General features: G+C 72.1%; 59 protein-coding genes and 2 tRNA genes (1 of these 61 running past the window's edge). 33 read left to right on the forward strand and 28 right to left on the reverse strand.

The window, feature by feature from the left end:
* Positions 1 to 191 precede the first annotated feature (191 nt).
* Complete coding sequence (locus AB0I67_RS09240) at positions 192 to 644, reverse strand: DUF6228 family protein (protein ID WP_357920102.1); 453 nt, start codon at positions 642 to 644, stop codon at positions 192 to 194.
* A 542-nt stretch (positions 645 to 1186) separates the two neighbouring features.
* A complete protein-coding gene (locus tag AB0I67_RS09245; RefSeq protein WP_357920105.1) occupies positions 1187 to 1651 on the reverse strand; it encodes a nuclear transport factor 2 family protein in 465 nt (154 codons plus the stop codon).
* 24 nt (positions 1652 to 1675) lie between these two features.
* Here AB0I67_RS09245 and AB0I67_RS09250 point away from each other — a divergent pair, with 24 nt between their 5' ends.
* A complete protein-coding gene (locus AB0I67_RS09250; RefSeq protein WP_357920108.1) occupies positions 1676 to 2308 on the forward strand; it encodes a GNAT family N-acetyltransferase in 633 nt (210 codons plus the stop codon).
* Between the two features lie 17 nt (positions 2309 to 2325).
* Here the strand turns inward: AB0I67_RS09250 and AB0I67_RS09255 are convergent, their stop codons facing one another.
* The 4 genes from AB0I67_RS09255 to AB0I67_RS09270 are packed head-to-tail and all read right to left on the reverse strand — an operon-like array spanning position 2326 to position 4733.
* Entirely contained in the window at positions 2326 to 2661 is a 336-nt protein-coding gene (locus tag AB0I67_RS09255) for a pyrophosphatase (protein WP_357920111.1), read from the reverse strand.
* Positions 2658 to 3038, reverse strand: a complete 381-nt coding sequence (locus tag AB0I67_RS09260; RefSeq protein ID WP_357920114.1) for a hypothetical protein — start codon at positions 3036 to 3038, stop codon at positions 2658 to 2660. Before AB0I67_RS09260 ends, AB0I67_RS09255 begins: the two co-directional genes overlap by 4 nt.
* A gap of 14 nt (positions 3039 to 3052) precedes the next feature.
* Entirely contained in the window at positions 3053 to 3793 is a 741-nt protein-coding gene (locus AB0I67_RS09265; RefSeq protein WP_357920117.1) for an ABC transporter permease, read from the reverse strand.
* Positions 3780 to 4733 (reverse strand): ATP-binding cassette domain-containing protein, encoded by a 954-nt coding sequence (locus AB0I67_RS09270; RefSeq protein ID WP_357920120.1) that lies wholly within the window; start codon positions 4731 to 4733, stop codon positions 3780 to 3782. The genes AB0I67_RS09265 and AB0I67_RS09270 overlap by 14 nt, the downstream gene beginning before the upstream one ends.
* Before the next feature lie 241 nt (positions 4734 to 4974).
* Between AB0I67_RS09270 and AB0I67_RS09275 the strand changes: the two genes are divergently transcribed.
* Together AB0I67_RS09275 and AB0I67_RS09280 are read left to right on the forward strand one after the other, a co-directional pair.
* Entirely contained in the window at positions 4975 to 5979 is a 1005-nt protein-coding gene (locus tag AB0I67_RS09275; protein WP_357920123.1) for a GH25 family lysozyme, read from the forward strand.
* Between the two features lie 69 nt (positions 5980 to 6048).
* Positions 6049 to 9258: a BTAD domain-containing putative transcriptional regulator gene (locus AB0I67_RS09280; RefSeq protein ID WP_357920126.1), complete on the forward strand. Its 3210-nt coding sequence runs from the start codon at positions 6049 to 6051 to the stop codon at positions 9256 to 9258.
* Here AB0I67_RS09280 and AB0I67_RS09285 read toward each other — a convergent pair.
* Entirely contained in the window at positions 9231 to 9869 is a 639-nt protein-coding gene (locus AB0I67_RS09285; RefSeq protein WP_357920129.1) for a hemerythrin domain-containing protein, read from the reverse strand. The genes AB0I67_RS09280 and AB0I67_RS09285 overlap by 28 nt on opposite strands.
* A gap of 111 nt (positions 9870 to 9980) precedes the next feature.
* Between AB0I67_RS09285 and AB0I67_RS09290 the strand changes: the two genes are divergently transcribed.
* From AB0I67_RS09290 to AB0I67_RS09350, 13 genes are all read left to right on the forward strand, one after another.
* Positions 9981 to 10184, forward strand: coding sequence for a transposase (locus AB0I67_RS09290; protein WP_357920132.1), 204 nt, complete (start codon positions 9981 to 9983; stop codon positions 10182 to 10184).
* Positions 10185 to 10218: 34 nt separating this feature from the next.
* Positions 10219 to 10623: a hypothetical protein gene (locus AB0I67_RS09295; RefSeq protein ID WP_357920135.1), complete on the forward strand. Its 405-nt coding sequence runs from the start codon at positions 10219 to 10221 to the stop codon at positions 10621 to 10623.
* Positions 10620 to 11282 carry a two-component system response regulator CseB gene (cseB, locus tag AB0I67_RS09300; protein WP_357920137.1) on the forward strand — a complete coding sequence of 221 codons (663 nt, stop codon included), beginning with the start codon at positions 10620 to 10622 and terminating at the stop codon, positions 11280 to 11282. The genes AB0I67_RS09295 and cseB overlap by 4 nt, the downstream gene beginning before the upstream one ends.
* Positions 11282 to 12820, forward strand: a complete 1539-nt coding sequence (locus tag AB0I67_RS09305; protein WP_357920140.1) for a HAMP domain-containing sensor histidine kinase — start codon at positions 11282 to 11284, stop codon at positions 12818 to 12820. Before cseB ends, AB0I67_RS09305 begins: the two co-directional genes overlap by 1 nt.
* Before the next feature lie 50 nt (positions 12821 to 12870).
* Positions 12871 to 12946 (forward strand) — tRNA-Thr (locus AB0I67_RS09310).
* A 373-nt stretch (positions 12947 to 13319) separates the two neighbouring features.
* Positions 13320 to 13393: transfer RNA gene (locus AB0I67_RS09315), tRNA-Met, on the forward strand.
* A 71-nt stretch (positions 13394 to 13464) separates the two neighbouring features.
* Positions 13465 to 13629 (forward strand): 50S ribosomal protein L33, encoded by a 165-nt coding sequence (gene rpmG / locus AB0I67_RS09320; RefSeq protein WP_101786011.1) that lies wholly within the window; start codon positions 13465 to 13467, stop codon positions 13627 to 13629.
* Positions 13630 to 13894: 265 nt separating this feature from the next.
* The gene (locus AB0I67_RS09325) at positions 13895 to 14107 is read left to right on the forward strand and encodes a CsbD family protein (RefSeq protein ID WP_357920143.1); all 213 of its coding nucleotides are present in this window, start codon (positions 13895 to 13897) and stop codon (positions 14105 to 14107) included.
* Positions 14108 to 14377: 270 nt separating this feature from the next.
* Positions 14378 to 14827 carry a MaoC family dehydratase N-terminal domain-containing protein gene (locus AB0I67_RS09330; RefSeq protein WP_357920145.1) on the forward strand — a complete coding sequence of 150 codons (450 nt, stop codon included), beginning with the start codon at positions 14378 to 14380 and terminating at the stop codon, positions 14825 to 14827.
* Positions 14827 to 15255 carry a MaoC family dehydratase gene (locus AB0I67_RS09335; protein WP_357920147.1) on the forward strand — a complete coding sequence of 143 codons (429 nt, stop codon included), beginning with the start codon at positions 14827 to 14829 and terminating at the stop codon, positions 15253 to 15255. The genes AB0I67_RS09330 and AB0I67_RS09335 overlap by 1 nt, the downstream gene beginning before the upstream one ends.
* A gap of 131 nt (positions 15256 to 15386) precedes the next feature.
* Positions 15387 to 16637, forward strand: coding sequence for a hypothetical protein (locus AB0I67_RS09340; protein WP_357920150.1), 1251 nt, complete (start codon positions 15387 to 15389; stop codon positions 16635 to 16637).
* 45 nt (positions 16638 to 16682) lie between these two features.
* Complete coding sequence (locus tag AB0I67_RS09345) at positions 16683 to 17699, forward strand: UDP-N-acetylmuramate dehydrogenase (protein WP_357920154.1); 1017 nt, start codon at positions 16683 to 16685, stop codon at positions 17697 to 17699.
* Between the two features lie 198 nt (positions 17700 to 17897).
* Entirely contained in the window at positions 17898 to 18464 is a 567-nt protein-coding gene (locus AB0I67_RS09350) for a TMEM165/GDT1 family protein (RefSeq protein WP_357920157.1), read from the forward strand.
* A 5-nt stretch (positions 18465 to 18469) separates the two neighbouring features.
* Here the strand turns inward: AB0I67_RS09350 and AB0I67_RS09355 are convergent, their stop codons facing one another.
* A complete protein-coding gene (locus AB0I67_RS09355) occupies positions 18470 to 19720 on the reverse strand; it encodes a hypothetical protein (protein ID WP_357920160.1) in 1251 nt (416 codons plus the stop codon).
* A gap of 162 nt (positions 19721 to 19882) precedes the next feature.
* On the opposite strand from AB0I67_RS09355, the gene AB0I67_RS09360 reads away from it, so the two are divergent.
* The 3 genes from AB0I67_RS09360 (at position 19883) to AB0I67_RS09370 (ending at position 23007) form a co-directional block, all read left to right on the forward strand.
* Positions 19883 to 21310 carry an alpha/beta fold hydrolase gene (locus AB0I67_RS09360; RefSeq protein ID WP_357920163.1) on the forward strand — a complete coding sequence of 476 codons (1428 nt, stop codon included), beginning with the start codon at positions 19883 to 19885 and terminating at the stop codon, positions 21308 to 21310.
* Between the two features lie 61 nt (positions 21311 to 21371).
* Positions 21372 to 21887, forward strand: a complete 516-nt coding sequence (locus tag AB0I67_RS09365; RefSeq protein ID WP_357920166.1) for a SigE family RNA polymerase sigma factor — start codon at positions 21372 to 21374, stop codon at positions 21885 to 21887.
* Positions 21888 to 21891: 4 nt separating this feature from the next.
* Entirely contained in the window at positions 21892 to 23007 is a 1116-nt protein-coding gene (locus tag AB0I67_RS09370) for a hypothetical protein (protein ID WP_357920169.1), read from the forward strand.
* Between the two features lie 19 nt (positions 23008 to 23026).
* Here AB0I67_RS09370 and AB0I67_RS09375 read toward each other — a convergent pair whose 3' ends face one another.
* The 4 genes from AB0I67_RS09375 to AB0I67_RS09390 all read right to left on the reverse strand — a co-directional run bounded on the left by AB0I67_RS09375 (position 23027) and on the right by AB0I67_RS09390 (position 27532).
* Positions 23027 to 23806, reverse strand: a complete 780-nt coding sequence (locus tag AB0I67_RS09375) for a hypothetical protein (RefSeq protein ID WP_357920172.1) — start codon at positions 23804 to 23806, stop codon at positions 23027 to 23029.
* Entirely contained in the window at positions 23803 to 24303 is a 501-nt protein-coding gene (locus AB0I67_RS09380; protein WP_357920175.1) for a SigE family RNA polymerase sigma factor, read from the reverse strand. Before AB0I67_RS09380 ends, AB0I67_RS09375 begins: the two co-directional genes overlap by 4 nt.
* 113 nt (positions 24304 to 24416) lie before the next feature.
* Positions 24417 to 27266: an AAA family ATPase gene (locus AB0I67_RS09385; protein WP_357920178.1), complete on the reverse strand. Its 2850-nt coding sequence runs from the start codon at positions 27264 to 27266 to the stop codon at positions 24417 to 24419.
* A 113-nt stretch (positions 27267 to 27379) separates the two neighbouring features.
* Positions 27380 to 27532, reverse strand: a complete 153-nt coding sequence (locus AB0I67_RS09390; protein ID WP_357920181.1) for a hypothetical protein — start codon at positions 27530 to 27532, stop codon at positions 27380 to 27382.
* Positions 27533 to 27733: 201 nt separating this feature from the next.
* On the opposite strand from AB0I67_RS09390, the gene AB0I67_RS09395 reads away from it, so the two are divergent.
* The 5 genes from AB0I67_RS09395 to AB0I67_RS09415 are packed head-to-tail and all read left to right on the forward strand — an operon-like array spanning position 27734 to position 32066.
* A complete protein-coding gene (locus AB0I67_RS09395) occupies positions 27734 to 28657 on the forward strand; it encodes a hypothetical protein (RefSeq protein ID WP_357920184.1) in 924 nt (307 codons plus the stop codon).
* Between the two features lie 47 nt (positions 28658 to 28704).
* Entirely contained in the window at positions 28705 to 29634 is a 930-nt protein-coding gene (deoC, locus tag AB0I67_RS09400) for a deoxyribose-phosphate aldolase (RefSeq protein ID WP_357920187.1), read from the forward strand.
* The gene (locus tag AB0I67_RS09405) at positions 29634 to 31061 is read left to right on the forward strand and encodes an aldehyde dehydrogenase family protein (protein ID WP_357920190.1); all 1428 of its coding nucleotides are present in this window, start codon (positions 29634 to 29636) and stop codon (positions 31059 to 31061) included. The genes deoC and AB0I67_RS09405 overlap by 1 nt, the downstream gene beginning before the upstream one ends.
* A complete protein-coding gene (locus AB0I67_RS09410) occupies positions 31051 to 31221 on the forward strand; it encodes a hypothetical protein (protein WP_357920193.1) in 171 nt (56 codons plus the stop codon). Before AB0I67_RS09405 ends, AB0I67_RS09410 begins: the two co-directional genes overlap by 11 nt.
* Positions 31218 to 32066: an aldehyde dehydrogenase family protein gene (locus tag AB0I67_RS09415; protein WP_357920196.1), complete on the forward strand. Its 849-nt coding sequence runs from the start codon at positions 31218 to 31220 to the stop codon at positions 32064 to 32066. Before AB0I67_RS09410 ends, AB0I67_RS09415 begins: the two co-directional genes overlap by 4 nt.
* 54 nt (positions 32067 to 32120) lie before the next feature.
* Here the strand turns inward: AB0I67_RS09415 and AB0I67_RS09420 are convergent, their stop codons facing one another.
* A complete protein-coding gene (locus AB0I67_RS09420) occupies positions 32121 to 32384 on the reverse strand; it encodes a zinc-binding dehydrogenase (RefSeq protein ID WP_357920199.1) in 264 nt (87 codons plus the stop codon).
* 170 nt (positions 32385 to 32554) lie between these two features.
* Positions 32555 to 34012 (reverse strand): amidase family protein, encoded by a 1458-nt coding sequence (locus tag AB0I67_RS09425; RefSeq protein WP_357920202.1) that lies wholly within the window; start codon positions 34010 to 34012, stop codon positions 32555 to 32557.
* Positions 34013 to 34060: 48 nt separating this feature from the next.
* On the opposite strand from AB0I67_RS09425, the gene AB0I67_RS09430 reads away from it, so the two are divergent.
* Complete coding sequence (locus AB0I67_RS09430; RefSeq protein ID WP_357920204.1) at positions 34061 to 35242, forward strand: pyridoxal-phosphate dependent enzyme; 1182 nt, start codon at positions 34061 to 34063, stop codon at positions 35240 to 35242.
* Here the strand turns inward: AB0I67_RS09430 and AB0I67_RS09435 are convergent.
* From AB0I67_RS09435 to AB0I67_RS09445, 3 genes are read right to left on the reverse strand one after another with little or no spacing between them, the layout of a single operon-like run.
* A complete protein-coding gene (locus AB0I67_RS09435) occupies positions 35235 to 35921 on the reverse strand; it encodes a hypothetical protein (RefSeq protein ID WP_357920207.1) in 687 nt (228 codons plus the stop codon). The two genes, AB0I67_RS09430 and AB0I67_RS09435, sit on opposite strands and share 8 nt — an antisense overlap.
* Positions 35918 to 38233 carry an ATP-dependent helicase HrpB gene (hrpB, locus tag AB0I67_RS09440; protein WP_357920210.1) on the reverse strand — a complete coding sequence of 772 codons (2316 nt, stop codon included), beginning with the start codon at positions 38231 to 38233 and terminating at the stop codon, positions 35918 to 35920. Before hrpB ends, AB0I67_RS09435 begins: the two co-directional genes overlap by 4 nt.
* Complete coding sequence (locus AB0I67_RS09445) at positions 38230 to 38550, reverse strand: metalloregulator ArsR/SmtB family transcription factor (protein WP_357920213.1); 321 nt, start codon at positions 38548 to 38550, stop codon at positions 38230 to 38232. Before AB0I67_RS09445 ends, hrpB begins: the two co-directional genes overlap by 4 nt.
* Positions 38551 to 38614: 64 nt before the next feature.
* Between AB0I67_RS09445 and AB0I67_RS09450 the strand changes: the two genes are divergently transcribed.
* Entirely contained in the window at positions 38615 to 39745 is a 1131-nt protein-coding gene (locus tag AB0I67_RS09450) for an MFS transporter (RefSeq protein ID WP_357920215.1), read from the forward strand.
* Here AB0I67_RS09450 and AB0I67_RS09455 read toward each other — a convergent pair.
* A complete protein-coding gene (locus AB0I67_RS09455; protein WP_357920218.1) occupies positions 39712 to 40299 on the reverse strand; it encodes a TetR family transcriptional regulator in 588 nt (195 codons plus the stop codon). The genes AB0I67_RS09450 and AB0I67_RS09455 overlap by 34 nt on opposite strands.
* A 74-nt stretch (positions 40300 to 40373) precedes the next feature.
* Between AB0I67_RS09455 and AB0I67_RS09460 the strand changes: the two genes are divergently transcribed.
* Positions 40374 to 41360: a hypothetical protein gene (locus AB0I67_RS09460; RefSeq protein WP_357920221.1), complete on the forward strand. Its 987-nt coding sequence runs from the start codon at positions 40374 to 40376 to the stop codon at positions 41358 to 41360.
* Here the strand turns inward: AB0I67_RS09460 and AB0I67_RS09465 are convergent.
* Positions 41312 to 42145, reverse strand: a complete 834-nt coding sequence (locus AB0I67_RS09465) for an undecaprenyl-diphosphate phosphatase (RefSeq protein WP_357920224.1) — start codon at positions 42143 to 42145, stop codon at positions 41312 to 41314. The two genes, AB0I67_RS09460 and AB0I67_RS09465, sit on opposite strands and share 49 nt — an antisense overlap.
* Before the next feature lie 114 nt (positions 42146 to 42259).
* On the opposite strand from AB0I67_RS09465, the gene AB0I67_RS09470 reads away from it, so the two are divergent.
* The 3 genes from AB0I67_RS09470 (at position 42260) to lipB (ending at position 43648) form a co-directional block, all read left to right on the forward strand.
* A complete protein-coding gene (locus AB0I67_RS09470; RefSeq protein WP_357920227.1) occupies positions 42260 to 42769 on the forward strand; it encodes an HAD domain-containing protein in 510 nt (169 codons plus the stop codon).
* 63 nt (positions 42770 to 42832) lie between these two features.
* A complete protein-coding gene (locus AB0I67_RS09475; protein ID WP_357920231.1) occupies positions 42833 to 43003 on the forward strand; it encodes a PspC domain-containing protein in 171 nt (56 codons plus the stop codon).
* A gap of 9 nt (positions 43004 to 43012) precedes the next feature.
* Positions 43013 to 43648, forward strand: a complete 636-nt coding sequence (gene lipB / locus AB0I67_RS09480; protein ID WP_357920234.1) for a lipoyl(octanoyl) transferase LipB — start codon at positions 43013 to 43015, stop codon at positions 43646 to 43648.
* Here the strand turns inward: lipB and AB0I67_RS09485 are convergent.
* The 4 genes from AB0I67_RS09485 to AB0I67_RS09500 form a co-directional block, all read right to left on the reverse strand.
* Complete coding sequence (locus AB0I67_RS09485) at positions 43645 to 45168, reverse strand: amino acid permease (RefSeq protein WP_357920237.1); 1524 nt, start codon at positions 45166 to 45168, stop codon at positions 43645 to 43647. The two genes, lipB and AB0I67_RS09485, sit on opposite strands and share 4 nt — an antisense overlap.
* Positions 45165 to 46043, reverse strand: coding sequence for a phosphotransferase (locus AB0I67_RS09490; RefSeq protein ID WP_357920240.1), 879 nt, complete (start codon positions 46041 to 46043; stop codon positions 45165 to 45167). Before AB0I67_RS09490 ends, AB0I67_RS09485 begins: the two co-directional genes overlap by 4 nt.
* 877 nt (positions 46044 to 46920) lie before the next feature.
* A complete protein-coding gene (locus AB0I67_RS09495; RefSeq protein WP_357920243.1) occupies positions 46921 to 47397 on the reverse strand; it encodes a Clp protease N-terminal domain-containing protein in 477 nt (158 codons plus the stop codon).
* A gap of 9 nt (positions 47398 to 47406) precedes the next feature.
* Complete coding sequence (locus AB0I67_RS09500; RefSeq protein WP_357920246.1) at positions 47407 to 47610, reverse strand: helix-turn-helix domain-containing protein; 204 nt, start codon at positions 47608 to 47610, stop codon at positions 47407 to 47409.
* Between the two features lie 50 nt (positions 47611 to 47660).
* Between AB0I67_RS09500 and AB0I67_RS09505 the strand changes: the two genes are divergently transcribed.
* Complete coding sequence (locus AB0I67_RS09505) at positions 47661 to 49124, forward strand: FAD-dependent monooxygenase (RefSeq protein WP_357920249.1); 1464 nt, start codon at positions 47661 to 47663, stop codon at positions 49122 to 49124.
* On the opposite strand, the gene AB0I67_RS09510 is transcribed toward AB0I67_RS09505, so the two are convergent.
* The 3 genes from AB0I67_RS09510 to AB0I67_RS09520 form a co-directional block, all read right to left on the reverse strand.
* Entirely contained in the window at positions 49121 to 49597 is a 477-nt protein-coding gene (locus AB0I67_RS09510; protein ID WP_357920252.1) for a TIGR03618 family F420-dependent PPOX class oxidoreductase, read from the reverse strand. The genes AB0I67_RS09505 and AB0I67_RS09510 overlap by 4 nt on opposite strands.
* A 36-nt stretch (positions 49598 to 49633) precedes the next feature.
* Positions 49634 to 51064, reverse strand: coding sequence for an MFS transporter (locus tag AB0I67_RS09515; RefSeq protein ID WP_357920255.1), 1431 nt, complete (start codon positions 51062 to 51064; stop codon positions 49634 to 49636).
* An 81-nt stretch (positions 51065 to 51145) separates the two neighbouring features.
* On the reverse strand, positions 51146 to 51631 hold the full coding sequence (locus tag AB0I67_RS09520; RefSeq protein ID WP_357920258.1) for a MarR family winged helix-turn-helix transcriptional regulator: 486 nt from the start codon (positions 51629 to 51631) through the stop codon (positions 51146 to 51148).
* Positions 51632 to 51821: 190 nt separating this feature from the next.
* On the opposite strand from AB0I67_RS09520, the gene AB0I67_RS09525 reads away from it, so the two are divergent.
* Entirely contained in the window at positions 51822 to 52223 is a 402-nt protein-coding gene (locus AB0I67_RS09525) for a hypothetical protein (RefSeq protein WP_357920261.1), read from the forward strand.
* Positions 52224 to 52414: 191 nt separating this feature from the next.
* Entirely contained in the window at positions 52415 to 52774 is a 360-nt protein-coding gene (locus AB0I67_RS09530) for a nuclear transport factor 2 family protein (RefSeq protein ID WP_357920264.1), read from the forward strand.
* Between the two features lie 93 nt (positions 52775 to 52867).
* Here AB0I67_RS09530 and AB0I67_RS09535 read toward each other — a convergent pair whose 3' ends face one another.
* Both AB0I67_RS09535 and AB0I67_RS09540 read right to left on the reverse strand, forming a co-directional pair.
* The gene (locus AB0I67_RS09535; RefSeq protein WP_357920267.1) at positions 52868 to 53557 is read right to left on the reverse strand and encodes a hypothetical protein; all 690 of its coding nucleotides are present in this window, start codon (positions 53555 to 53557) and stop codon (positions 52868 to 52870) included.
* 1 nt (position 53558) lies between these two features.
* Positions 53559 to 53670, reverse strand: partial view of an XRE family transcriptional regulator gene (locus tag AB0I67_RS09540; RefSeq protein ID WP_357920269.1) — the 3' end only. 1079 nt of this gene lie beyond the right edge of the window; 112 of the gene's 1191 nt are visible here — the last part of the coding sequence; its start codon lies off the right edge, out of view; it ends in the stop codon at positions 53559 to 53561.

The following is a 53670-nucleotide window of genomic DNA, read 5'->3' on the forward strand; positions in this document are numbered from 1 at the left end:
CGTCTTGTTCCGGCCTGTACGTTGATCAACGGGTTGCTACGGGTGGCTAGGCGCGATGTGTGCCCAGTTTCCGGGGCGCCTCACCACCAACTCCCGGCCGATGCCAGCGGGCATTGCCTTGCATGAAGGCTTCGGCAAAGCGCACATGTACGCGCAAACGTGTGTCAGGTGTGGCCGAAAGTGCACGGCTTTCAGGGCCGGGCGAGAAATGCCTCGACGTCGGAGGCCAGGGCGGTCAGGTACTGCCCACCCTCGATCCAGGTGGTGATGGAAACCTCCCATGCTGCTCGCTGCGGGAACCAGGGGCGGAGCTTCCAGGTCAGCTCGACGTGACCGCCGGAGTGGAAGTCGGCTTCGAGAGTGAGCTGGTTGGTATGCCAGGTGCGCTTTCCGGGCCATCCGCGGAAGTCGTCGGCGAGTTGTTGCAGGAAGGCGGCGAGGTCACCGGCGCCGTCCCAGATCGAGACGGTCACGTCGGGGATCGCCGCGCGCAGCCCGTCGGCTTTGGCCTCGATGGAGAAGACGGTCTCGTCGCCATCGAGGAATTGCCTGTTGCTGAGCTGGACGAGGAGATCGGGGTCTTCCGAGCAGCGGATCAGCACGTCGGGTGGCCTGGCTTGGCCGTCGTGATCTTTGTCGTCCACGGGAGCAGGATAGTCAGGGACGATCGTCGCGGCGGGCGTTGCCGGGAGGCAGGGGCTCCACGTTGACCCGGTCAGCGAGATGGATCATGACGCTTTCGGGGGTCATCCCGAACGGGGCGGCGAGGACTTTGGGTCGCGGGTGTTGGCGGGATCGACCAGGCAGCCGCTGCGGCTGACCGCGTGCCAGGCTTTGGCCGCGAGGGACCAGGGGTGCAAGGCGTCGACGACGCCCGGCCGGGCACAGCAAGATCACCGACCACCCGGTCGATGTCCTTCGGGGTCACCTCCCGCGGCGGCTGGCCCAGCGCCCCTGAAGAACTTGAGCGTCTCTGTGCGGCTATCGTTGACCGCCTCGCTTTCGGCGCGGTCGACCACCTGCTCCGCCTTGCGTTCCGGCGCCTCTCTCGCGCGGTCGTAAGGAGCACGGCCAGCCCGGGGGTGTCCGCACCTGCGAGGTCGCGAAGCGATTTACCTGGGCTGAGAGTCGGGCGGCCCCTGGTTGGGCTGCTCTGGCTCGCCGATGCATGAATGGGACAGCCCAGTCAGGGTTTTGCGTCGAGGGTGCGGGTGATGGCGTTGACCCGTTCGATTCGGCCGTCGCGGGCGTATTCGGCGAACAGGTGGACCACTACTTTGATCACCTTGTCCTTGCGGGTGAGGGCGGTCATGGTGAAGCGGGCGGCGGCTCTGTGGCCGTCGGTCAGGGTTTCGTGGATCTGGATGTCGAGGTGCTTGGTGGTTTTACGGGCTGGGGTGGTGTGGTCGATGAGGCGTTGGCGGTCGAGGGTGATGCCGTCGTTGCGGTACTGGAAGGTGGGGGTGTAGTAGCGGTCGATGATCGAGGCGGGGTCGTCTTCGCTGAAGGCCAGTTCGTACGGCAGGCGGGTGAGGTAGGCATGGAAGTCGGGGGTTTCCATGGCTTCGATGGTGGCGGGGTTGGGCGGCGGGTGCGTCGTCCTGGGGGAGACGGTGGCGTACTGCCGGTGGAGTACGCCTCCGGGGGCCACACAGGGGAGGGGTACGGTCTGAAGGTGGGTGGGCTGGAGGAAGTGCTGGACGGGGTGGCTGCGGGGCGGATGCCGGAGCCGGGGGCGGGGCCGACGATCCTTGCGCAGCCGTCGGAGCGGGATGCGGGGGTGATGGCGTTCACCGCGCATTCGGTGGTGTTCGTGGATGTGGATCGGGAGTGGATCCGGGCTCAGGTGGATGTGGCGGATCTGTCGGCTGCGTTGAATCCGCCGTTCCTGCGGGAGCTGGAGGTTCGGACGGGGCGGCGGGTGAACAACGTCGATCTGCTGGCGCTGGGTCAGCCGTTGGTGGGGGAGCCGGCGGTGGAGTTGGCCGAGGTGATGGACCGGGGGCATCCGCGGGTACGGCGGGCGTTGCGGCATCGGGACGACGTGCGGGTGTGGACGTGTCCGGGTGGGGTGCTGGCGGTGGGGCGCGGGGTGGCGGGGCGGTGGGAGGTTGCCGTCGAGGTGGCGGAGGAGAGCCGGGGGCGTGGGGTGGGGCGGGCGTTGGCTGAGGCGGCGCGGTATTTGACCCCGGGGCCGGTGTGGGCGCAGATCGCTCCCGGGAACGCGGCCAGTGTGCGGGCGTTTCTGGCGGCGGGGTATGTGCCGGTGGGGGCGGAGGCCTTGTTGGTGCCGCCGCATTTGGCCTGACGCACGTCGAAGCCGGTCTAGGGCTGGGAAGGCTCCCGGGCCGGGTGGTGGGGCATCCACTTGTGGTTGATCTCGGCCTGGAGGTCGACGTCGTGGTGGCGGGCGAGCAGCAGCAACTGGCACAACACGTCCGCCAGCTCGGACCGGAAGGCCTGGTCGAGTTCGGCCGGGGTGTGGCCCTTGTCGCGGGCCTGGCCGGTGCGCATGAGGTAGGCCTGGGTGAGCTCGCCGAGTTCCTCGTGCACCTTGAGCAGGAACCGCGAGGAGTCCCGGTGGATGCCGTGGCGCTGGGCGTAGTGGCTGGAGATGGCTTCGAGGTCGTCGGTGAGACGGGCCAGGTAGGAGCCGCTCATCGGGCGAGGTCCTCGAAGAGGGTGTCGACCAGGCGGCGGGAGGACTCGGCGATCTCGTCGACGTAGGAGTCGAGCACGGATAAGGCGTCGTCGAGGTTGTGCAGGGTGCGCGGCGGGAGGGACAGGAGTTCGGAGTCCTCGACGGCGGCGGTGCCGGAGACGGTGAAGGAGTCGCCGGTGAAGCCGAGCGTGACGGCGAAGTGCACCTCGCGGCCGTCGGGGAGGGTGAAGACGGTCCCGGCGACGGCGCCACCGGCGGGGAGCAGGTAGGAGAAGGCCTGGTGCCGCACGTAGGGATGGTGCAGTTCGGTGAAGACCGCCACGGTTTGCCCCAGGGCGGCGAGCACCGCGCCCGCCGCCTGGCTGTCGCTGTCCACATCCCGAGGGTAGATCAGCGCCCTGACAAGCCTCTACGCATTGCCCGGTTTCCAAGGACAAGTCCGATAATCGCGAACACGGTCGCGCCGGCTGCGCCGTACAGGATGGAGAGGTTCTGGAAGGAGCCGGCGAACAGGGCGCGCTCGGCGGAGACGATGTGGGCGAGCGGGTTGGCGGCGCCGACGGCGCGGAGCCAGGCGGGTCCGGAGTCGAGGGGCAGGAGCACGCCGGACAGCAGCAGCATCGGGAAGATCAGGAGCTGGCTCACGACGTAGAAGAGCGTGCCGCTCGGCGCGGACTTGATGGCCAGCACGAAGGAGAGCGAGCTCAGCCCGAGCCCCAGCACGACCAGGAGCGCCAGGCCGGCCAGGATGCCGAGCGGGTGCAGCTCGAAGCCCAGCGGTACGGCCAGCACCACGATCAGCACGGCCTGCGCGAGCAGGACCGAAGACTCCTTGAGCGCCCGGCCGGCCAGCAGCGCGGTGCGGTTGAGCGGCGTGACGGTGAGGCGTTCCATCGAGCCGGACATCAGCTCGACCAGCAGGTGGTAGCCGGATCCGAGCGGCCCCATCAGGCACATCATCACGAGGATGCCCGGCACGAACCACTGCCAGTCGCCCCCGCCGGGCAGCAGCGAGCCGAAGATGAACAGGAAGAAGAGCGGCTGGCCCATCTCGAAGAGGAGCGAGACCGGTTCGCGCAGGGACGGGGTGATCTCCCGGGTGAAGACGGTCGCGGTGTCACGCAGGATCATCGAGGGCCCTTCCGGTGAGGGTGAGGAAGACGTCGTCGAGGGTCGGCCGGGCGGTCTCGGCGCTGGTGACCTTGGCGCCGGCGGCGTCGAGGGCGCGCAGGTAGTCGGGCAGGGCCCGGTCGGCGTGCGCGACGCGGACCTGCACGAGGTGGTCGTCGGCGACGGGTTCGGCGGAGATCACCTCGGCGCCCATGCGGTCGGCGACGGTCCGCGCGGCTACGGCGTCGTCGACGGTGATGGTGATGCGGTCGCCGGCGAGCTCGCCCTTGAGCTTGGCCGCCGTGCCGTCGGCGATGATCCGCCCGCCGTCGATGATGATCACCCGTTCGGCCATGGTGTCCGCCTCGGCCAGGTAGTGCGTGGTGAAGAAGAGCGTGGTGCCGAAGTCGGCGCGCAGCCGCAGGATGTGCTGCCAGACCTCGGCGCGGCCGGTGGGGTCGAGGCCGGTGGTGGGTTCGTCGAGGAAGAGCAGGCCGGGCCGGTGGATAAGGCCGAGCGCGATGTCGAGGCGGCGGCGCTGGCCGCCGGACAGGGTGCCGGGCTTGCGGGTGGCGAAGGGCACCAGGTCGAGCAGGTCCATGACCTCCTGGGCGCGGCGGCGGGCGTCGGCGCGGCGCAAGCCGTACGCGAGCCCCTGGGTGACCAGCTCGTCGCCGGCGCGGAAGTTCTCGCCGGCGCTGCTGCCCTGGCCGACGTAGCCGATGCGGGCGCGGACGGCGGCCGGGTCGGTGGCGACGTCGTGACCGGCGACCACGGCGCTGCCGGACGTGGGTGGGAGCAGGGTGGTGAGCATGCGCAGCGTCGTGGATTTCCCGGCGCCGTTGGGGCCGAGGAAGGCCACCAGCGAGCCGGCCTCGATGTCGAGGTCGATGCCGCGCACGGCGTGGACGGTCTGTTTCTTGATGGTGAAGTCGCGGGCCAGGCGACGGGTGTGGATCAACGTGGCTCCTTCCGGGCATGCCGAAGAAACCCCTGTTCGGGGCGGGTTCGGCGATGAATTCATTCTTGGTGGCTGCCATTTGTTTTGGCAAACGCGAATGTCGCGTTCATATTCGCCTCTGACCTGCGCGAATACGTAAGGGAAAAGGCGCTGAGATGGCCTTTCAAAAAAACCGGAACTTGCGCTGTTTGCGGCGTTCCGTCAGGATCTTCCCCGCAACCCGTGAGGAAGGACGCGCCTGATGAGACGTTTGGTGCTGGTGGCGGCTGGTGTGGCGCTCGGGATCCCGCTGTTCGCGGGCAGCGCCCAGGCTCTGAACGGCGTGCCCGGCGTCGACGTGAGCAACTGGACCGGCGAGGTCGACTGGCCGTCCGTGGCCGCCGGAGGCGGCAAGTTCGCCTTCGTCCAGGCCACCGAGGGCAGCGACTGGACGAGCCCGCACTTCCAGGCCCAGTACGGCGGAGCCGCCGCGGCCGGCCTCATCCGCGGCGCCTACCACTTCGCCATGCCGCACACCTCGGACGGCGGCCAGCAGGCCGAGCATTTCGTGGCGAACGGCGGCAAGTGGACGAACGACGGGCAGACCCTGCCGGGCGTGCTGGACGTGGAGGACAACCCGTACCAGGACAAGAACGGCAAGAACAGCTGCTACGGCCTCTCCGCCAAGGAGATGGTCGCTTGGATCAAGGACTTCACCACCACCTACCGCCGCAAGACCGGCCGGCACGCGATCATCTACACCACGACGAGCTGGTGGCGCACCTGCACGGGCGACTCGACCAAGTTCAAGGCCAACCCGCTGTGGCTGGCGCGCTGGGGCGGCGAGCCGGGTGAGCTGCCGGCGAGCTGGAGCGCCCACACCTTCTGGCAGTCGGCGGACAAGGGGCCGCTGGTCGGCGGCCAGAACAGCTTCAACGGCAGCGAGGAGCAGCTCAAGGAGCTGGTCAGCCCGCCGGCCGAGATCACGCTGGGCGGCGGGATCAAGGGGCGGACCAGTTACACGCTGACCGTGTCCAACACCGGACCACACGCGATGACCAACATCCGGGTCAGCGGCCGGGCCTTCGGCGGGACGGTGCGGACGGCTCCGGGGTGCAAGTTCAGCGGAACCGCCGTCAAGTGCGTGATCCCGCAGCTCAAGCCGGGGCAGCGGGCGCGGATCCAGGTCGTGCTCAAGGCCAAGGCTCGGGGTGCGGTCGGGATCAAGTTCACCGTGGGCGAGGCGGAGTACACCCTCAAGGCCTGAGCCCCGGCGCAGCGCCCCGCAAAGGGGTGATAAATCGCGGTTGATCAGGACATACTTGGTCCGATCATCATGCTGCGCATCCACGTCCTCGGACCGCTCCAAGTCACCCTAGACGGCCGCCGGATCGACCTCGGCACCTCCCGCCAGCGGGCGGTGCTCGCCCGCCTGGTCGCGGCCGGCGGCGAGGTCGTGTCCACCGACCGTTTCATCGACGACCTGTGGCAGGGCCAGCCGCCGCCCAAGGCGCTGGCCGCGCTGCAGGTCTACATCTCCAACCTGCGCCGCGCCACCGAGCCCGGGCGGGCTCCGCGCACTCCGGCCACGGTGATCGTCAGCACGCCGCCGGGGTACCGCCTCAGCCTGCCGGTCGAGGCGGTCGACGCCTGGCGGGCGCGTCCGCTGATCGAGCAGGCCGCCGCCGTCCTGGAGCAGGGGCGGGCCGAGCAGGCGCTGGTTCTCCTCGACGAGCTGCGCGGGTTGTGGCGGGGGGCCGCCTTCGGCGAGTTCCCGGACGACTGGGCCGCACCCGAGGCGGTGCGGCTGGCCGAGCTGCGGCTGCTGGCCTTGGAATACCGGGCGGAGGCCGAGCTGCTCCTGGGCCGGCCCGCCCAGGTCGTGCCCGAGTTGCGGAGCCACGTCAACGCCTATCCGTTGCGGGAGAACGGGGTGCGGTTGCTGGCCCTGGCGCACTACCGCTCCGGCAGCCAGGCCGAGGCGCTGGCGGTGTTGCGCGAGGCGCGGCGGACGCTGGCCGACGAGCTCGGCGTCGACCCCGGGCCTGCCCTCCAGGCGCTCGAACGGGACATCCTCCACCAGGATCCCGGCCTGCAGTCGCCCCCGCTGGTCAGGCCGGAATCGGAGCCGCCCGCGCCGGTGCCGCCTGCCGTACCGAGGCTGGAGCTGGTGGGGCGCGCTCGGGAGCTGGCCGTGCTGCGGGAGGCCCGCGCGGGCGTCGTATGGCTGGCGGGCGAGCCGGGAGCGGGCAAGAGCACGCTCGCCGAGGCGTTCGCGGCGGAGGCGGCCGCGGCCGGGCGGCGGGTCGCGGTGGGCCGCTGCCCCGAGACGGACGGCGGAGCACCGCCCGCGTGGGCGTGGAGCGAGGTCGTCCGCACCCTGGACCACAACGCACCGCCCGAAGCCGCTCCGGGCGCCCGCTTGGCGCCGCTGCTGCGCGACGGTGAGCCGATCGCCAGCCAGTTCCAGCTCGCCCGCGCCCTCGCCGAGCACCTGGCCGCCCGCACCCCGCTGGTGATCGTCCTGGAGGACGTGCACCGGGCCGACAGCGAGACCCTGTACCTGCTGCGCGCGGTCGCCACCGCCGCGCAGGACCTGCTGATCGTCGCCACCCACCGCCCCTCGGAGGCCACCGACGAGCTGCGCGCCACGCTGGCCGCCCTCGCTTCGGCCAGCCGGCACGTCGAGCTCACCAAGCTGGCCGGCCCCGACGTCGGCCGGCTCCTGGCCAGCGTCTCCGGGCTCACCCTCGACGAGCCCACCGTGCGCACCGTCGCCGAGCGCACCGACGGCAACCCGCTGTACGTCTGCGAGATCGCCCGCCTGCTGGCCACCGACGGCCCGCAGGCGGCCCACGCCCTCCCGCCCGGCGTCCGCGACCTGATCCGGCGGCGCATCTCGCGGCTGCCCGCCACCGCGCAGACCGTGTTGCGCAACGCCGCCACCGTCGGCCGCGAGGCGGAGGTGGACGTGCTGGTCCACATGCACGAGGGCGACGAGGACACCGTGCTCGACGGCCTGGAGGCGGCGGTGCTGACCGGCCTGCTCACCGAGCCCGGCCCGGGCCGGGTGCGTTTCGCGCACGTGCTGGTCAGGGAGACGCTCTACGAAGGTACGGCCCGCATCCGGCGCACCCGGGTGCACGGCCGCGTCCTGGCGGCGCTGGAGGCGGTTCGGCCCGACGACCTGCCGGCTCTGGCGCACCACGCGCTGCAGGCCGCTTCCCCGGACGCGGTGCGCTACGCCGCGGCGGCAGCCGTACAAGCCTCTGGCCTGCACGCCCACCGCGAGGCCGCGGAACTGCGGCGGGCCGCACTGGACCTCGCGACCGACGACCGGACCCGGCTGGAGCTGATGTGCGGCCTGGTCTCCTCGCTCGGGCACGCCGGCGACGGCCTGGGCGCGCTGGCGGTACGGCGGGGCGCGATCGAGCTCGGCAGCCGCATCGGCGACCGCGTCCGCGCGCTGACCTGCTACGACGCCCCGGTGAGCTGGTCGCTGCAGGAGAACCGGGCGCTGGACGTGCCGTTCGTGGCCGCGGTCGAGGCCGAACTGGCGATCACCGCCGACGCCGAGACGCGCTGCCGGCTGCTGGCCGCGCTGGTCTTCGCGGTGGAGGGGCACGACGAGGAGCGGACCGGCGAGGCCTCGCTGGAGGCGGTACGGCTGGCCCGCGAGCTCGACCGGCCCGACCTGCTCTGCCTCGCGCTCAACGCCAGGTACTTCGCCGTCCTGCACCCCGCGGGCCGCGACGAGCTGGCCGCGATCGGCGCGGAGCTGCTGGAGCTGGGCGAGCGGCACCGGCTGGTCGGCTACCTGATGCAGGGCCACCACACGCTCATGCTGGTGGCGCTCGGCCGCAACGACCTGGCCGCCGCGGCCTACCACGCCGGGCAGGGCGTCGCGATGGCCAGCAGCGGCCAGCTCGGCATGGCCCTGGTCGTGCTGGGCTTCTTCACCGCGGCGCGGCACCTGGTCGCGGGCGAGTTCGACGAGGCCGAGCGGCTGTACACCGAGCTGGCGGAGACGCTCGGCGACGGCGGCGGCATCAACGCGGCGGCCATGGGCGTCACCTGCCGGGCGGTCGTCCGGCTCACCCGCGGCGACCTGCACCGCTCCCGTGAGGAGCTGGCGGCCTTCACGGCCCTGCTGCCGCCCGAGACCGGGCTGAACGAGATCTACGCGCTCGTCCTGCTGCGCGACGGCGAGCCCGAGCGGGCCAGGCAGGTGTGGCGGCCGGACGTGGTCTTCGCCCTGGACTACTACTGGCTGGTCATGACCGGCTTGCGGGCGGTGACCGCGATGACCTTCGGCGACCGCGAGGTGGCCGAACGGTGTTACGAGGAGCTGCTGCCCTGGTCCGGGGAGATGGCCGGGCTGCACAGCGGCTCGGTCACCCTCGGCCCGGTGGCCTTCCTGCTCGGCGAGCTGGCCGAGTCGCTCGGCCGCGACGGCCGGGCGCACTTCGAGCAGGCCCTGGCGGTGGCCCGGACCCTGGGCTCGGCCTACTGGAGCGATCAGGCGCTCTCGAAGATCAACCGCTGACGCCGCTCGTGCCCCCGGCGGACCAGCGCGAGCAGGAGCGAGAGCACCGGCCCGGCCGCCTTCCGGAGTGCGGCCAGCTCTTCCGGCAACGCGTACTGGCCGATGCGCGGCAGGTCGAAGCGCAGGTCGGCGCCCTTGCGGACGGCGGCCTCGACCTTCGCCCACTCCTCGCCGGACACGTACGCCTCGATCACCGGGAAGATCGTCTTCTCCTCCTCCGCGATGTGCTCGTCCAGCAGGTCCGCGAGGCGGGCCAGGGCGACCGCCAGCGGCGTCAGGGCGGCCCGGTCGGCGCCGATCTGGGCCGCCGCAGCGGTGATCTCGTCGAGCAGCGGATCGAGCTCCCGGTGGTCGTCGGTGAGGTCGCTCAGATCCACCTCGGCTGACGCGCAGCGGACGAGCACCGGCCAGAGCACCTCGTCCTCCATCGTGTGATGGTGGTGGATGCCCGCGCAGAGCCGGGACACGAAACCAGCCAGCGCGGCCAGCCGGGCGGCGGACGCCCGCTGCCTGCCCTCGGCGAGCTCGGCCGTGACCGTGGCCAGGCGCCTGACGTCGCCGCGCATGGCCCGGTGAGTGATGCGGAATCCGACTAGATCTGGCTTTTTCATGCTCCCAGCCTGCGGAGTGCTGCTTAGGTGGCACTTGGGACCCACTTGGTATGACGTGTAACGCGTGAGCCGTACGGAAAATGAGAGACCCGGGCGCTACTGTGAGCCGCTATGGACAGGCGGTGGGTGGGGCCGGACGGCTTCGAGGTGGCTCCGGCCATCCGGGCCGGGCGGCAGGTGCTCAGGGTGCGGAGGCACGGCTGGCTGATCGCCGACTGCCTCTCCGTCGAGCAGGTGGCTCGATTCGTCGACCTCGCCGACCTGTGCGAGGTGGTCCCGCTGCCCACGCGCAGCCGCTTTCAAGCCGTCGGATAACCACGCGGCGGCTTTCCTCACCTAACGTGACGGCATGAAGCTCCACGTCGTCGCGGCTCTGCTGCTGCTGTCCGCCTGCGCCCCCGGGGTGCGGGTCGAGGGCGAGGCGCCCGTGGCGCCGCGGGGACCCGTCTACGTGCTCGCCTACATGGGCGACGCCCTGCAGCGGCCCACCAGCCTCGCCCTGACCGAGTTCAGCGGCATGACCGGCGTGCGCTGGACCTCCTGGGGCGACGAGCGCGCCACCGGCACCGGCACCCTGCACGGCACCTGGTGCCGCACCGAGGCCGAATGCGCGCGGGGCCTGCCCGCCACGCTCGTGCTCAGCGGCCTGCGCCGGCTCGAACGCACCGGCTACTACAGCCGCTTCACCGTCACCACCACCCCGCCGCCCGGCGAGGACCTCACCGACGGCCGCCTGGAGGTGCCGCCCCGATGACCACCCACGTGCTGCTGGTCGAGGACGACGCGGTCATCCGCGAGGCCACTCAGCTCGCGCTGGAGCGGTACGGCATGCGCGTCCGCACCGCCGACGACGGGCTCGCCGGCCTCGACCTCTTCCGCGCCCAGCCTACCGACGTCGCCGTGCTCGACGTGATGCTCCCGCACCTCGACGGCGTCAGCCTCGCCCGGCGCATCCGCGAGGCCGGGCACGTGCCGATCATCATGATCTCGGCGCGGACCGACTCCATCGACGTGATCAACGCCCTCGAAGCCGGCGCCGACGACTACGTCACCAAGCCCTTCGACCTGGCCGTCCTGCATGCGCGCATCCGTGCCGTGCTCCGCCGCCAGGCGCCCGTCGCCGAGCCGTCGGTGGTCGCCTTCGGCGACCTCACCGTCGACACGCTCTCCATGGAGGTACGGCTCGGCGGCGCGCTGGTGGCTTTGACGCCGACCGAGCTCAAGCTGCTGCTGGAGTTCGCCGCCCAGCCCGGTGTCGTGCTCTCGCGGGACACGCTGCTGGCGCACGTCTGGGACTACACCTGGGAGGGCGACACCCGCGTCGTCGACGTGCACGTCCAGCGGTTGCGGGCCAAGATCGGCAACGAGCGGATCGAGACCGTGCGCGGTTTCGGGTACAAGCTGAGGCGTTGATGGGGCTCCGCGGACGTATCGCCCTGGCCTTGGCGGGCACCGCCGTCCTCGTCGCCGCGGCCATCGGGGTGCTCGTGCACGTCCACACCTCCGGCAGCCGGCTCGACGCGGCCCGGACGGAGCTCGACCGGCACCTGGTCACCCTGCTCGAACGGCAGCTCGAAGGCCAGGACGCCGGGCTGCACATCGGCGACCCCGCCCTGCCCCTACCCCTCGCCGCGGTGCTCGCCGCCCGGCCCGTCCGTGCCACCTACCTGGAGGGGGACCGGCTGTGGGCGGCGGCCCGGGTGGGGGAGTCCGTCTACTCGCTCAGCCGCTCCTACCGGCCCGAGCTGGCCTCCCAGGCGGCCCTCGACCGTGCCCTGGTGGGCTCGGGCCTGCTTGCCACGGTGGCCGCCTCCCTGCTCGGCGTCGCCGTCGCCAACGGCCTGAGCCGCCGCCTCCGCACCGTCGCCCGCACCGCCGCCGCCATCACCGCCGGCGACCTGAGCGCCCGCGTCACGCCCCGGCTGGTGGGGGAGACGGCCGCCAAGGAGAGGGCGCCCGGGCAGGCCCAGCGGACGGCTGCCAGTCGGGGCGAGGCGGCGGACGCCCGGTGGACCGAGGCGCGCACAGCGGGGCGGCCCGAGGTGGTCGCGGCTGGGCGAGGTGACGGGTCGGCGGGGCAGGATGAGGTGGCGGCTCTGGGCCGGGCGCTCGACGGGATGGCCGACGCGCTGCAGGCCCGGCTGGAGGCCGAGCGCCGGGTGACCGCCGACATCGCGCACGAACTGCGCACCCCGGTGGCCGGGCTGGTCGCCGCGGCCGAACTGCTCCCACCGGGGCGACCCACCGAGCTGGTGCGCGACCGGGCCGCGGTGCTGCGGCGGCTGGTCGAGGACGTCCTGGAGGTCGCCCGCCTCGACTCCGCCACCGAACGCCCCTCCCTGGAACCCCGCCTGTCCGCCACCCTGGCCCGCCGCGCCCTCACCTCCCTCCACCTGGGAGAGGGCGAGCCCGGCTCCCCACGGGAGACGGCTGAGGCCACCGATACGGAGCCGAGCGTGCTCCCGGAGGCAGCCGGAGCCGCGGAACGGCCGGAGGTGGGCAGGGGTGCCCAGGCCGGGGTGCGGTTGCGGGACGGTGCGAAGCCGGGGGTGCGGCTGGGGGGTGGGCCGGAGTCTCGGGTGAAGTTGGAGGTGGTGAGGGACGCCGAGGTGGTGACCGATCCCAGGCGGGTCGAACGCATCCTGGCCAACCTCGTAACCAACGCCCTCCACCACGGCGCGCCCCCGGTGACCGTCACCGTGGACGGCCCGGTGATCTCGGTCGCCGACCACGGCCCAGGCTTCCAGCCCGCCCTCCTGGACCGCCTCCGCGAGCACGGCCCGCAGCGGTTCGAGAGCGGCGCGACAGCCCGGGGAACGGGTGTCGGCCTGGGCCTGACGATCGCCGCCGGCCAGGCCCGCCTCCTCGGCGCCACGCTCGAGTTCGCCAACACCGGCGAGGGCGCGATCGTCGTCCTCCGGTTGCCGGGTTCGAGTTCGCATCATCGCTGAGGGCCGTGTATGGTTACACCTGTCCGCAGCGCAGACAGCAAAACGGACAGGCCCCTATAGCTCAGTCGGCAGAGCGTCTCCATGGTAAGGAGAAGGTCAACGGTTCGATTCCGTTTGGGGGCTCCACGCCTGACACGGCACGACGCCCGGTCCGAAGTATTCGGAGCCGGGCGTTTCTCGTTGTCCCCCAAGGATCGGCTGAGGCTGCCCACGCCCGGCCCTGAGGCGGGCCGGGCGTCCCCCACATCGGGCGTTCCCTGCGGCAGGCGTCCCGCAGCGGGTGGATGATGCCCCTTCGACGGTAACTCCAGCCATTGCGGATGGCCAGAACGTCCCGTTTGACGTGTCCCTCACGATCGTTGTCACCGGCCGCGGCGGCGATTTCAGGTTGGGGAGGTTCGTGAGGCATACTGGAAGTACCCCATCCGATCAGGTGAAGTACGAAGGTGCTCCCAAGGTCGGGTATCCTCGTCGGGCCGGGTATGTTGTGCTCGGCAAAGGCGGAGTAGCTCAGTCAGGCAGAGCAAACGGCTCATAATCGTTGTGTCGCCGGTTCAAGTCCGGCCTCCGCTACTACCCACTCCCGAGCTTCACGGCTCGGGCATGGGTGTGTCCCAGTCCCGAACGTAGAAAGGCACTCCCACGTGGCTGCCACCGACGTTAGGCCGAAGATCACGCTGGCCTGCCAGGAGTGCAAGCACCGCAACTACATCACGCGGAAGAACCGGCGCAATGACCCGGATCGGCTTGAGCTGAAGAAGTACTGCCCCAACTGCCGCACCCACCGCGCTCACCGCGAGACGCGATAGGCCGGTGCCGCAAGGCATCCCCCGGGCAGGCTTGAGCCGCGCGATGTCGCGGCACTCCTGACTCAACCGGCGTTCTCTGGGGAGAGCGCCGGTTTGCTGTGTTACCCCCGACACCCTGTCTGGCCTCGCCAGGCGGGGTTTTCGGCTTTCCCCGCGCGTGGTGGGCGTGGGGGTTCGTGGGGATGATCGTGGAGGTCAGCGGGGTTTGTCTCCCGTTCCTGGGGACAGGAGAAGGTCCAGGGCGACAAGACCTAGGGGAGTCGATATGGGCCTGGACGACAAGGTGGACAACAAGGCCGAGGAGCTCGGCGGCAAGGTCAAGGAAGGTGTCGGTCGGGCGACCGGCGACCGGAGCCTTGAGGCCGAGGGGCATGCTGACCAGAGCAAGAGCAAGGTCAAGCAGGCCGGCGAGAAGATCAAGGACGCGGCCAAGAACGTGAAGGACGCGATCACGCCTGACAACAAGGACCGTCGCTAGGCGCACGCGCCACCACACGGTCATACGGCCAACGCGGCCACGCGGTCGCCTGGTCAACGCGGCCACTCGGCCACTCGGCCACACTGAGAGGGCGGCATCCGGAGAGGGTGTCGCCCTCTCGCTGTCCCGGACCAGGAGAAGGACCGGGACTCCAAGGTCAACCGCCGCGCTCCCCGGTGGGTGCCAAGATCCCGACGAGGCGGGCGACAACCGAACGTTATTCTGTTAACGTCGCCCCATCAGCTCTGGACGCACGCACAAGGGGCAAGCATGGCCTTGAATCGTGACTTCGTCGGCCGCGAGTTCCCGCCCTCGGCGCCCTACGAGGTCAGCAGGGTGAAGATCCGCGAGTTCGCCGCCGCGATCGGTGACGACAACCCGATCTACCGCGACCGGGAGGCGGCCCAGGCGGCCGGGCATCCCGATGTGGTCGCACCTCCCACCTTCCCCATCGTGTTCAGCCTCTCCGGCGGCGGCGAAGCGCTCGCCAGCCCCGACCTGGGCCTCAACTACGCGATGGTGGTGCACGGGGAGCAGCGGTTCGAGTACACCCGCCCGATCCACCCGGGCGACCTGCTGGTCACCACCGCGAAGATCACCGACATTCGCAGCGCCGGACGCAACGAGCTGCTGACCATCCGCAGCGAGATCACTACGGTCGACGGCGAGCACGTGTGCACGACCTACAACACCATCGTCGAGCGGGGCGGAGCGGGCTGATGGCGGCGACGATCAAGTACGACGAGGTCGAGGTCGGGCAGGAGATCCCGGCGGCGGAGTACAAGGCGCGGCGGGTGAACCTGGTCATGTACGCCGGGGCGTCCGGCGACCTGAACCCGATCCACTGGAACGAGCGGTTCGCCAAGCAGGTCGGGCTTCCGGATGTGATCGCGCACGGGATGTACACGATGGCCCAGGCCGGGCGGTTCGTCACCGACTGGGCGGGTGATCCGGCGGCGGTGGTGGACTACGGTGTGCGCTTCTCGGCGATGGTGGTGGTCCCGGATGACGACGAGGGCGCGACGATCTCGGTCAGCGGGGTGGTCGAGGAGAAGCTGGAGGGCAACCGGGTGGTCGTGGGGCTGACCGCCAAGTCCGGCGACGCCAAGGTGCTGTCCCGGGCCCGGGCGGTGGTCCAACTCGCCTGACCCCGAGCCCACCTCCGGCGGCCGGGCGAGCCCGACCAGGGCTCACCTCCCGGGCAAGGCGAACCCGGCCCCGGGCTGACCTCCGGGGACTGGGCAGATTGTGGGGATTCGCTGGGGGTATGCGGGGGGACATGAGCGAAGCCCCTCGACATGTCAGCGAGCTCGCCGAGCGGCGGGCCAAGGCCAGAGCGGAGCGCGACTACGCCTCGGCGGACGCGCTCCGTGCCGAGATCGAGTCGGCCGGATGGGTCGTCCACGACACCGCGGACGGGTTCGCGCTGAGCGAGCGGCCCGCCTACGAGGTGTGGCCGAGCGTGCGGTCGATCCCGGTCTCGGCCATGACCGAGGACGAGCCCGCGGGCCACCTGCCTCCGCCTGCCGTACGGACCACCGGCACGGGCCGGGACACCGAGGGCGGCTCGTCCCGCACGGCCACCGGGTCCCGTCCCGACGTCGGCGCGGGCGCCGCCACTCCCGAGCACGACGGCGACCCCGCCCTCCGAGGTCGCTCGGACGGGGCGACAGCACGGCAAGGGGCCGAGGAGCGGCCGGCCGAGGACCTCGGGTTCGCCGGCGGGCCGCCGGCCAAGGTGCCGGACGACGACCTGCTGCACGCCCAGCGCCTGTGGGACGGCTCGATCGCGGCGAACCGCCTGGACGACGCCGGTGTCGCGATGACGCGGCGCCGGACCGAGGTGGCCGAGGTGACGGTGTCGGTCGGGCTGGTCGTGGACGGCTGGCCGGACGACCTCCGCACCTGCGTCGAATCGATCATCGAGCACACCACCGCCCGCGTCCTCCTGCTCGACCTGGGCAATGTGGACGGAGCCGGCGACGCGGCCCAGGAACTGGCCGAGCGCCACCCCGGCCGCATCACCGTCTGGCACGTCGCCGAGCAGCCGCACTGGCGAGGCGGGACCGCGGAATGGGGCGCTTGCCGTACCAAACTGTTGTATCTGGATGAAGCCGACGTGCACGTCCTGATGGAGACCTCCACCGTGTTCACCGGCGACGCGATCACGCCGCTGGTGGACGCGTTGAAGTCCGGTGCGGTGGCGGCGGGCTGGAAGGGCGTGGAGCCGTCCGCGGACGGGCACGACTGGCACGAGGCGGGGCCCGGCCCGGTGCGCGCGTTGCTGGGCTACCTGATGGCGGTACGGCGGAGCGCGGCGCTGACCGCCTTCCCGGACGGCGCCCGCTACTACCGCAACGCCGATCTGGAGTTCTCCCTGGCGCTGCCCGGCGAGCTGGTGGTGCCGGACGAACTGCTCCCGGTGGTCCAGGGCACGCACCGGGCCTACCACGAGGTCGATCCCGGCTACCGCGACCGGGAGTCGCGCCGGACCTACGACCGGGTCCTGCGCCTGTTGCGCACCACCTAGCGCTCGGCAGTACAGCTCATCAATCCGGCACCGTAGGCTGGGCGCATGATTCTGGCGCCCTACACGACCCTCGGCCTGGGCGGCCCCGCCCGCGACTTCGTCGAGGCCCGGACGGCCGAGGAACTGGTCTCGCTCGTCGCCGAGGCGGACGGCACCAAGACGCCGCTGCTGATCCTGGGCGGCGGCAGCAACCTGGTGGTCGCCGACGAGGGATTCGACGGCCGGGTGGTCCGGGTGGCGAGTCGCGGGGTGGGCGTCGAGCGCGACGGTGACCAGGTGCTGGTCACCGTCGAGGCGGGCGAGGAGTGGGACCCGCTGGTGGCGCGGGCGGTCGCCGAGGGCTGGTCGGGCATCGAGTGCCTGTCCGGCATCCCCGGCCTGGTGGGCTCCACGCCGATCCAGAACGTCGGAGCCTACGGGCAGGCGGTGGCCGAGACGATCAGGTCGGTCCGCGTCTACGACCGGCGCACCTGTCAGGTGCTCGACCTGGGCGCGCGGCAGTGCGGGTTCGCCTACCGCGACAGCGTGTTCAAGCAGGATCTCGGCCGGCACGTCGTGCTCGCGGTGACCTACGCGCTCGACCTCGCCGACCGGTCGGGGCCGGTGGCCTACGAGGAGCTCGCGCGCCGGCTGGAGGTGCCGCTGGGCGAGCGGGTGCCGCTCGCCGCCGCCCGCGAGGCCGTCCTCGGGCTGCGCCGGGGCAAGGGCATGGTGCTCGACGCCGGCGACCCCGACACCCGCAGCGCCGGCTCCTTCTTCATGAACCCGATCCTCCCGGCCGGTGAGCTGGAGCCGCGCGCCCCTGGGCACCCGCGCTGGGAGCTGCCCGGCGGCCTGGAGAAGGTGCCCGCCGCGTGGCTGATCGAGCAGGCCGGGTTCGCCAAGGGCTACAGCCGCGGCCCGGTCCGCATCTCCACCAAGCACACCCTCGCCCTCACCAACCCCGGCGGCGGCAGCACCGCCGATCTGCTCGCCCTCGCCCGCGAGGTGCGCGACGGGGTGGCGGAGAAGTTCGGGATCACGCTGGTCAACGAGCCGGTCATGGTGGGGTGCGCGCTATGATGGGGCCTAATACCGAAGGGGAGTAGTCCTCAACAGTGCGATCGACACACTGGCCTCACGGCCCGGTCGCACGGCCTTCACGGGCGGACGAGACCTTCGGCCTGGTAATGACGACGTCAGTCGCTGCCGGGCCGAAGTCATGCCCGAAACTCCCCGGGTGCCTGCTTCCGGCTCGGCCGCGCGGAAGAGGACCCATTGTTGGAAGCGTTCTGGATCAGCCTGGTGGTCATCTTCGTCGCCGAACTCGGCGACAAGAGCCAGCTCATGGCGCTGACCTTCGCCACCCGCTTCAAGGCCTGGCCGGTGATCATCGGCATCACCATCGCCACCACCGCGGTCCACCTGGCCAGCGTCGCGCTCGGCGGCCTGCTCGGGAACGCGTTGCCCACCAAGGCGATCAACATCGCGGCGGCCGTCGCGTTCTTCGGCTTCGCGCTGTGGACGTTGCGCGGCGACGAGCTGACCGACGAGGAAGCCCAGAAGGCCGGCAAGACCACGCGTAACGCGATCATCGCCGTGACGGTCGCGTTCTTCCTCAGCGAGCTGGGGGACAAGACGATGCTGGCGACGATCACGCTGGCGACGCAGCACGACTGGGTCGGCACGTGGATCGGCTCGACGGTCGGCATGGTCGCCGCCGACGCCCTGGCCATCCTGGTCGGCCGGCTGCTGGGCAAGCACCTGCCGGAGAAGGTCATCCGGTACGGCGCCGCCGCCGGGTTCGTGCTGTTCGGCGGGGTGATGCTCTACCAGGCCCTCGCGTAAAGGGTCTAGGAGCCGGTGAGTCGCCAGGTGGCGGCGTGGCTGGTCCCCTCGGTCACGATCGCCCCCAGCGCGTAGACCTCGTCCCCCGCCCTGACCAGGTCCATCACCTGCGCGATGGGACGGCCCGCCTTCCCGACCGGCAGTGGCTGGCCGGTCCACCGGCCGTCGGCGAAGTGCCACATCTTGCCGTCGGTCGCCACCCACACCCCGCCGCGCCCGTCCTCGACGGCGTCCTGGAACGTGTCGGAGAACCCCTCCCGGTGGAAGGGTCCCCACGTGCAGGTCCACCGGCCGCCGGCCTCGCGCAGCGCGACCAGCCGGCCGGCCGCGGTGTCCTCGGCGTCCACGGAGTCGTGGGTGCCGAAGGCGGCGGACCCGAAGACCCAGGTCTCGTCCGGGCCGGGCACGGCCACAGCCTGGGGGTAGAAGGCGCCGCCCTGGTTGTCGTGGATGGCGCCACGCTTGTCGATCTTCAGCTCGAACCACACCTGCTGCGGCACGCCGTCCCGGATCCGCACCGCCCGCGAGCCCTGGTACGGCAGCGCCCACACCTCGCCGCCCGAGGCGGCCAGCCGGTACGGCGTGCGCAGCGGCTGCTCGGTGCCGACCTCGGGCCCCTGGTCCTCGGGGAGGCGCAGGTGCGTCCAGCGGGCGCCGTCCCAGTGCACGGCGGCGTCGGCGTAGGACACCCAGCCGCCGTCGCCGCCGGACAGCGAGGGCTGGTTGTCGACCTTCGGCGCGGCGATGGACAGCGCGCGCCAGCCGCCGCCGTCGTGCACCGCGACCTGCCAGGCGTCGGCCGCCGGCGTGGCCACCCACACCTGGCCGCCGGGCGTGGCGGTGAGCTGGTGCACCGTGGTCATGCCCGGCGGCAGCCCCGCGTCGGTCCAGTCGCCGCCGGTCAACCGGACGGGGGTGCCCTGCTGCCAGTCCTTGTCGTGCACGGCCCACAGCTCGCCGCCCGGTCCCGGGGTGCCGCCGCGCAGGGCGCCGGGCCTTTCCGGCAGGTCGAGCAGCTTCCAGGTCGCGGCGGTGGTGGTGACGCGGAACTGGTCGGCGGGCCTGGGCGGCTCGGGGCAGTCGGCGTTGGTGACGCGCACCGGCGGCGTGCTGGGGGCGGCGAGCGTCGCGGCGGCGGCGGCGGTGGGGCTTGCCGTACTGCTCGGGGACGGTTTCGGCGGCGCGGCCGGTTGCTGGGCGCAGGCGGCGCAGGCCAGCGCCAGGGACAGGACCGTGGCCACGCTCGCTCGCCGCATGCCCGCCATCCTGGCCCAAACCGGCCGAGGGGCGCGACTCCCGGGTCGTGCCGGTCTCCTGCTTCCGGCCGCCGGCCTCCTCCGGCAGGCGTAGTGCGGGCCGGGCGGAACGGGGGGCGATCCCCGATGCTGTCCGCGGGCGGGGTGTTCGAGGGTGCTGTCATGAGGATTCCAGCCGCTCTGGCGGCCCTGACCTGTACCGCCGCCGTCCTGGCGCCCCTGCCCGCCCGAGCGGCCGAGCCGGCCTGCGTGCCAGTGCCGAGGGCGGTGTGCGGGTCCATCCAGGTGCCCTTGGTCCGTGCTCGCCCCGATCTGGGCAACACCACGGTCGGCTACGCGCTCGTCCGGCGCAAGGACACCTCCCGGCCCGCCGCCGGGACGATCGCCTTCAACCCGGGCGGGCCGGGCGGCTCGACCGTGAACATGGCCGCGCAGTACACCGAGCTGTACGCCGACCTCCTGAACGACCACGACTTCCTGCTGGTCGATCCGCGCGGGGTCAACCGGTCGGGCGTCCTCGACTGCGGGATCACCGGGTTCCCCGCGACGACCTCGGCGATGATCCGCGACGCCGAGCGGTGCGGGCGGGCGCTCGGCGAGCGGTCGCGCGGCTACACCTCGGCCGAGACCGCCGACGACCTCGACGCGGTCCGGGCGAAGCTCGGCCTCGACAAGCTGGTGCTCAAGGGCGAGTCGTACGGGACGAACCTGATGACCGTCTACGCCCAGCGGCATCCGACGCGGGTGCAGTCGGCGGTCCTGTCGAGCGCCTACCCGCTCGACCGCGACACCTGGTTCGCCTCCAACGCCCGCGCGCTGCGGCGCTCGGTCCGGCTGCTGTGCGAGCCAGGCGGCTGCGACAGCCGCCGGGTCCTGGCCGACCTGGGCCGGCTGGCCGCCCGGCTGCGGGTCCGGCCGATCGAGTACCGCGTGGACGGCGAGCGATGGGTCGTCGACGACGTCGTCCTCGCCGGCCTGGTCTACGTGTCGGCCGCGAACGTCCCCTCCCTGCTCGGACAGGTGCCGCGGATGGTCGCCGAGGCGCTTCGCGGGGACCCCGCCAAGCTCGTGGCGCTGGCCCGCCAGGCCAAGCGGCCGAGCGGCAACGGCGAGGAGCCCTTCAACCACGGCCTGAGCCACGCGGTGCCGTGCAACGACTACCGCTGGGCCTGGGACTTCTCGGCCTCCTTCGCGGACAGGGAGCGGCAGTTCGAGCGCGCCCGCGCCAAGCTGCCCGCCAAGGACTTCCGGCCGTTCGGCGTGCGCACCTGGACCACCGCGCTGCGCAGCGGCAACTGCCTGCGCTGGCCCGACACCAATCCGCCGCGCCCGCGGCTGGGCGGGCCCCTCCCGGTGGTCCCGGTGCTGGTCACCTCCGGTGTGATGGACACCAACACCACCCTCGAACAGGGCCGCCAGGCCGCCGCGCAGTACCCTCGATCCACCTTCGTCGCCGTCCCCCACCTGGGCCACCTGCCCGAACGGGAGCCGAGCGGCTGCGTGGTGCGGATGCACACCCACTTCATCCGCACCGGGACGCCGGGCGACCTGTCGTGCCTGGACCGGATCCCCGCGGTTCCGGTGTCCTGACCTCCGGGGTGCAACCTTTCGCCCGTCCGGCCGCGTTGGGAACGGGCGAAGGGAGATCACTGTGGATCACGAGGGGTTTCGCGAGTTCGTGCTCGCCCGGCAGCAGGCGCTGATGCGCACAGCCTGCCTGCTCGTGGGCGATCCGCATCTCGCCGAGGACCTGCTGCAAAGCGTGCTGATCAACGTGGCAGGGAAGTGGGATCGGCTGGCCAGGACGGGCAACCCCGAGGCCTACACGCGCAAGGCCCTGGTGAACCAGTACATCTCCTGGCGTCGCCGGTTACGTCCCGAACTGCCGAGCGCGCATCCGCCGGACGTGGGCGGCTACGCCCACGACGAGGAGACGCTCGACCGGATCGTCCTGCGGCAGGCCCTGGCCAAACTCACCCGCAAGCAGCGGGCGGTGCTCGTCCTGCGGTTCTGGGAGGACCTCACCGAGGCCCAGACCGCCGAGGCGCTCGGCTGCTCGGTCGGGAACGTCAAGAGCCAGACCCATCACGCGCTGGCCCGCCTGCGCGTGCTCGCACCCGAGCTGGTGCGAACCCCATCCTTGGCCGACCTAGCCACGCGGAGGTGACACGATGACCAGGCTGCGCAGGGCGCTGGAGGGCATCGCCCAGGAAACACCGTTGGTCGACAACCTCGCCGAGGGCGCCCTCCGGGGCTACCGGCGGCGCCGCCGTACCCGCCGGATCGTGGCCTCCGCGTTCACCGCGGCCGTGGTGGTCGCGGGCGGCGTGTTGACGGCGGGCGCGTTGCGGCCGGCGGCTCCGGTCGAGGTGGGCTCGGCCGGGGTGCAGGAGCTTCCCGACCTGCCCGAGGGAGCGGTGGGCCCGGCCGGCCGGGCCCACCTCGTCCCCTGCGAGTACGACCGCGAGAGCAAGGAGCTGGACTGCTCCAGCTCCGAGTGGCGGCTGGTCACCCGGTCCGGGAAGACCTACCGGCTGCCGCGCGCCACCGCGTACGCGGGCAACGACCGCGTCCCGGTCGCGATCAGCCGGGACGGGCGGTTCCTGGCCTTCTACGACGACAAGGCCGGCGCGCACGTCGTGCGGGACCTGGTGAGCGGGCCGGAAGTGGTCTCGGGCGTGCGCGTCGAGCTGTCGAAGGTCGGGCCGGGATCCATGCTCGTGCTCTCCGACGACGGGCGGCACCTGTTCTTCGACCCCCGCGAGGGGAGCGCGGCGCCGGGGCTGCTCGTCGACGTGGCGGGCGGGAAGAGCGAGCCGGTGTCCGGGGTCTACGAGGCGGTCAGCATCAAGGACGGGATGCTGCAGCTCGTCCGGTACATCAAGACCGACCACTGGCTGCGGCCGGTGTCCGGCAAGAGCGGGCGGCCGGTGCGGTTCGACGGGGCCTACATCATGTTCTCCGAACCGGCTCCTGACGGGGCGAGGGTGGTGGCCGTGGAGCACGCGACCATGGCCAAGCGGGTGCTCAGCGTGCTCGACGCGAAGAAGGGGAAGGTACTGCGCCGATTGACTCTCGACGGGCTGCCGAAGCAGGGCGGGCTGGCCGGGACCGGGTTGTGGCTCAGCGACTCGGAGGTCACCGTCTTCTTCGACGCCGGGAAGGGCGGGGTCCGGGCCTACGCGGTCGACGTCCGGAGCGGGCGGCTGCGGCTGCTGGAGAAGTACACCGGCGCGGCGGAGCTGGTGGCCCTGCCCGGGCAGGCGGCCGGGGACGGCAGCTTCTGACGCCTGCCCGGGCGTGGGCTCAGTCGGCGGGGGTCGGTTCCGGGCGGTCGTAGAGGGCGACGGCCCAGCCGCCCGGCGCCTCGCCCACCTCGGCCGACAGCCGGTCGCGGACCTCGGGCCGCAGCAGCGAGCGGGCCTGGGCCGGCTCGTCGCACCCGCCCGGCCCTCCGCCGACCGGCGGGCAGCCCGTGACGGTCTCCGCCACCTTCCGAACCGGCGCGTCGGCCGGATAGACCCAGACCCGGATGGTCTGCGGCCCCTCCAGCCAGCCGGTGGGCGCCGAGCGCCGGTCGTGGTGCCCGCCCGCGCCCTTCCCGCAGCGTCCGGCCGTACCGCCGGGCTCACCGCCCTTGAGCTGCATCTCGGTGACCACCCACGCCTGCGGATCGGCGCAGAACACCCGGAAGGCCGTGGAGAAGCTCACCGGGGTGAAGGTCACCGCCCGGCCGGCGCCCGTCGTCGCGAACCGCTCGGAGTGCAGCAGCGGGAGGCGGAACCGCTCCGCCCCCAGCACCACCGTGTAGCTGTCGGGCACCTTCGGCCCGGGATGGACCCGGGTCGGGCCGGGGGCCTGGGCGACCGTCGTCCCGTCCGGCTCGGGCGGCCCGCCCGGCAGCCCGGTCGTCAGCCCCACGGCGACGACCGCGGCGGCCAGCGCCGCCCCGGCCGTCACCACCCTCCTGGTACGGCGAAGCCGCCGCCCCCGGCGCACGATCGCCGCCAGGTTCGCGGCCGGTTCGCCCCGGGTCTCCACCTGCTCGGCCAGCAGGTCGCGCAGGTCGCTTTCGGTGTGCCTCATCGGTGGACCCTCTCCACGTTCATGAGCTGAATGTCCGGATCGACGCGGAGGCGGCCGAGCGCCCGGCTGAGCTGGCGCTTCACCGCCCCCGCCGAGCAGCCGAGGATCTCGGCCACCTGGACGAGCGTGCGCCCCTCGAAGTAGTGCAGAACGATCACCGCGCGCTGGCGAGGGGAGAGCGCGGCGATCGCGCTCCGCAGCGAGGCCCGGTCGGCCAGTTCGGCGGCCGGGTCGCGGGGATCGGCCACCTCGGGCAGGTGCTCGGCCGGGACCTCACCCCGCCAGCGCCGCCGCCACCAGGACGCGTGCGTGTTCACGATGATCCGGTAGACGTAGGGGTCGGGGTTGCCCTCGATCCGCCGCCAGGCGACCCACGCCTTGGCCAGGGCGGTTTGTACCAGGTCTTCGGCCGTGGCCCACTCCCGGGTGAGGAGATAGGCCATGCGGCACAGCCGGGAATGGCGTTGTGCCACATAGTCGGCGAACCCTTCTTCCATCCGTCAACTCCGTCGTTCAGGGCTGATTGCCTCCGGAGAGGACTACCGCCCGGAGGGCGTGGATGGTTGACACCGAAGGTCGCGCACTTTCCCGGAGACCGGAGCCGGGACGGCTAGGACAGCAGGGAGAGCCGGTGCGCGGCGGCGGCGGCCTCGCCGCGGCTGCCGACGCCGAGCTTGGCCAGGATGTTGGACACGTGCACGCTGACCGTCTTGGCGGAGATGAACAGCTCCGCGGCGATGTCGCGGTTGCTGCGGCCCAGGGCGACCAGGCGCAGGACCTCGACCTCGCGGGGGGTCAGCAGCTCGGGGGTGTCGTGCTCCTCCAGGGCCGCGCCGACGCGCCGGGCGAGGGCCTCGATCTCGGTGAGCAGCGGCGTGGCGCGCAGGGTCACCGCGAGCGGGTGGGCGGTGCGCAGCCGGGTGGCGGCGCCGTCGCGGTCACCGGCGTGCGCGGCGACGCCGGCGGCGTACAGCAGGGCCTTGGCCTGCGGGTGCGGCCGGCCGAGCCGGGACCAGGCGGCGGCCGCGGCGTCGAAGTCGCCGGAGAAGGTGAGCTGGTAGGCCCCGGCCACCGGGCCGGACACCCGCAGCGTCTGGGCGAGCTCGCGGGCGCGGGCGAGCACGGCGGCGGCCCGGGCCGGCTCGACGACCGCGGCGGCGTCGCAGACGAGCCGGATCACCGTCAGCAGCCGCCAGCCGAGCATGGCCTTGCTGGAGAGCTTGCTGGCCAGGAACCGTTCGCAGACGGCCAGTGCGGAGGCGGGGTCGCCCTTGAACAGGTGCCAGCCGATGTGCAGCCGGGTGTTGCTGGTGAAGTCCTGGAGGAGGTCCTGCGGGATGTCCTTGAGCGCGCCGAGCTCGGCGAGGATGCCCTCGACGAGGTCGAGCTCGCCGCGCGAGAGCGCGATGTCGGCGCGCACCCGCTTGAGGTGGCGCAGGTCGTGCGCGCTGGGTCCCAGGCTCATGGCGCGGTCGAGGGTCTCGACGGCCTCGTCCCAGCGGCCGAGCGATTCGAGGGCCTCGGCGCGGTTGTTGAGGATGAACGCGCCGCTGTGGCGGAGCCTGCCGTACTTCTTGGCCAGGTCGACGCCCTCGTCGGCGAGGTCGAGCGCCTCGGCGGAGCGGCCGAGGTCGTTGAGGGTGTCGACGGCGTTGGCGATGGCGCGCAGGATGACGCGGCCGTTGTTCTCGGCCTCGCCCAGCCGGCGGGCGCGGATGACGGAGTCGAGGGTGGCGGGGAGGTCGCCGTCCATGGAGGTGCCGAGGGAGAGGTTCATCAGGAAGTCGGCGCGCAGGCAGGAGTCGTCGAGCTCCTCGGCCAGGCGGAGCCCCTCGGTGGCGAGCTGCGTGCCCTCCTCTATCTCGCCGCGGAGCATGAGGTGCTGGCTCATCCGTTCGAGGACCTCGGCGCGGGCCTGGCCGGGCTGCGGGACCAGGCCCAGGGCGTAGCGGAAGTCGCCGGTGACGCCCTGCTTGCCCTTGTGGATCTGCAGGGCGGCCCAGCGGACGGTGAGCTGCGCGACCCGCTCGGGCTCGGCGGTCTCGTCGAGCTGCTTGAGCGCGGCCTTGACGAACTTCATCGCCTTGTCGATCTCGGCGCCGGCCTGGGCGGAGATGGCGGCCTTCTCCAGGACATGCGTGGAGTCGGTGCCGGTCAGCTCGGCGGCGTCGGGCACCTTGTCCCAGAGCATGAGGACGCGTTCGAGCAGCGGGATGGCCTCGGTGTAGGCGAAGGCCTTGAACGACTTGCGCGCGGCCTCCCACGCCGAGACCAGAGCCTGCTCGTCGTTGCGGGCGCTGTACCAGTGGTGCGCGAGCTCGACGGCGGCGCGGCCCATCGGCACGAGGCGGCGGTTCTTGGAGATCTCCTCGGCGTAGCGGGCGTGCAGCCGCTGGTGCTCGCCGGGCAGGAGCTCGTCGTGCACGGCCTCGCGGATCAGCGCGTGCCGGAAGACGTAGGCCCGGTTGTCCGCGATCTGCAGGACGTTGCCGGCGATGGCCGGGCGCAGGGCGCTCTCCAGCTCGAGGTCGGAGAGCTGGCTGACCCGGGCGAGCAGCGTGTGGCCGACCCGGATCCCGCCGGCGGCGGCCATGCGCAGCACCCGCTGGGTCTCCTCCGGCAGCCGCTCGACCGCGGCGAGGATGAGGTCCTGCATCGACTCCGGGAACGAGCACTCCGAGCCGCCGTCCAGCAGGGCCTCGACGAACAGCGGGATGCCCTCGCTGCGCTCGTAGACCTTCTGGACCCTGGTGTAGGCGGGGACGGCGCCGAGGATGCCGGCCATCTGCTCGGCGACCTCGTCGCGCGACAGGCGGGGCAGGTCGAGCCGGAGCACGCCGTCGACCCGGCCGAGCTCGGCCAGGACCGGCCGGAGCGGGTGCTGGCGGTGCAGGTCGTCGGAGCGGTAGGTCAGCACCATGAGCACCTGCGCCGAGCGCAGGTTGCGGCTGAGGAAGGCGATCAGGTCGCGGCTGGAGCGATCCGCCCAGTGGATGTCCTCGATCACGAGGATGGTCGGGCGCGTCTCGGAGACGCGCTCCAGCAGCGTCAGGAACTGCTCGAACAGCCGGGCGCGGCCGGCGTCGGTCTCGCCGTCGCCGCTGGGCTCCCCGAACTCGGGCAGCAGCCGGGCCAGATCGCGGCCGGCCCCTTCGGGCAGGAGCGCGGCGACCTGGCCGGTGCTGGTCTCGCGGACGAGCTGGCGGAGCGCGGCGGTGAAGGGGGCGTAGGCGAGGCCCTCGGTGGACAGCTCGACGCACCCGCCGAACAGCACGTGGGCGCCGCCCTGGACGGCGTGCTCGGAGAAGCGCTGCACGAGCCGGGTCTTGCCGACTCCGGCCTCGCCGCCCACCAGTACGGCTGTCGCCGTGCCCTTCCGGGCCTCGTCGTAGGCCTCGGAGAGGATCGAGAGTTCGTCCTGCCGCCCGACGAAGACCGGGCTTACCGAACGTCCCAGCATGTCGTTAAGCATCGCATGCCTTTTGATGAGCTTTCGACGGGTTTACCAGCAAGATCACGGGGGCTTTGAGGCCCGGCCGCGAGGGAGGATGCGGCCGGGCTCTCTTGGCGTGGTCATGACTCGTCGGAGTGGCGCTTGCCGAAGACCGAGCGGCGCTCGGACTTCTGGTCCTTCTGGGCCTCCTTGACCCGGCGGTGCTTCGCGGCGGCCCGCTGAAGCTCGCTGACGTGGGACTTGATGAGCTGGTATTCGAGTTCTGCGTTCATGTCTTAAAGCTTCGCGCTAAGGCCGGGACCCGGGCATCGGGCGGATGTCCTATCTCTTGCCGAACCATCGGCTTAGAACTACCTAGGACACGCCGCACGCAGCCCTAAGGCAGGCCACCATGGGGTGCCGTGAGGCTCCTTATGATCATCTCGTTGCTCGTTCCCCAGCCTTCCGCCCCAGCTCAGGACGGTGGCTGGCGAGTGTCTAGGGCATCGAGCCCGGGTGTGCTGGGCGGCTACCAGGAGGTCGGCGCCAGCCGTACGGACGAGGCCTGGGTGGTCCGCACGGGCCGTCCCCTGCTGCTCTGGAACGGCCGGACGTGGCGCAGCCAGGGCGGCGCCGAGGCGCCCTACCTGGTGCGCGGGCACGGCCCCGAGGAGGTGTGGCGCTTCAACGAGAGCGTCGAGCAGGTGACCGTCTGGCGGTGGAACGGCCGCAGGTGGAGCAGCCTGCCGATCCCCGAGCCGGGCGCGCACGCGACCGCCGCGGTGGTCCCGGCCAAGGGGGAGTGCTGGGCGGCGGGGCTGCGGTTCGGCGCGCAGGGCATGCGGGACGTGGTGTGGCACCACGCCGGTGGCCGGTGGCGTACCGTCGCCGCGCCGGCGCCCCTGACCGACTTCGCCGCCGTCTCCAGCTCCGCGGTGTGGGCGCTGAGCAGCTACGAGGGCGGCCCGTCCGCCTCGATCCTGCGCTGGGACGGCCGGCAGTGGGCGCCGGAGCACCTGCCGCCGCTGGAGTTCGCGGAGCTGGCCGACATCGTGGCGCTGGCCGAGGACGACGTCTGGGCGGTCGGCGCGATCGTGGTCCGCCGCGACGGCGTGCGCTCGCTGCGCGAGGCGCTGGTCCTGCACTGGGACGGTACGGCGTGGCGGCGGGTCCAGCACCGCCCGGCGGCCACGGGCTTCACGGCCGCCGCGCCCGACGGGACCGGCGGCCTGTGGCTGGCGACCGAGTCGGCCGAGGGCCCCGACACGCTCACCCGCCACCGCCGCGGCGCCTGGGAGTCGGTCGCGCTGGGCCTGCCGAAGGCCCAGGTCAAGGGCCTGGCCAACGTTCCGGGCAGCACCCGGATGTGGGCCACGGTGGACGCCGACGGCGAACAAGTGATCCTCTCGTACAAGTGAGTTTGGAATCATCGGTCCCGGTCGGCGATGCTGTGAGGGTGTCAACTGTGACTACTCCGCTCGCCGACGTCGCGTCTTCCAACGCGACGTTGCGAGCATTCCTGCACGGCCTGCCCGGTGTCGACCGGGTCGGCGCGGACCAGCGGGCCGCCATGCTCGGCACTCGCTCGATCAAGACCAGCGCGAAGGCGCAGGCCATCGACCTGGCCATCTCCATGGTCGACCTGACCACGCTGGAGGGCGCCGACACCCCGGGCAAGGTCCGGGCGATGTCCACCAAGGCGGTGCACCCCGGCGGGGACGCGCCTCGCGTGGCCGCGGTCTGCGTCTACCCCGACCTGGTCCACGTCGCCGCCGAGACGGTCAAGGGCTCGGGCGTCAAGGTCGCCTCGGTCGCCACCGCCTTCCCCAGCGGGCGCAGCTCGCTGGAGGTGAAGGTGAGCGACACCGCGCTCGCGGTCGCCGCCGGGGCCGACGAGATCGACATGGTCATCGACCGCGGCGCCTTCCTGGCCGGCGACTACGTCAAGGTCTTCGAGGAGATCCGCGCGGTCAAGGCCGCCTGCGGCGACGCGCACCTGAAGGTGATCCTCGAGACCGGCGAACTGGCCACCTACGACAACGTCCGGCGGGCGTCCTGGCTGGCGATGCTGGCCGGCGGCGACTTCATCAAGACCTCGACCGGCAAGGTGCAGCCCGCCGCGACGCTGCCGGTGACCCTGATCATGCTGGAAGCGGTGCGCGACTTCCGCGACGCCACCGGCGTCCAGATCGGCGTGAAGCCGGCCGGCGGCATCCGCACCACCAAGGACGCCATCAAGATGCTCGTCCTGGTCAACGAGACGGTCGGCGACGACTGGCTGTCGCCCGACTGGTTCAGGCTCGGCGCCTCCACGCTGCTCAACGACCTGCTCATGCAGCGGCAGAAGCTCACGACCGGGCGCTACGCCGGTCCCGACTACTTCACCTTGGACTGATGATGTTCGAATACGCACCTGCGCCGGAGTCGCGCGACGTCGTCGACATCAAGCCGTCCTACGGGTTGTTCATCGACGGCGAGTTCGTGGACGGGTCGGGCCAGGCCTTCAAGACGATCAACCCGGCCTCCGAGGAGTCGCTGGCCGAGGTGGCCGCGGCGAGCGAGGCCGATGTCGACCGGGCCGTCCAGGCCGCCCGCAAGGCGTTCGGCGGCTGGTCGGCGCTGCCCGGCGCCGAGCGCGCGAAGTACCTCTTCCGCATCGCCAGGATCATCCAGGAGCGCGCCCGCGAGCTGGCCGTCCTGGAGAGCCTCGACAACGGCAAGCCCATCCGCGAGTCGCGCGACGTCGACCTGCCGCTGGTCGCCGCGCACTTCTTCTACTACGCCGGCTGGGCCGACAAGCTCAACCACGCCGGCTTCGGCTCGAATCCGCGCCCGCTGGGCGTGGCCGGGCAGGTCATCCCGTGGAACTTCCCGCTGCTCATGCTGGCGTGGAAGATCGCGCCCGCGCTGGCCTGCGGGAACACCGTGGTGCTCAAGCCGGCCGAGACCACCCCGCTGACCGCGCTCGCCTTCGCCGAGATCTGCGTGCAGGCCGAGCTGCCGCCCGGCGTGGTCAACATCGTCACCGGCGCGGGCGAGACCGGCGCGGCCCTGGTCGCGCACCCCGACGTCAACAAGGTGGCCTTCACCGGCTCCACCGAGGTCGGCAAGCTCATCGCCCGCTCGGTCGCCGGCACCGCCAAGCGCGTGACGCTGGAGCTCGGCGGCAAGGCGGCCAACATCGTCTTCGAGGACGCGCCGATCGACCAGGCGGTCGAGGGCATCGTCAACGGCATCTTCTTCAACCAGGGCCACGTCTGCTGCGCGGGCTCGCGGCTGCTGGTGCAGGAGTCGGTGTACGACGAGGTGCTCGCCTCGCTCAAGCGCCGCGTGTCCACGCTGCGCGTCGGCGACCCGCTGGACAAGAACACCGACATCGGCGCGATCAACTCCGCCGAGCAGCTCGCCAAGATCCGCGAGCTGTCGGAGATCGGCGAGTCGGAGGGCGCCGAGCGCTGGTCGCCCGCCTGCGACCTGCCCGAGCGCGGCTTCTGGTTCCCGCCGACGCTCTTCACCGGCGTCGCCCAGTCGCACCGCATCGCCCGCGACGAGATCTTCGGCCCGGTCCTGTCCGTGCTCACCTTCCGCACCCCGGCCGAGGCCGTGGAGAAGGCGAACAACACGCCGTACGGCCTGTCGGCCGGCGTGTGGACGGAGAAGGGCTCGCGCATCCTGTGGATGGCCGACCGGCTGCGCGCCGGCGTCGTCTGGGCCAACACCTTCAACCGGTTCGACCCCACCTCGCCCTTCGGCGGCTTCAAGGAGTCCGGCTACGGCCGGGAGGGCGGGCGGCTGGGGCTGGAGGCCTACCTTGACGTGTGAGTACAAGAAGAAGACCAGGCGCCGCCGCCAGGCCACCCGTGGCAAGGCGTTCGCGCGGGCCGGGCGTCCGGTCCGCACGGGCTGGTTCGCGCACCGCTGCGGAGTGAGCCGCTGCGGTCAGATCTTCGTGCCGGTCCGGCCGATCCAGGAGCCACGATGAGCAGGCTGTCCGTCCGCAAGACCTACAAGTTGTTCATCGGCGGGGCCTTCCCCCGGTCGGAGAGCGGAAGGTCCTACGCCGTGACCTCCTCCAAGGGCGACTTCCTCGCCAACGCCTCGCGCGCCTCGCGCAAGGACGCCCGCGACGCGGTCACCGCCGCGCGCAAGGCCTTCCCCGGCTGGTCGGGCGCGACCGCGTACAACCGCGGCCAGATCCTCTACCGCATCGCCGAGATGCTGGAGGGCCGCCGCGCGCAGTTCGTGGACGAGCTCGGCGTCGGCAAGAAGGCCGCGCTGGAGCAGGTCGACGCGGCCATCGACCGCCTCGTCTGGTACGCCGGGTGGTCCGACAAGATCACTTCTGTGTACGGCGGAGCCAACCCGGTCGCCGGCCCGTACTTCAACCTCTCCACTCCCGAGCCCACCGGCGTCGTCGCGGTGATCGCCCCGGCCGATCCGCTGCTCGGCCTGGTCTCGGTCGTCGCCCCGGTGATCGTCACCGGTAACACCAGCGTGGTCGTCGCCTCCGAGCCCGCCCCGCTGGCCGCGATCACTCTGGCCGAGGTGCTGGCCACCTCCGACCTGCCCGGCGGCGTGGTGAACATCCTCACCGGCCGCCAGGCCGAGCTGGCCCCCTGGCTGGCCTCGCACATGGACGTCAACGGCCTCGACCTCAGCGGCGTGGCCGCCCCCGAGCTGGCCGTCGAGTGCGAGGTGGCCGCGGCGGACAACCTCAAGCGGGTGCTCCGCGGCCCGGCGGAGGCGGACTGGGCGGCCGAGCCGGGTCTCGACCGGATGACCCGCTTCCTGGAGACCAAGACCGTCTGGCACCCCGTGGGCGCCTGACGGCAGCGCGGTGGAGGGCCCGGCCTGGGATCCCAGGCCGGGCCCTCGGCATGGTCAGCGGGTCATCAGCAGGAGCGACTTGCCCACCGTGCGGCGCTCCTCCAGGGACAGATGCGCCTCGCGGGCGCGCTCCAGCGGGAAGGTCGCCCCGATCGAGGGCCGGATGCGCCCTTCGGCGGTCAGCCGCAGCGCCTCGCCGAGCAGTTCCCGGACGGCGTCCGGGCTGAGGCGCCGGTCGGTGATCGCGTTGTGCAGCGACACCCGGCGCGCGGCGGCCTCCTCCGGGTCGGGCTCGGCGAAGCCGCCGCGCGTGCTCATCGCCCAGCGAGCGCACCAGGGCGACCTTGGCCTCGCCGCGCGCCCGCGGCCTCGGGGCTGCCCAGGCCCGCGGGGGACCGAACGCCTTCACCTGGACGACAGGCATGGTGCTCGCCTTCCTTCACATCGGAACTCAGGCGTTCAGCGTGTTCCCTCAAAGCGACTTGAGGTCAAGCCGAGTAGCCGGGCGCGTGTCTGGGCCAGGGGCGGGAGGCTTCGAGCTGGGCGGCCATGCCGAGCAGGTGCGGTTCACCGCCGGGCGGGGCGACGAGCTGGACGCCGATCGGCAGGCCGGTGCTGTGCGTGGCGAAGGGGACGGTGAGCGCGGGCCAGCCGCACATGTTCCAGGCGCCGGTGGCCGGGGCGTAGCGCACGTTGACCAGGACGTTGCGCAGCAGGCCGCGGCGCCCCCAGCGGTCGGCGCGGGGCGGGACGGTGGCGAGGGTCGGGGTGACCAGCACGTCGACGGTGTCGAACCACTTGTCGGCGGCGTAGTCGCTCCAGCGGGCCCGGCTGCGGGCGCCGTCGAGGTTGAGGGACCTCAGCAGGCGGCCGGCCCGGGCCAGGGCACGGGTGCGGGGTTCGAGGCGGGTGCGGTCGAGCTCGTCGGCGTCCTCGGCGGCGCAGGCGAGCCAGGCGGCGACGGTCGCGGGGCCCAGCCAGACCGGGAGCCGGCGCGAGCGGTCGAGCGCGGTGTGCCCGGCGACGCGCAGCGCGTCGGCGGCGGCCCGGGCGGCGGCCTGGAACTCGGCGTCCACCGGCAGGCCGGGCGGGAGCGGCTGGGGGCTGACCGCCACGCGCAGGTCGAAGGGCTCGGGGCTGGTGCGGTTCAGGTCTTGGGGGGCGCGGAAGGCGTAGTCCTCGTCCTCGTCGGCCCAGACCGAGCGCAACATCCGGGGGGCCGGTTCGGTGCGCGTGCCGTACCGGTGGGCGTCGGTGAGGCCGGGGTCGGCGGCCAGCACGGACAGGGCGAGGGCGAGGTCGGCGGCGGTGGTGGCGATGGGGCCGTTCTCCGACAGGCCGCGCCAGGGGTGCGTGGGCGGCGGGACCAGGCCGGCGCCGGGCTTGATGGCCAGCACGCCGCAGGCGGCGGCGGGGATGCGCAGCGAGCCCATGCCGTCGTTGCCGAGGGCCAGCGGGACCATCCCGGCGGCGACGGCCGCGGCGCCGCCGCTGGAGGAGCCGCCCGCGGTCCTGGTGAGGTTCCAGGGGTTGCGGACGGTGCCGAAGTGGCTGTCGCCGGTGCCGACCAGGCAGAGCTCGGGGACGTTGGTGAGGCCGACGATCACCGCGCCGGCGGCCCGTAACCGCTCGACGGCGGGATGGTCGTGCGCGACCGGGACCTTCGAGGTGGCGCGGGAGCCGTTGCGCGGGGCCTCGCCGGCGACCTCCAGGTTGTCCTTGACCGCGACCGGCACCCCGGCGAGGGGCAGGTCCGGCAGGTCGCGGCGGTCCTGGAGGGCCCGTGCCTCGTCGAGCGCCTGTTCACGGACCAGGCGGAAGGCGTTGACCGCCTGGTCGCGCTTGGCGATGACGTCGAGGTGTTCACGGACCACGGTGACGGCTGAGACCTCGCCCTGCCGTACCGCCTCCGCGATCTCTGTCGCTGGTCTTCCGGCCCATGACATGTCCTGATTTTGGCCCCATGTCGGTGGCGTCGCATAGCCTCGTCCGTCATGACGTCGCTTGCTGTTGCGCAACGGTCCCTGGGTGACCCGGCGCAGACTTTCCCGTTGTGGCCGCCGCTGACCTCCGGGTGCCCGGTGACCAGCACCGCCGAGCTCGCCTTCCCCGTGGAGGTCGACTACTCCTACGCCGATCTTTCGCCGGAGTTCCGGAACGTGCGCTCCGGGCCGGACATCGCGCGCTGGCAGGAACTGCTGCCGCCCCTGCACGCGCCGACGCTGGGCGAGGGCGGCACGCCCTTGCTGGAGGTGGACGGGGTGTTCGTCAAGGACGAGTCGCGCAACCCCACGTGGTCGCACAAGGACCGCCTCAACCGGGTGACGGTGAGCGCGGCCGTGGGCGCGGGCGCGCCGGGCATCGTGGTGGCCTCCTCGGGCAACCACGGCGCCTCGGCCGCGGCCTACGCGGCTCGGGCCGGTCTTGACGCGATCGTGCTGGGCTCGGCGGAGTCGCCCCCAGCCGTCCAGGACTTCCTGCGCGCCTACGGGGCGAAGGTGTTGTCGGTGCCGGCCGAGGGGCGCTGGCCGCTGATGCGGCAGATCGTCGAGCGGCTGGGCTACCACCCGGTCAGCAACCTGACGGTGACGCACACCGGGCACCCGTTCGGCCCCGAGGGCTACAAGAGCATGGCCTACGAGCTGCACGACCAGCTCGGCCGGGCCCCGGCGGCGGTCTTCGTGCCGACCGGGTACGCCGAGCTGCTCTACGGGCTGTGGAAGGGCTTTCGCGAGCTGCGCGAGCTGGGGATCGCGCAGAGCGCGCCGAGGCTCTACTCCTGCGAGTCGGCGGTCAACGCGCCCCTGGCCCGCGCCTTCACCGACGGGGTCGCCGCGGCGAAGATCAGCTACACGTCCGGTTCCCTCGCCTATGCCATCGGCGCGGGCGTGAGCGGCTACCGCGGCGTCGTCGCGCTCCGGGAGAGCGGCGGCGCGGCGCTCACCCTGACCGACGACGAGCTGGTCGCAGCCCGGCGGCGGCTGGCCGGTCAGGGCCTGTGGGCCGAGGTGTCGAGCGCCGCGGGCCTGGCCGGGTACCGGCAGCTCGGCGAAGAGTTCGACGGGCCGGTGGTCTGCGTGTCGACCTCCAGCGGCTTCAAGGACATGGGGGTCGGCACCGCCGTACCCGAGACGGTCGAGGCGAGCTGGGCGAGCGTCGAGCGGCTGCTCACCTGATCCAGACGCGCAGCGGGCCGGTGGTGGTGAAGCCGAAGGCGAGCGGGGCCGCCAGCTCGTCGGCGCCCTCGTAGCCGACCAGGGCCTGGCCGGGGAACAGATCCGCGGCCAGCGCCAGCGTGCCGGCCCAGGCGGCGTCGATGTCGCACGCCGAGGCGAAGACGTTGGAGACGCCGACGACCTCCTCGGAGGCGTTGAGCACCGACCCGCAGGCGATCTCGCCGTCGATCCGCGCGCACAGCAGCACGGCCTCGTCCAGCACCGAGGGCAGGAACAGGCCGCCCTCCGGCCACATCGGGAAGCACGCCCGCTCCCACTCGCGCACGTCCCGCGCGACCTCCCACTCCAGCGGCGTGCCGGTGCGGGCGCGCAGGTCGGTGGGCGCGGGCCGCGGCTCGCGGTGGATCCACTGCGCCTCGAAGAGCACCCGGAACCCCGCGCCGGTCAGGTCGAGCGTGGCGAAGCTGTCCTTCACCGAGGCGTCCGGCCCCAGGTCGATGTACGGCAGGACGTCCTCGGCCCGCGCCTCCGGCGACAGGGTGACGGCGTCCGGGTAGAGGACGGGCGTGCGGTGCGCGTTGGTCCAGGCGCGTTCGCCGAAGACGCCCGGCCGGCCGTGCGCCCGGCACATCAGGTCGCACCACTCGGCGTTGTTGCGTGCTGCCTGCTGGGTCGTCACGTCACGTCCTTGAGGGGGTCCTCCGGCCAGCGATGGCGCGGATAGCGGCCGCGGAGTTCGGCCCTGACCGCACGGTATCCCTCCCGCCAGAAGGACGCGAGATCCGCGGTGACCGCGGCCGGGCGGCCCGCGGGGGACAGCAGGTGGATCAGCAGCGGTACACCGGCGATCCTGGGCGCCTCGGTCCAGCCGAACAGCTCCTGGAGCTTGACCGCGAGCACCGGCTGGTCGCCGGAGTAGTCGAGCCGGATCTTCGCGCCGCTCGGCACCTGGACGCGTTCGGGGGCGACGGCCTCCAGGCGCTGGTTCCAGGGGACCAGCCGGCGCAGGGCCTGGGCGACGTCGATGCGGGCCAGGTCCTTGCGCCGCCGGGCCCTGGACAGTTCCGGCTCCAGCCACCGGTCGGCCAGGGCGATCAGGTCGCTGACGTCCGGCCACGGGTCGCCCAGGGCGCGGTGGCAGAACGCCAGCCGCTCGCGCAGGGCCACCGCCTCGCGGGTCCAGGTCAGCACCTCGCCCGTGCGCAGGCCGGCCAGCAGGGCCTCCCGGACGTCGGCGTCCTCCAGCGGTCGCTCGCCGAGCTCGATCGCGCCCAGTCTGGTCACCCGCCGGGCCACCACGTCGCCGTCGCGCCACGCGACCTCGTCGGTGGTCGTGGGGTCGAGCGCCTGGCGGGCGGTCTCCTCGTCGATCACCACCGCCTGGCGGATCCGGGCCGAGGCCGCGCCCGTGGGCCGGTCGGCGACCGCGATGGCCAGCCATTGCGCCGTGCCCAGCCGGGAGCCCTCGGGCAGCTCCGCCCGGGTGCCGGAGGCCATCAGGTAGCCCCCGCCCCGCCGCCTGGCCACCCGCTCGGGAAACGCCAGCGCCACAGCGAGGCCCGCCACCTGCTCGTCCTTGTCGGGTACGGCGGAGCCGCCCCGCCCGGTCGAGCGCTCCAGCCGCTTGACCTCCTGCCGCCAGCGAGCCGCGAACCCGTCCCCGCCCCGGCGCGCCGTACGCCAGAGCTCGACCAGATCGTCCCCGGCCTCCCGCGGCAACTGCTCCGACAACAACGCCACCACACCGGCCGCTCGCGGCCCGACCTCCAGCAGCGCCCGTGCCAGCCGCGGATGCACCCCGGCCAACGCCATCCGCCGCCCCAGCCCGCTGACCCGCCCCTCCTCCAGCGCACCGAGCGCGTGCAGCACCTTGAGCGCCGCGGCCATCGCCGCCCCGGGCGGCGGATCGAGCAGGGCCAGTCCGGCCCCGTCCGGCGCCCCCCAGCAGGCCGCCTGCAGCGCGAACCCGGTCAGGTCGGCCAGCGCGATCTCCGGCTGCGGCTGCTCGGCGAGCCGCTCGTGCTCGGCCTGCGTCCAGCACCGGTACACCACCCCGGCCGCCTCCCGCCCAGCCCGCCCCGCCCGCTGGGTGGCCGCCGCCCGCGAGACCCGCACGGTGACCAGCGAGCCGAGCCCCCGCGCGTGGTCGGTGCGCGGCTCGCGGGCCAGCCCCGAGTCCACCACCACCCGCACGCCGGGAACGGTCAGGCTCGACTCGGCGACCGAGGTGGCCAGCACGACGCGCCTGCGCTCGCCGGGCCGCAACACCGCGTCCTGGGCCTGCGCCGGGGCCTGGCCGTGGATCTGCAGCACCTCCAGGCCGCCGAGCTGGGCGGCGACCCGGCGGATCTCGCCCACGCCGGGCAGGAAGCAGAGCACGTCGCCCTCGTGGGTCTCGATCGCCTGCCGTACGACGGAGGCCACGTGCGCGAGCAGCGCGGGATCGACGCGCAGGCCGTGGGGCGGCGCGACGGGCCGGGGCGGCGGCGCCCACACGGTCTCGACCGGGTACGCGGAACCCGTGCCGACGATCACCGGCGCGTCGCCGAGCAGCCGGGACCAGGGCGCGGTGTCGGCGGTCGCGGAGGTGGCGACCAGGCGCAGGTCAGGCCGGAGCGTCTCGCGCACGTCGAGCAGGAAGGCGAGGGCGGTGTCGGCGTCGAGGTGCCGCTCGTGGCACTCGTCGAGCATGACCACGTCCACGCCCGGCAGCTCCGGGTCGCGGTGCAGGCGCTGGAGCAGCACGCCGGTGGTGACGACCTCGACGCGCGGGTCGGCGCCGGTGACGCGCTCGCCGCGGATGGTGTAGCTCACGCCCATGCGCCGGGCCGCGGCCCGGACGGCCAGCCGGCGCGGCTCGGCGACCAGCACGCGGTAGCCGGCGTCGGCCAGCGCGAGCGGGACGACGGTGGTCTTGCCGGTGCCCGGCGGCGCGGTCAGCACGGCCCGGCCGCCGTCGGGCGTGAGGGCGGCGAGCAGGTCGGGGATCACGGCGTGCGGTCGAGTGCCGCCGCGAGGACGGAGTCGAGCAGGCCGGGGAAGCGTTCCTCCAGGTCCGCGCGGCGCAGGCTCAGGTACTTGCGGCGCCCGTCCTGCCGGGTCAGCACGACGCCGGCCTCGCGCAGGATCCGGTAGTGGTGCGACATCGTCGACTTGTGCAGCCCGGTGTCGACGCCCAGCCTGAAGCAGGTCTCCTCGCCGTCGCGGTCGAGGCGGGCGACGAGGTCGAGCCGCACCGGGTCGGCCAGCGCGCGGAGCACCTCGGTGAGCTGGATCTCCGTGGTGGCCGGCTGCGGGAGCAGGGACATGTCAACCAGCTTAGGTCAGTTGGAAGGTTTGACAACAATCCAACAATAAGTCACCGTGACAAGCGTGATTCGCCGCCTGTATCCCCTCGCCATAGGGAATTTCGCGATCGGCACCGGCATGTTCGTCACCGCCGGCCTCGTCCAGCCGATCGCCCGTGACCTGGACGTCTCCCCGGCCGCCGCCGGGCAGATGATGACGGTCTTCGCCCTGTCCTACGCGGTGCTCTCGCCCGTCCTGGCCGCGTTGAGCGCTCGCCTGTCCCGCCGGACCGTCCTGGTCGCCGGCCTGGTCGTCTTCATCGTCGGCAACGTGCTGACCGCGCTGGCGCCGAGTTTCGGCCTGGTGCTGGCCACCCGCGTGCTCGCGGCCATCGGCGCCGCCCTGTTCACCCCCACCGCCTCGGCCGTGGCCAGCGCGCTCTCCCCGCCGGAACGGCGCGGCCAGGCGCTCGCGCTGGTGATGGGCGGGCTGACCATCGCCACCGCACTCGGCGTGCCGCTGGGCACCTGGCTCGGCGCCACGAACTGGCGCGCGACGTTGTGGCTGGTGGCGGGGCTCGGCGTGATCGGCCTGATCGGTGTCGCCACCCAGGTCCCGGCCCTGCGGCTGGAGGCCTCCGGGCGGATCCGCGACCGCTTCGCGCCTCTGGCCGACCGGGGGCTGCTCGCCGTACTGATCACGCAGTTGCTCATCTTCGCCGGCGCCTTCAGCGCCTACACCTACCTCGGCGCGCTGATCGACCTGCCGCTGCCGGCCGTGTTGTGGGCATGGGGGATCGGCGCCATCGTCGGCACGCACTTCGGCGGCCGGCTGACCGACGCCTACGGCCCGCGGCGGATGGTCTTCCTGGGCATGGCCGGGGCGACCGCGCTGATGGCGCTGACGCCGCTGGCCAACCTCTCGCTGGCGGTGGGCCTGGTCTGGTCGTTCCTGTGGGGGGCGCTGGGCTGGCTGCTGGGGCCGTCGCAGCAGTACCGCACGGTGGCCGCGGTGCCGCACAACGTGCCGGTAGGGCTGGGCCTGCTCTCCTCCAGCCAGTACGTCGGCTTCTTCTTCGCCGGCGTCGCCGGCGGCCTGGCCCTGGAGTGGTACGGCAGGCCGGGCGTGATCGTGCTGGCGGCCGGGCTGGGTGTGGCCGCCCTGGTGTTCACCTTCGTGACCTACCCCGCGAAGTCGACGGCTCCGGTCAGGTAGCGCTGCAACGTCGGTCCCACGCTCGCCACGAGCGCCGGGGCCGGCATGGAGGCGAGCGGCTCGATCCGGATCACGTACCGCAGGACGGCCAGGCCGAGCAGTTGCGTGGCGGCCAGCACGGCCCGCTCCTCGGGGTGGTCGGCGCCGAGCCGCTCGATCAGCGGGCGCAGCAGTTCCCCGCGCATGAGCTCCTTGAGCAGCTCGGCGGCGGCGGGTGTGGACGTGGCCGCGGTGATCACCGCGAGCATGAGCGGGCCCTGCTCCGGGTCGGACCACAGCTCCAGGTAGCGGGTGATCAGCCGCTCGCCGAGCTGTCCCGGGTCGCCGTCGAGCGCCGCCTGCAGTTGCCGGATCGGCATCGCGCCGCCCTTGATCGCGGCGTCGAACAGGCCGTCCTTGGTGCCGAAGAAGTGCATGACCAGCGCCGGATCGACGCCGGCCTCCCGCGCCACGCCCCTGATGGTCGTCTTGCCGTACCCGTGCTCGGCGAAGGCGGCCATGGCCGCGTCGAGGATCGCCTCTCTGGTCTGCGAGGTCCCGGATCGCCTGCCCATGGGGGCTATTCAACCATGGTGAATTGAGCTACCTTCAATTCAACACAGTTGAAATCATCAGGTGGTGAGTTTCAGTGCGCAAAGTCATCGGCGCCATCGTGGGCGTCACTTTGCTCGGCCTGCTCTTCGCCGCGTCGTTCCTCGGCGCCTTCAGCAAGCCCGCCCCGCACGGCGTCCCGGTGGGCGTCGTCGGCCCGGCCCCGGTCGTGGAGCAGCTCTCGGCGACCCTGGCCAAGGTCAAGCCCGGCGCCTTCGAGCTGACCGGCTACGCCTCGGCGGAGACCGCGCGGCAGGCGCTGCTCGACCGGGAGCTCGACGCGGTCCTCGACCCGCAGGCCGGCAAGCTCGTGGTGGCCTCCGCGGCCGGACGCACGGGCGCCAACGTGATCACCGCGGCGTTCCAGGGCGCGGCCCAAGCCCAGGGCCGGCCGCTGACGGTCGAGGACGCGGCTCCCACCGCGCCCGCCGACGCGGGCGGCATCGCGGGCATGTTCTTCACGCTCAGCCTGGTCATCCCGGGCGTCGCGCTGGCGGTGCTGCTCTTCCAGCTCGCGCCCCGGCTCGGCTTCGGCGCCCGCACCGGAGCGCTCGCGCTGGGCGCGCTGGTCGCCGGGTCGGCCACCGCCTGGCTGGCGCACTCGGTCTTCGAGGTGCTGCCCGGCGACTACTGGGCGCTGGCCGCGATCTCCTCAGGCCTGGTGCTGACCATCGCGCTGGTCGGATCCGGGCTGGTCAAGCTGCTCGGACCCGGCGGCGTCGGGCTCGCGGCGCTGCTCTTCGTCGTCGTCGGCGTCCCGGCCAGTGGCGGGCCGCTCGGCGCACGCTACATCCCCGAGTGGTACGCGACGATCGGCCACTACCTGCCGGTCGGGCCCGGCGCCGAGGCGATCAGGAACGTGGTGTTCTTCGACGGCGCGGCGCTGGCCTGGCCGCTGACCGTCCTCGGCGTCTGGGCCCTCGTCGGGCTGGTCCTGCTGGCCCTGCCGGGGCGCGGCAGGGCCGCCGCCGAGCCTCAGCCGGCCGGCAGGGGGTCGATCCAGCCGAGCGCCACGGCCAGGTAGATGAACAGGCCCAGGGCCACCCGGTAGACCACGAACAGGGTGAACTTGTGGGTGCTGATGTACTTCAGGAACCACGAGACCGCCAGGTAGCCCACCACGAACGAGATCACGGTGGCCAGGATGGTCGGCCCCCAGTCGGGCGCACCCGTCTCGCCGATGTCGGTGAGCTGGTAGACGCCCGAGCCGAGCACCGCCGGGATGGCGAGGAGGAAGGAGTAGCGCGCCGCCTCCTCGCGCCGGTAGTCGAGGAACAGACCGGCGGTGATGGTGCCGCCCGAGCGGGAGACGCCGGGGATGAGCGCCAGCGACTGGGCCAGACCGTAGATCACCGCGTGCAGCGGGTTGAGGTGCTTCTCCAGGGTGAGCTTGTTGCGGGCCGTACGGTCGGCGAAGAGCAGGATGAGGCCGAAGACGATCAGGGTGGCGGCGATCAGCCGCAGGTCGCGGAAGACGCCCTCGATCTCGTCCTCGAACAGCAGGCCCAGCACGACGATCGGCAACGTGCCGATGATCACGTACCAGCCCATGCGGGCGGCGGGCTCACCCCGCAGCTCCGGCTTGAACAACGCGAGCGTCCAGGTCTTGATGATCTCCCAGATCTGCTTGCGGAAATAGATCAGCACGGCCGCCTCGGTGCCGAGCTGGATCACCGCGGTGAACGCCGCCCCGGGGTCGTCCCAGCCGACGAACGCCGAGACGACGCGGATGTGCGCGCTCGACGAGATCGGCAGGAACTCCGTAAGTCCCTGGAGCAGTCCGAGAACCACCGCTTCCAACCAGCCCACGTGGCAACACCTTTCACGAACCGGGATCGACAAGCCAGGGTAGTGGAACGCGGTCGGGCCGGGCGCTCGGTCGAAAGGTTGATACCGGTGAGCGCATGCCGGGAGAATCGCCTCATGTACGGGCGCCCGCTGCTGCTCGTCGACGTCGATGGCGTGCTCAACCCGTTCTCCACGCAACCGGGCTTCAGACGCTATGAGTGCACGATCGGCGAGGAGCACTACACGGTCCATCTCAACCCGGCGCACGGCGCCTGGTTGATGGAGCTCGCCCTGGCCGCCCGCGCGGAGCTGACCTGGGCGACGACCTGGGAGGAGTCGGCCAACGAGTGGATCGCGCCGCGGCTCGGGCTGCCGCGGCTGCCCGTGGTGCCGCTGGCGCACGACGCGCCCAGCGAGCTGGGTGAGATGTTCAAGACGCCGCACGTCGCGAAGTACGTGGGTGACCGGCCGTTCGTGTGGTTCGACGACCACGTCTTCCTGGAGGACGAGGAGTACCTCAGGGGCTATCAGGGGACGGGTCAATTTCTGCTCGTCAACGTCGAGCCGCGGCGCGGGCTGACCAGGGAACATCTCGAAACGGCCCGCGAGTGGCTGTCCCTGACAGGGTTTTCTCAGGGTCCGTAGTGGAACGAAGGGAGCCTGGGTGTCCGTTTTCCTAGGCGAACACACGAACACACGGAGGAGAGCATGCACCGCTCAAGCAAGCACAAGGTTCTCGGCGGCGTCTGTGGCGGGATCGCCGAGTCGCTGGGCTGGTCGCCCACGCTCGTGCGCGTCCTGTGGCTGCTGGCCTCGCTGCTGCCGGTCGTCGGCTGGGTCCTCTACGTCGTGCTCTGGATCGCGTTGCCGCTGAGATAGCCTCGAAGCATGAGGCAACGCCCCCTGACGCTGATCCAGGACGACCTGGTCGACTACGACCAGGCGATGGAGCGGATGCGGGAGCTCGTCGGCGAACGCCAGCGCGACGAGCGCCCCGACACCCTCTGGTTGCTCAGCCACCCGCAGGTCTTCACCATCGGCCGGCGGACCCCCATGGACCATCTGCCCGACCCCGCCAAGGGCATCCCGGTCGTCGAGACCACCCGGGGCGGGCAGCTCACCTACCACGGCCCCGGCCAGCTCGTCGGCTACCTGATCGTCAAGCTCGGCGAGGGCGAGGGCATCGTCGACTACGTGCGCGAGGTCGAGCTGCGGCTCGTCGAGGCGCTCGGGAAGCTGGGCCTGCCGGCCGAGCGCCGCGACACCCCGCCCGGCTCCGAACTGCTCACCGGCGTCTGGACCGCCGAGACGGGACGCAAGATCGTCTCGATCGGCATGCGGCAGAGCCGCGGCGTCACCAGCCACGGGTTCGCCCTCAACGTCGACGGCGACCTGGAGCCCTGGCACTGGGCGGTGGCCTGCGGGATGCCGGACGTCGACATGACCTCGGTCCAGCGCGAACTGGGGCGGACCTCGATGGACGAGGTCCGCGCCGCAGTCGTCACCGCCTTTGAGGCGGGTTAGGGAGCCGGCACCTCGTCCACGTTGCGACGGGGTCCGGTGAACCACTTCCTCGCCGACAGCGTCCACCACAGCCCGATGCCGAGCAGGACGACGCCGACGGCGATGGGCGCGTAGTTGACCGCCTTCCAGTCGAAGTTCTCGCTGAACGGCACGCCCGCCGGGGAGACCGGCATGATGAAGTAGATCGAGATGATCACGATCTCGACGATCGCGATCAGGTTCAGGACCCGGTACTTCGACCCGAGCGTCCACGGGCCGGCGACGAACGCGTCGCCCATCCGCCAGCGCAGCCAGATCGGGATGAGGAAGGCCAGGTAGAGCCCGATCACCGCGATCGACACCACCGCCAGGAACGCGGTCGGGGTGACCGTACCGGGAGGGGCGTAGAGCGCCGGCAGGGTGATCACCAGGGCGGCGAGGCAGCCGCCCAGGATCGCCGCGACCGGCGTGCGGTTCCGGTCCACCCGCGACCACAGCCGCCAGCCCGGCACCGCGCCGTCACGCGAGAAGGCGTAGGTCATCCGCGACATCGACGTCACGCAGCTCATCCCGCAGAAGAACTGGCCGATCGTCGAGATGCCGAGGATCAGCGTCGCCGGGACCACGTCGAGCGCCGAGTTGAAGATGGCCACCACCTGGCCGCCGCCCTTGTTGATCGCGTCCACGTCGGTGGCCGCGAACAGGAAGGCCAGCAGCACGATCCAGCCGCCGATCGCCGAGTAGAAGATCGACTGCCAGAGCCCGCGCGCCGCCGAGTGCGCCGCCCCCTTCGTCTCCTCCGACACGTGCGCGCAGGCGTCGAAACCGGTGATCGTGTACTGCGTGAGCAGGAAGCCCAGCGGCAGCACGTAGAACCAGAACGGCAGGCCGCTCGTGCCGTCGCCGAACCCGGAGTTGTTGATCGTCTCGGTGAAGACGAACGACGCCGACTGGTGCCGCTCCGGCAGGAAGACCAGGATGCCGACGACGACCGCCGCGCCGACCACGTGCCACCAGACCGAGATGTTCTGCAGCAGCGAGATCAGCCGGTGGCTGTAGATGTTGATCAGCGCGTGCAGGGCCAGGATCGCCACGAAGAACAGGAACACCCGCAGCAGGCTCGGCTCCCAGGCGGTGAACTGCGTCAACGTCAGATCCAGGAACGTCGCGCAGCCGTAGTCCACCGACGCGGTCACCGCGATCAGGCCGACCAGGTTCAGCCACCCGGTGAACCAGCCGTGCACCGGCTTGCCCAGCTTGGCCGCCCACCAGTAGATGCCGCCGGCCGTCGGATAGGCCGAGACGAGCTCCGACATGGACAGGCCGATGATCAGGATGAAGATCGAGATGATCGGCCAGCCCCACGAGATGGCGACCGGCCCGCCGTTGTTCCACGCCTGGTAGAAGGTGGTGAAACAGCCCGCGAGGATGGAGATGATGGAGAAGGAGATGGCGAAGTTGGAGAAGCCGCTCCACGTTCGCGCCAGTTCTTGCTTGTAGCCGAGCTCGGCGAGCCGTTTCGCGTCCTCGTCGACTGTCATGGGGGGTGTCTCCTTGTCTGATCGATGAGCTGGCCGAAGGACGGGTCGTCCAGATCTCGTACGGCACGCGCGAACTTCTCCGCCGCCTCTGCGGCGTAGTCGAAGGCGCCCTGCCTGGCCATGAGCCCGTGATGGACCGAGAACCACAACGTCCACGTCACGTTCGACATGATCAGGAAGAGCCGGACCCTCGCCTCGTCGATGCCGTACGCCCTGGCCAGCCTCGCCGTCCGGTCAGGGTCGAAATCCGCCTCCGCCGCTATGTCGCCCAGCTCGAAGGCCGGATCGTTGTTGCCCGAGAGCTGGTAGTCGACGATCCGGATGCCGTCCGCGGTGGCGATGAAGTTGCCCGCCAGCAGGTCGTTGTGGCACGGGACGGTCGGCACCCGCGGCATCGCGCGCTCGATCTCCTCGACCGCGGGGAGCACCTCGTCGTAGCCGTCCGGCTTGCTCAGGCCGTACTGCCGGCAGATCTCCCGGAACTGCCGCAACTTGTCGAAGATCGAGAAGTCGTTCACGAATCGCGGGCCGGCGTGCAGGACCTTGCAGGCCTTCGCGATGCCCTCGATGTTCGCGGCCACCCCGGCCGCGTCGAGCGTCACCCCCTCCACGTACTCCAGCAGCAGCGTCCCGTACTCCGGCCAGCTCGCGACGATCGACGGACCCACGCCCGTGCGGGCGGCCAGCTCGGTGTTGGCGATCTCCTGCTCCAGCGGGATCCCCAGACCCGCCGCGCAGACCGCCGGATCCAGCACGCGCAGCACCCACTGCCGCCCGTCCTCGCACTCCACGCGCGAGACGCGATGGCTCAGGCCACCCTTGATCGGAACCTCGTGAACCGGTCGCCCGGCCCACGCTGCGACGAGCTCCAGCATGCGGACTCCTTTTGGCCTACGTTTAGACCATTCCTGGGCGGCGGGCTAGGTGTTACATCGCCGGTTTGATCACGCGTACTCGGCTAGATTCCACAACCCTCCGGAAAACTTGGCCCTCCGCCACGCACTTCTGGCCCTTTCCGGGGCTTCGGTCCTTCGCGAGGGCGCTTCGCGCATTTGGAGCTTCGGTCTGCGCTCGGTGGGGGGCCGCCTCCGGCGTCCCCCCACACCCCCCGGTGCGAGGGGCCTCCCGGCCCCTCGCGCTCCCCGGGCCTGGGGCGGGGAGAAAGCGGGGAGTCTTGGGGCCGGTCGCTGTGAAGGGCGGTGACCTGCACACGGCTCCGGTCTGGCGGCGTCACCCACGTTCGGGGGACGGCGTCTACGCAGCGGGACGGGCACAGCGTCTACACGGCGGGATCCATGCCGGGGGCGGCCTACGAGGTCAGGGTGCCGCGACTTCTCACACGCCCGAGGCCCTCTGGCTTGGTGGATCCGCTGCTGCACGGCGTCTCCGCCCACGCCCTCAACCCGCCCGCCGAGGTGGAGCGATTCCCGCCAGCGGCGCACGCCAGGCTCAGGCGGCCTCAACGTGGGCTTGCCGTGGGTGCGGTGAGAGAACCGAACGGGACAACGCGGTCGCGCAGACCACGGGAGGCTAGGGCTCGGCGTGAGGTCGGCTCGGGCGGGTCGGTGGCATCGGCGCCGGGCGGTGGACCCCGTCCGGTCGGGTCGGCAGGGGGCGGTGGGCCGACTCGGCCCCATCGGGAAGGGGCGGTGGACCGGCGGCGGCCCCATCGCGAGGGTGGTGACTGCGGCGGGCCGGTTCGGCGGCGCGCGGCGGACCGCGGCGCGGAACCGGCCGAGGCGAGGGGGCGGGTTACTCGGCTGAGTGGGTGAGGCGGGTTCGGGTGGTGGGGCGGTCGATGCCGAGGTGGTCCAGCAACTGGGCCACGGGGTCGGGCGGTTCGTGGGAGAGCAAGGCCAAGAGGAGTTGGGCCGGCCCCTCGGTGTCGCGGTTCTTGCGGGTGGTGGTCTTGACGGCCTGGGTGAGGGCGGTGCGGGCCCCGGTGGCGAGGGCGGTGGGGGAGACCGGGGGGTGGCGGCGGGGCCGGGTGGGGGGTGGCGGGTCGATGTCGAGGCCGATGGCGCGGAGGGCGGCGGCGTCCAGGTCGGCCAGGGCGCGCCGGGCGGTGGCGAGGTCGACGCCAAGGGCGCGGCTGGTGATCGAGTCAGGGGTGCGCAGCAGGCCGAGCAGCAGGTGCTCGGTGCCGATCCGGCGGTCGCCACGCTGCCGGGCTTCGTCGGCCGCCGCCTTGATGGCGACGGCGAAGGGGCTCTTCTCGCTCCCGAACATGGCCGGTTCTCACTTCCCGTACTTGGCGTGCACAGACTGACGGGAGACGCCCAGGGCGTCCCCGATCTGCTCCCAGGTCCAGCCCTGCTCGCGGGCCAGCAGCACCGAGGTGGCCTCGACCTGCTCGGCCAGCCGGTGCAGGGCGCCCACCGCGCGGAGCCCGACGGCGGGATCGTTCGTTCTGATGCGCTCGGACAGTTCCTCCAGATCCACGCTGTCAGGCTAGGTTGACGGCCGATGTTTGTCAATCTAGCCTGACAGGCATGGAGGACATTCTCATCATCGGAGCAGGGCCCGTGGGGCTCCTGCTGGCCTGCGAGCTGAGCCTGACCGGCGCCCGCCCGGTCGTGCTGGACCGGCGTCCACAGCCTGGGGACACACCCAAGGCCAACGGGCTGGGCGGGCAGATCATCGACGTCTTAGACCACCGGGGGCTGCTGGAGAGGCTGAGCGCCGGGAGCCCCTTCTTCGGCGTGCCGCCGGGGTTCCCGTTCGGGTCGGTCCCGCTCCGGTTCGCCGGGGTGGACGGCATCCCGCTGCGGATGCTGATGATCCAGCAGCCCCGGCTGGAGCGGCTGCTGGGCGAGCGGGCGGCCGAGCTGGGGGTGCGGATCCGCTGGGGGCACGAGGTGACCTCGCTCGCGCAGGACGCGGAGTCGGTGACGGTCCAGGGCGAGGGGTTCGCCCTGCGCGGTCGCTATGCGGTGGGGTGTGACGGGGGCAGCAGCCGGGTCCGCGAGCTGGCGGGGATCGGCTTCCCCGGCACCACCGACGACGAGCAGGTGTGGCTCGGTCACTTCACCACCGGCACCGAGACCGGGGTGTTCGACCATCCTCGGGTGGCGGGGCTGGGGCCGGGGTGGAACCGCACGCCGGCCGGGCGGGTCCTGGTCACCTCGCTCCAGCCTGGAGTCCACATCGTCGGCGTCCGGGAGGTGCGCGGCGACGCGGCGGGGCGGGTCACGATCGCCGACTTCCAGGCGGCGGTCCGTCGGGTGCTCGGCGACGACCTGCCGCTGGGCGAGCCGATCTGGTTGTCGCGTACGCGGTCGCAGGCACGGGTGGCCGAGCGGTACCGGAGCGGGCGGGTGTTTCTGGCAGGTGACGCCGCGCATCTGTTCCCGGCGGGCGGCTCGGCGCTCAACGTCGGCCTGGTGGATGCGGTCAACCTGGGCTGGAAGTTGTCGGCGACGCTGGCGGGGAACGGGCCGGAGGGGCTGCTCGACACCTACGAGGCGGAGCGTCGTCCCGCGGCTGAGCGTGCGTTGATGCAGACGCGCGCTCAGGCCGCTCTGGAGCGGCTGCCGCAGGAGGAGGGGGACGCGTTGCGGTCGCTGCTGACCGAGGTCTTCGCCTATGAGGAGCCGGTGCGGCACATGGCCGCGCTGCTGCACGGGTCCGACTTGCCGTACGGCGGCGGCGGGCACCCGCTGATCGGGCGGCTGGTTCCCGATCTTCGGGTGGTCACCGAGGACGGGGAGCGGCGGGTGGCCGAGCTCATGCATCGGGGCCGGCCGGTGCTGCTCGATCTGGTTGGTACGGCAAGCCTCGACCAGGAGCTCGGCGGGCGGGTCGAGGTGGTTCGGGCTCGGTGCGCCGACGCCCCCGCCGAGGCCATCCTGATCCGGCCGGACGGGGTCGTGGCGTGGGCGGGGAGCGGCGGGGACGGGCTGGCGGCGGCTGCGGAGCAGTGGTTCGGGCGCGGCTCGGTCGGGGCGGTCCGCTAGTCGGCGGCGGGGAGGTCGAGGGCGGTGCCGTACAGGCGGGTGACGGGCAGTCTGATCACCACGCGCTGTTCGTCCACCTGCCGGCGGAGGAAGGCGGCCTCCTCCGCCGGGTCGGCGAATCCCGGGGTGATCGCGAGGAGTTCCCTGCTGGTGGCGTCGCCGGGCTCGGTGGTGACCTCGGAGACCTCCGCGTCGCCCTCGGCGACGGCGAAGGACCAGATGGACGGGCCGGTCACGTGCAGGGAGATGCGGGGGTTGGCGCGGACGTGGCGGGCCTTGAGGCGGTCGGTCGTGGTGGAGATCCGGATGACTCGTTCGTCCGGGTTCCAGCGGTACATGATGGTGGACTGGTGGGGGTGGCCGCTGCGCTTGACGGTGGACAGGACGCCGAACCGCTGGGTGGCGAGCAGGTGGGAGAGGTCCGCGTCGGTGAGCGGGCGAGGGGCCACGGGGGTGGACTCGGTCTGGGTCATGGGTCTGGGTCCTGTCTGCAGTCGGGGGTCAGTGGTTCAGGCCACGAGAAGGGGCTCTGGAGCGGGGGTGCGGGGCTGGCGGAGGACGAGGAGGGTGACGGTGAAGGCGGCCACGAGCAGGGCCGCGGCGACCGCGAAGGCCACGTGGTAGCCGCCGGTCAGCGCGGCGGCCCGACTCTGGCCGGCGGCGAGCAGGTCCTCGGTGCGGGTGGCGGCCAGGGTGGACAGGACGGCGACGCCGAAGGCCATCCCGATCTGCTGCGTGGTGTTGAACAGCCCTGAGGCCAGCCCCGCGTCGTCGGCCTTGGCGCCGGACATGCCGAGCGAGGTCAGCGCGGGCAACACCAGGCCGCCACCGGCGATGAGCAGCATGACCGGGAGCAGGTCGGTGACGTAGTCGGCCTGGACGGGGACGCGGGTCAGCCAGCCCATCGCGCCGAGCAGCAAGGCCAGCCCCGCCAGCAGTACGGCACGCTCGCCGTACCGCGTGTTGAGCCGTGCGGAGACGAACAGCGACACCCCGCCGATGGCCAGCGCCGCGGGCAACATCGCCAGGCCGGTCGCCAGCGCGCCGTACCCGAGCACCTGCTGCATGTAGAGCGCGACGAGGATCTGGAAGGCGAACATGGCCGCCAGCGTGAGGATCTGCACCAGGTTCGCCCCGGAGACGTTGCGCGAGCGGAAGATCCGCAGCGGCATCAGCGGCGCCCGGGCGCTCGCCTGCCGCAGCACGAACAGCGCCAGCAGCACGAGCGACACCGCGCCGAGGCCCAGGGTGTGCGCGGCGAGCCAGCCGTACTGCTCGACCTTGACCACGGTGTAGATGCCCAGCATCAGCCCGGCGGTGACCAGCACGGCCCCGACGACGTCGGCGCCCCCGGCGAGCCCGGCGCCGCGGTCGGCGGGCAGGACGCGGACGGCCAGGGCGATCGTGGCCAGCCCGATGGGGAGGTTGATGAGGAAGATCCAGTGCCAGCTCAGCAGGTCGGTCAGGACCCCGCCGAGCACCTGGCCGATCGAGGCGCCCGCCGCGCCGGTGAAGCTGAACACGCCGATCGCCTTGGCCCGCTCGGCCGCGCCGGTGAACAGCGTCACCAGGATGCCGAGCAGGACGGCCGAGGCCATCGCGCTGCCCACGCCCTGCAGGAACCGGGCGGTGATCAGCAGGCCCGGCCCGGCCGACGCGGCGGCCAGCACCGAGGCCGCGGTGAAGACCGCGTTCCCGGCCAGGAACATCGCGCGGCGGCCGATCAGGTCGCCGAGCCGGCCGGCCAGCAGGAGCAGCCCGCCGAAGGCGATCAGGTACGCGTTGACCGTCCAGCTCAGGCCGGCGGGGGAGAAGTCGAGGTCGCGCTGGATGGCGGGCATCGCCACGGTCACGATGCTGCCGTCGAGGATCGTCATCAACATCGCCGCCGACAGCACCATGAGGGCCAGTCGGCGGGATCGGGGTGTGGTGGAGGCCATGAGCTTTCTCTCCTGCTCCGTTGGGGGACAGGAGAGACCATAGCAGATAGTTTTGTTATAGACGATCCTTCACGGATCCAATCAAGCCTTCTGGCGGGCCCGCCGTACCCCCTGCGGGGCCTCGACCGGGGTGGCCAGATGGCCGGTGACCAGGCGGTTCATCGCTCGCAGGAACACCTCGCGCTCGTCGTCCGGCAGGGCGCTCAGGGCCGCCTGGTGCACGCCGTCGACGATCTCCTGGCTGCGTGCGGCCACCTCCGCGCCCTTCGGGGTGACCGCGATGATCCGGGCCCGCCGGTCGGTGCTGGACGGGCGGCGCTCGGCCAGGCCCGCCTTCTCCAGGGCGTCCACGGTGACCACCATCGTGGTCTTGTCCATGTCGCCGATCTCGGCGAGCTGGATCTGCGTGCGCTCCTCCTCCAGGGCGTGGACCAGCACGCAGTGCATGCGCGCGGTCAGCCCGATCTCGGCCAGCGCGGCGGCCATTTTCGTGCGCAGTACGTGGCTGGAGTGGTCGAGCAGGTAGGACAGGTCCGGTTCGGTGCGGGCGGGCGCCATGGCGGTCATCTCGACAGCCTACCAACTGGTCCTGATCCGGATTATCTGCTTCCTTCCCACTCTGCGGGTGGCAAAAATCTTCCCCCTGGTCGGGCCCGAAATAGCCGCCCGCATTACCTCCCGCGTAATCGCGCAGGTCACCCCGTTCGCGACAACCTTGGGACATCGCACGGGGAAACACCCCGGAAGGGAGCTCGAAATGACCGCCATGACCGTCACCGCGGACCGCACCCGGTTCCTCCGTCTCGCCCTCGCCACCGACGCCGTGGTCACCGGTGGGAACGGCCTCATCTACCTGGCCTTCGCCGGACCGGTCGGCGACCTCCTCGGGCCCGACACCGGCCTGCTGCGCGGGATCGGGATCTTCCTGCTCGTGTACGGCGCAGCCGTCGGCTTCCTCGCCGCGCGGCCCAACGCCGCGGCCGTCAAGGCGGTGATCGCGCTCAACATGATCTGGGCGCTCGGCAGCATCGCGGCGGTGGTGACCGGGGTGATCGAGTTCAGCACTCTCGGCGCGGTCTGGGCCATCGCCCAGGCGCTGGTCGTCGGCGGCTTCGCCGAGCTCCAGATCATCGGCCTCCGCAAGGCCAACCGCCCCTGACCCCCGTCACCCGCCAGATCCCTGGCGCTGGCCGATCCCCGGGCACCCGCCCTTGGCACCGGCCGGACCCCCGGCACCCGCCCCTGGCACCGGCCGGACCCCGGCACCCGCCCCTGGCCCCTGGCCCCTGGCTTCCGGCCCACCTGATCTTTGGTTCCACCCCTGACCGCTCACCTGAAAGGGCTGCTCCCATGACGAACGACCTGCTCGCCCGCTACCTCGCCGCCTGGAACGAGACCGACGCCGACGCCCGCGCCAAGGCCGTCGCCGACCTGTGGACCGAGGACGGCACCTACACCGACCCCCTGGCCGACGTCGCCGGCCACGAGGCCATCGCCGCAGTGATCGCCGGCGCCCAGGGCATGTTCCCCGGCCTGGTGTTCACCGCCGGGCAGGTGTTCGAGGCCCACCACGACGTGGCCCGCTTCACCTGGCACCTCGCCCCCGAAGGCGCGACCGAGCCCATCGCGATCGGCTTCGACGTGGTGCGCCTCACCCCGGAAGGCCGGATCCGCGAGGTCATCGGCTTCCTGGACAAGCTGCCCGGCTGACCACCCGCACCGGACAAGGCCCCTCAACGAGGGGCCTTTCGCCGTTGGGCAGGCAGACCAGATTGGGACGGTAGTAGCGGGCCCGCCAGCAGGTCACTGCGGGCCACTGGCCGGCGGTGTCCCTCCCTGGCTCGGTCCGGCTTCCTCTACCTGGGCCGGGACGCGGGCCGTCGCGTCGGTCCGGAGCCACCTTCGATGGACTTCCACCAGACTGGTCTTCTCCAGGGGCACCAGCCCGTCCCCGAAGGCGCGCAGTCGTGCGTAGCCGCGGCGAAGCTCGGCGATCGAGGGGAAGTGGCCGAGCTCGATCGCCAGGGTGAGGACGTCCTCAATGCTGAGGACGGGGATGTTCCACCGGGCGGCGAGCCGCTGACCTTCTTGATCGTCTAGGGCGGCGATGACCTCGTGACCCAGTTCGGCCAGGTGAACGCTGTGGGCGACCACAACCACCTCGCCCAGGTCGCGGCGGGCACGTACGGCCTGCTCAAGGTCGAGGCCACGAATCTCCTCGATCACTTCCACGACCCGGGGAGCCGCCGTGGCGAGCTCCAGCGCGGGCAGCACCTCGATCCGCCCGCTGGCAGCCAGCCGCGCCCAGCGTTGCCGCAGACCGGGGTACTTGCCGTCCTTGCCGGCGACTTCCTCGCAAACCTCGTGCGGGACGAGAAGAACAAGCCCGGCCTTGGTCAGCACATCGATCAGGAGAGGATGGAGGTTCGCCCCCACGAAATGGACACAGATCACCGCGTCCAGGACACATATCTCGTCTCCCCGATCGGGCACGTCAGTCCTCCCGGGCGGCTCGTGTTCGAGCCCGCGACAGCAGGCGACCGAGGTCGGCGTGACGCACCGGCGGGCTGTCCGGATTGATGCCCGCCTCAGCCAGGCCGGCCGCC

This window comes from Nonomuraea sp. NPDC050310, assembly GCF_040655795.1.
In the GTDB taxonomy this organism is placed as follows: Bacteria; Actinomycetota; Actinomycetes; order Streptosporangiales; family Streptosporangiaceae; genus Nonomuraea.

Coding starts and splice junctions, on each gene's coding strand:
- AB0I67_RS09255 (WP_357920111.1), bottom strand. CDS start 2,661: ATGAGCGGCTCCTACCTGGCCCGTCTCACCGACGACCTCGAAGCCATC.
- AB0I67_RS09265 (WP_357920117.1), bottom strand. CDS start 3,793: ATGATCCTGCGTGACACCGCGACCGTCTTCACCCGGGAGATCACCCCG.
- AB0I67_RS09275 (WP_357920123.1), top strand. CDS start 4,975: ATGAGACGTTTGGTGCTGGTGGCGGCTGGTGTGGCGCTCGGGATCCCG.
- AB0I67_RS09280 (WP_357920126.1), top strand. CDS start 6,049: ATGCTGCGCATCCACGTCCTCGGACCGCTCCAAGTCACCCTAGACGGC.
- AB0I67_RS09285 (WP_357920129.1), bottom strand. CDS start 9,869: ATGAAAAAGCCAGATCTAGTCGGATTCCGCATCACTCACCGGGCCATG.
- AB0I67_RS09290 (WP_357920132.1), top strand. CDS start 9,981: ATGGACAGGCGGTGGGTGGGGCCGGACGGCTTCGAGGTGGCTCCGGCC.
- AB0I67_RS09295 (WP_357920135.1), top strand. CDS start 10,219: ATGAAGCTCCACGTCGTCGCGGCTCTGCTGCTGCTGTCCGCCTGCGCC.
- cseB (WP_357920137.1), top strand. CDS start 10,620: ATGACCACCCACGTGCTGCTGGTCGAGGACGACGCGGTCATCCGCGAG.
- AB0I67_RS09305 (WP_357920140.1), top strand. CDS start 11,282: ATGGGGCTCCGCGGACGTATCGCCCTGGCCTTGGCGGGCACCGCCGTC.
- AB0I67_RS09325 (WP_357920143.1), top strand. CDS start 13,895: ATGGGCCTGGACGACAAGGTGGACAACAAGGCCGAGGAGCTCGGCGGC.
- AB0I67_RS09330 (WP_357920145.1), top strand. CDS start 14,378: ATGGCCTTGAATCGTGACTTCGTCGGCCGCGAGTTCCCGCCCTCGGCG.
- AB0I67_RS09335 (WP_357920147.1), top strand. CDS start 14,827: ATGGCGGCGACGATCAAGTACGACGAGGTCGAGGTCGGGCAGGAGATC.
- AB0I67_RS09340 (WP_357920150.1), top strand. CDS start 15,387: ATGAGCGAAGCCCCTCGACATGTCAGCGAGCTCGCCGAGCGGCGGGCC.
- AB0I67_RS09345 (WP_357920154.1), top strand. CDS start 16,683: ATGATTCTGGCGCCCTACACGACCCTCGGCCTGGGCGGCCCCGCCCGC.
- AB0I67_RS09355 (WP_357920160.1), bottom strand. CDS start 19,720: ATGCGGCGAGCGAGCGTGGCCACGGTCCTGTCCCTGGCGCTGGCCTGC.
- AB0I67_RS09360 (WP_357920163.1), top strand. CDS start 19,883: ATGAGGATTCCAGCCGCTCTGGCGGCCCTGACCTGTACCGCCGCCGTC.
- AB0I67_RS09370 (WP_357920169.1), top strand. CDS start 21,892: ATGACCAGGCTGCGCAGGGCGCTGGAGGGCATCGCCCAGGAAACACCG.
- AB0I67_RS09375 (WP_357920172.1), bottom strand. CDS start 23,806: ATGAGGCACACCGAAAGCGACCTGCGCGACCTGCTGGCCGAGCAGGTG.
- AB0I67_RS09380 (WP_357920175.1), bottom strand. CDS start 24,303: ATGGAAGAAGGGTTCGCCGACTATGTGGCACAACGCCATTCCCGGCTG.
- AB0I67_RS09385 (WP_357920178.1), bottom strand. CDS start 27,266: ATGCTGGGACGTTCGGTAAGCCCGGTCTTCGTCGGGCGGCAGGACGAA.
- AB0I67_RS09390 (WP_357920181.1), bottom strand. CDS start 27,532: ATGAACGCAGAACTCGAATACCAGCTCATCAAGTCCCACGTCAGCGAG.
- AB0I67_RS09405 (WP_357920190.1), top strand. CDS start 29,634: ATGATGTTCGAATACGCACCTGCGCCGGAGTCGCGCGACGTCGTCGAC.
- AB0I67_RS09415 (WP_357920196.1), top strand. CDS start 31,218: ATGAGCAGGCTGTCCGTCCGCAAGACCTACAAGTTGTTCATCGGCGGG.
- AB0I67_RS09420 (WP_357920199.1), bottom strand. CDS start 32,384: ATGAGCACGCGCGGCGGCTTCGCCGAGCCCGACCCGGAGGAGGCCGCC.
- AB0I67_RS09425 (WP_357920202.1), bottom strand. CDS start 34,012: ATGTCATGGGCCGGAAGACCAGCGACAGAGATCGCGGAGGCGGTACGG.
- AB0I67_RS09430 (WP_357920204.1), top strand. CDS start 34,061: ATGACGTCGCTTGCTGTTGCGCAACGGTCCCTGGGTGACCCGGCGCAG.
- AB0I67_RS09445 (WP_357920213.1), bottom strand. CDS start 38,550: ATGTCCCTGCTCCCGCAGCCGGCCACCACGGAGATCCAGCTCACCGAG.
- AB0I67_RS09455 (WP_357920218.1), bottom strand. CDS start 40,299: ATGGGCAGGCGATCCGGGACCTCGCAGACCAGAGAGGCGATCCTCGAC.
- AB0I67_RS09470 (WP_357920227.1), top strand. CDS start 42,260: ATGTACGGGCGCCCGCTGCTGCTCGTCGACGTCGATGGCGTGCTCAAC.
- AB0I67_RS09475 (WP_357920231.1), top strand. CDS start 42,833: ATGCACCGCTCAAGCAAGCACAAGGTTCTCGGCGGCGTCTGTGGCGGG.
- lipB (WP_357920234.1), top strand. CDS start 43,013: ATGAGGCAACGCCCCCTGACGCTGATCCAGGACGACCTGGTCGACTAC.
- AB0I67_RS09485 (WP_357920237.1), bottom strand. CDS start 45,168: ATGACAGTCGACGAGGACGCGAAACGGCTCGCCGAGCTCGGCTACAAG.
- AB0I67_RS09490 (WP_357920240.1), bottom strand. CDS start 46,043: ATGCTGGAGCTCGTCGCAGCGTGGGCCGGGCGACCGGTTCACGAGGTT.
- AB0I67_RS09495 (WP_357920243.1), bottom strand. CDS start 47,397: ATGTTCGGGAGCGAGAAGAGCCCCTTCGCCGTCGCCATCAAGGCGGCG.
- AB0I67_RS09505 (WP_357920249.1), top strand. CDS start 47,661: ATGGAGGACATTCTCATCATCGGAGCAGGGCCCGTGGGGCTCCTGCTG.
- AB0I67_RS09510 (WP_357920252.1), bottom strand. CDS start 49,597: ATGACCCAGACCGAGTCCACCCCCGTGGCCCCTCGCCCGCTCACCGAC.
- AB0I67_RS09515 (WP_357920255.1), bottom strand. CDS start 51,064: ATGGCCTCCACCACACCCCGATCCCGCCGACTGGCCCTCATGGTGCTG.
- AB0I67_RS09520 (WP_357920258.1), bottom strand. CDS start 51,631: ATGACCGCCATGGCGCCCGCCCGCACCGAACCGGACCTGTCCTACCTG.
- AB0I67_RS09525 (WP_357920261.1), top strand. CDS start 51,822: ATGACCGCCATGACCGTCACCGCGGACCGCACCCGGTTCCTCCGTCTC.
- AB0I67_RS09530 (WP_357920264.1), top strand. CDS start 52,415: ATGACGAACGACCTGCTCGCCCGCTACCTCGCCGCCTGGAACGAGACC.